The sequence below is a fragment of the Paenibacillus sp. FSL H7-0326 genome (genome assembly GCF_001955535.1).
GTDB classification, from domain to species: domain Bacteria; phylum Bacillota; class Bacilli; order Paenibacillales; family Paenibacillaceae; genus Paenibacillus; species Paenibacillus shunpengii.
The window spans coordinates 1,036,251-1,093,921 of the sequence record NZ_MPVN01000002.1; the positions used below are offsets into that span (position 1 = coordinate 1,036,251).

Genomic DNA, 57,671 nt, shown 5'->3' on the forward strand with positions numbered 1-57,671 from the left:
TGAAGAAGCAACCAATATCGCAGGGTCACCTGCACGGCGCGCTTCCATGACGACCGGAATGTCGAGGCCCGTTACTTTCTTCGCTGTTTCGATCACCTCTTTGACGCTGAAACCTTGACCGTTGCCGAGATTGAACACGTTACTCTCTTCACCCTTGCGCAGATAGTCCACAGCACGAAGGTGCGCATCGGCAAGATCACTTACGTGGATATAGTCACGAATACAGGTTCCGTCTTCCGTAGCATAGTCATCTCCAAAAATCGCAATATGCTTGCGCTGCTTCAAGGCAGTCTGAAGCACTAGAGGAATCAGATGGCTCTCCGGCTGGTGATCTTCACCGATCTTGCCGCTGTCATGGGCGCCGGCTGCATTAAAGTATCGAAGGGATACATACTTGATGCCAAGCACTTTATCAAACCAGGACATCATGCGCTCCATCATGAGCTTGGTCTCACCATATACATTGGTAGGCTCTGTGCGGTCGCTTTCCTCAATAGGTACTTTTTCAGGCTCACCGTACGTTGCCGCAGTGGATGAGAAGACAATTCGCTTAACGTCTGCATCCTTCATCGCCTCGAGCAGAGACAATGTGCCGAACACATTGTTGTCATAGTATTTTCCCGGATTCTGCATACTCTCGCCGACAAGGGAATTCGCTGCAAAATGGATGACTGCATCAATCTCGTTCTCGGAGAAGAGTCTTGCGAGAAGCTCCTTATCCCGAAGATCTCCCTCGTACAGCTTGCCGCCAAGAAGAGCCTCCCGGTGACCTGTCTGCAAATTATCAAGCACAACCACTTCCTCACCGCGCTCAAGCAGCGCGGCAACGGTATGAGAACCGATATAACCTGCTCCACCTGTTACTAGAATCGCCATTTTCTTACGCCTCCCCTTTCAATTCTTTAACGCCGTCGCCCACGCCGCATACATAGAAATCTCCAGTGAGTCCAGTCCGTTCCTTGTACGCTGCACCAACCTCCTGCACAAACCGATCCACATCGTTCTCATGCACAAGGGAGACGGTACATCCACCGAAGCCTGCACCTGTCATGCGGCTGCCGAGTGTACCTGGAATTTTGCGAGCCTCTTCAACCATCACGTCGAGCTCCTCACAGCTCACTTCGTAGAGATCGCGCAACGAATCATGAGAAGCATTCATCAGCTCCCCGAAAGCTTTGAGGTCCCCGCTGCTAAGTGCATCTACTGAGGCCAGCACACGAGCATTCTCTTCCACAACGTGCTTGGTCCGTTTCTTCAGAATTTCATCTCCCAAGGCTGACTCCAATTCGCTGTATTGTGCCGGAGTAAGCTCCGCCAGATAAGACAGTGAAGGCAGCTGCTCCTTTAGAATAGCAAGGGATTGATCACATTGCTGACGTCTCTCGTTGTAAGCTGAATCTACAAGACCGCGGCGTTTGTTCGTGTTGCCGATAATCAGTTTGTAATCTCCAGTACGGAATGGCACATGCTTGTATTCAAGTGTATCGCACATCAGCAGAATCGCATGGTCCTCTGCACCGTTCGCTACCGCAAACTGGTCCATAATGCCGCTGTTCACGCCTACATACTGGTTCTCAGCGCGCTGAGAGAGCAGTGATATTTCAACTGTGTCCACCTTGCCTCCTTCAAGCGTAAGCAGCGCGTATGCAGTTACTACTTCGATCGAAGCAGAGGAAGATAACCCTGCGCCGTTCGGAATCTCCCCATGGAACATCAGGTCGTAGCCCTTAGTGATGCTCGTGCCTGCCTTAATGATTTCTACCATTACACCGACAGGATAATCGATCCACTCGCCTGATTTTTCCTTGCCGATATCCTCCACCTTGATTACCGCTTCATGCGAAAGGTTGGTGGAATAAAAGTGGATCTCGTCATCCTGACGTTCGCGGATGATCAGCGTTGTTCCGAATTCAAGTGCGGCGGGGAGAACATAGCCTCCGTTATAATCGATATGCTCACCGATCAGGTTCACACGTCCTGGCGCGTTAAACACGCGGATTTCAGCAGAATTTTCACCATATTTTTCAATAAACTGTTGTTTGAGTTGTTGTACGTTCATTAACCTTCACCTCTTTGTAAAAGTTGTTTTAATCTTAATTAAAGTATACATGGAAGCGTTATTAACGGTAATGTATGCATGTGTTCAATCTATGGACAAATGTGACTACGGATAACTTGAATACATGGAAAACACTGGTTCCATTCATATGTACTCCCTGCTTTTTATGGTATACTAGTGACGTGATACCTATACTTTTACGTACAAATTATTGCTCTGCAGGTCCGCTTGCAGAAGAAAGGAATCCACAAATAATGCAGGATTCATATTCAGTAGCTTCCAATCCCGTCGATTACGAGAAAAGTCCGCTGCACGTCCTCTTCGTTGGCGAGAGCCAAACCAAACCGGGACATGCCCTCGGACCGAAAATATATGATTATTACCTTCTTCATTATGTGGAGTCAGGCAAAGGTGTTTTTCGTACAGAGAGCCGCACATACCACTTATCCGCAGGGCATATTTTTTTGATTCATCCTTCGGAGCTGGTCAGTTATGTATCCGACGAGGAGGAGCCCTGGCGCTATCGCTGGATGGCCTTTACGGGCAAGGAGGCCGATAAGCAGGTGAAGGACGCCGGGTTCAGTCTTGATCAGCCAGTGATTACAACCATGCAGGACAGTAAAATGTCGACACTCCTATCCACGATGCAAAATGCTTTCTTCGAGAAAAAAGAAAGTGCTCATCTCACCTCCATCGGCTGTTTATATCTGATCTTTGCTGAGGCCAAAGAAAGACTCGTACTAGAATCCGCAGTAGCCATGACCGATTCTCAGGTAGGCCGGACGGTGAAGCAGATGATTCAATACATGTCGACTCAGTATGCCCATCCGATCTCCATCGAACAAATGAGTGCAAGCTTGGGTTATAATCGCGCTTATTTGTCCCGTATTTTCAAAAAAGAAATCGGACTCTCGCCAGTCACGTATTTGCTGAAGCTGAGGATTGATAAGTCCAGACAGCTGCTTAGAGAACGGCCTGAGCTGTCAATTGAACAGATATCTGCCTCTGTCGGGCTGCCGGATGCCCTGTATTTCTCGAGACAATTCAAGCGGTTCTATAGACACTCCCCCAGCGCATATCGCAAACAGATGCAGGAGCGGTCTAATGGAACCTCTCCAGACTGAAGTCATGCGCATCCTTGAGCATATTCTACTTACTAAATAGTAAAAAGCCTGCCTATGAATTTGATCATAAGGCAGGCTTGTTCTTTTGTCACGATGGAAACCATAAATTAGGCTTGAGCCCTATTCCCCTAGCTGTCTTTACGCAGGATCGATTCAATGTCTGCTAATTCTTCGGGAGAGAAGTCAAGGTTGTTAAGAACCGCCACATTCTCTTCGATCTGGCTCGGACGGCTCGCTCCGATTAATGCAGAAGTCACTCTGCCTTCTCTAAGCACCCAAGCGAGTGCAAGCTGAGCAAGACTTTGACCGCGGGAGGCAGCCACCTGGTTTAAGGCACGCACTTTACGCAGTGTTTCTGGTGTGATCTGATTCTCATTCAAGAAGACAGAGCTGCTCTTCGCTCTGGAATCTTCAGGAACTCCATTCAGATACTTGCTCGTCAGAACCCCTTGCTCAAGCGGGCAAAAAGCAATGCTTCCCACCCCATTTTCCGTCAATACGTCTTGGAGTCCGTCTTCAATCCAGCGGTCCAGCATGGAATAACGAGGCTGGTGAATAAGCAGAGGAGTGCCCAGCTTATTCAGAATATGTACAGCTTCCTTCGTTTTTTCAGCTGAATAATTCGAGATTCCTACATACAATGCTTTGCCGGAACGAACGATATGATCAAGCGCCTGCATGGTCTCTTCCAGCGGAGTGTCTGGATCAAACCGGTGAGAATAGAAAATATCGACATAATCCAGCCCCATACGTTTTAAGCTCTGATCCAGGCTCGAGATCAAATATTTGCGTGACCCCCATTCACCATAAGGTCCCTGCCACATATGATAACCGGCCTTCGTTGAGATAATCAGCTCATCCCTGTAAGGCTTCAGATCTTGAGCGAGCACCTGTCCAAACATTTGTTCAGCAGACCCCGGTGGAGGTCCGTAATTGTTAGCCAGATCAAAATGAGTGATCCCCAGATCAAATGCTCGTCTAATCATATCTCTCCCATTCTCGAGAGAGTTGATTCCGCCAAAATTATGCCATAGTCCAAGTGAAATGGCTGGCAGTTTAAGTCCCGAGCGGCCAACCCGGTTATATTTCATTTCATCATAACGTCTATGATCAGGTACATATGCCATATCTCATCTTCCTCCTGTAATCAATCGAGTAAAGTCTATTCATTCATTTATTTATGATAGACCCAAAACTACAGCTTGACAAGAAAACGTTTACAGATAGTGTATATCATCTTGAGCCTCCGACAGCAAAAGAACCCTCTTTCGTTAAAAAAGAAAGAAAGGTTCATAACAAATGGTTATAATTTTGCGTTGACTTGGTCCAGTACAAGGCCAATGGGTTCGGTGATCAGCAGATCAGCCCTGCTGTCATAAGGTGTGGGTGTTGCATTCAGCAAGACGGTATGCTTGCCTTGAAAATAGGTCACGAGCTGTGCAGCAGGCTGAACGGTCAACGAGGTTCCTCCGATGATCATCAGATCAGCTTCGGACAGCGCATCCACAGCATGGTAGAGTGTCGCCTGATCAAGCGACTCACCGTACAGCACGACATCAGGCTTAATAATACCATTACATTTGCTACACTTAGGAACTAATGATTCAGATGCAAATATAGCATCAAGATCATAGAAATGGGAACAATCCATACAGTAGTTGCGATGAACCGACCCGTGAAGCTCATGTACCTTCCCGCAGCCTGCCGCCTGATGCAGTCCATCAATATTTTGAGTGATGACAGCCGACAGCTTCCCTTCCTTCTCCAGACGGGCAAGCAAACGGTGTGCACCGTTGGGCTTGGCATGAGGGTGAAGCATTTTGGAACGATAAAAATCATAGAAAATATCTGGATGCAGCATAAAGAAATCAATGCTTAGCAGCTCCTCAGGTGAGTAGGGAGAATGCTGCTCTGTCTGATAAATCCCGGCAGCAGAACGAAAATCTGGGATCCCACTCTCCGTCGATGTACCAGCTCCGCCAAAAAACACGATTTTCGTGCTCTCACGAATCCACGTTATTAATGGTTCAAACGCATCAGCCATTTTCTTGCCCTCCCTTCAGCAAAATTTGATCATAATGGGTAATCACGATATCGGCATGCTTCAAATAGGATGTATTTCCTGATGGGACAATGCCGATATTCAATTGAGTACCTGCGCTTCTTCCCATTTGCATATCTCCGTTACTGTCGCCAATGACAGCCAGCTGCTCAGGAGAAAGTCCAAGTGCTATACAAGCCGCATGCACACTTTCAGGATCGGGCTTGCTGCTCGTCACCCGGTCATATCCAATTATAACATCAAAATAGTCGAGAATATTCAGCCATTCAAGATGCAATGCAGCATTTGAAGTTGAATCTGCAGTCACTACACCCAGCAAGAGCCCCTGAGCCTTACAGCGATCCAGAAACGGAATCAGTCCGTCCAGTGGAATTGCATGATCCTTGCTTATCGAATCGCTGGCTCTGGCGCTAATTTCACGAATACAGGTTACTGCATCATTCCAAGGCATGCCGGCTGCATACAGCTGCCAGGCAAGCACTGCGGTAGACTCGCTTACCGTCGCGATTGCAAACGGTCCTTCGGCATCATAACCTGCCACCTTTCCTTGGGCATCATATCTGGTCCCCAGCACCTGCTCTCGTTGTCCAGTAAAGCTCTTCCCCATTCCAGCCAGCTGAGCTTCCAGTGCATCCAGCACATAATCTCCCCAAGGAGTCCACAATGCCTCTATGTCCAGAAGCGTGCCATCCTTATCAAATAAAATACCCGAAATATGCGCTTCCTTCTGTCCGACCTTCAATAGAGCGATTTGAATCACTTCCTCTTTCATGACTTAAAAAATCTGACCGAAAGCTCGGTCAGAATTCACAAGGTTTTTTCAACTATTTCTCTTGAACGGCCTTCCGGAATGCATCCATATACTGCTCGGCTTTGCGACGAACATGGGTCATATCGCCGGTCTTGACGGCCTCTGCTGTCAGATCTGAACCGATTCCGACGGCGACCGCTCCTCCCTTGATCCAGTCTCCCAGATTGCTTAATGACACTCCTCCGGTTGGCATAAAGTTCGCTTGCGGAAGCGGACCCTTCATCGTCTTAATAATGGAGGGATCATATACATTCCCTGGGAATAGCTTAACCACATCTACACCAAGCTCCAAGGCCGACTGAACCTCAGCTATCGTCATCACTCCCGGCAGAATAGGGACACGGTACAGATTACACAATTTGACGGTCTCCGGATTCAAGGCTGGGCCTACGATAAACTCCGACCCTGCCATAATCGCAGCACGTGCAGATTGCGGCTCCAGCACCGTCCCAGCCCCGATGATGGCAAACTCCTCTTCATTCGCTGCATTCCAGGAATACTTCTGGCTCAAACGTTCGATGGCCTGCAGCGCTCCAGGTACGGTCAGTGTGATCTCAATGACTTTGATACCGCCCGCAATCGCCTGCTCTGCCATCTGAACAACCTGTTCGGCCGAATCCGCACGAAGTACAGCAACGACGCCTTGTTCAAACATTTTATGTAACAGCTTTAGTTTTTTCATTGTTTTTAGCCCCTTCGTATGATTAATGAATGTATTACAATAACATGGAGATGAACGTCCTAATATAATTACTTACCGTTCTATGTGTTGAGCATTGCTGAGCTTGGCCTTAACCTCAGCCGCTGTCGGGAGCGCTTCCCAATCACCTACCGCTTGAACCATCAGACTTCCCGTGAGACTGCCGATGCCCGCTGCCTGGACAGGATTCAAGCCTTGCAAAATACCGGATAAAAAGCCTGCACCAAAGCCATCGCCTGCACCAACGGTATCTATAACTTGATCCGCCTTTACGAAGGGAACTTCTTCTACAGAGCCCCGCTGCAGTACATAGGTCACCTCCGGACCACCCTTAACAATGGAGACAGCATCCAGCTGTTTTAGTCGATCGAATATTTTATCCGTATTCTCTTCCTCATAGAGCATTTTTAGTTCATCCAGCCCCGGAAGAAAATAATCAGCCTCTTGTGCAAGGGACAGCAGGACAGGTCTAGCCTCTTGAAGTGTCCATAGCTTCAGCCGCAGGTTCGGATCAAAGCTAACAAGCACACCTGCCTGCTTAGCGATCCGAACGGCTTCAAGAAGCGTCTCTCTGCTGGATTCACTGATTGCTGCAGTAATACCTGTAACATGCAGAATTTTTGCTCGCGAAATGTAGTCAATATCAAGGTCTGAAGGCGTCATCTGGCTTGCAGCCGAAAATTTGCGATAATAATGTACAGATGATTTGCCCGGCACATTTTCTCTGATCATGAGTCCTGTAGGTTCACCTTCAATCAGTAGAGCACGGGAGACATCTACACCTTCGCCGCGAATAGCTTTATATATCATCTGACCCAGCGCATCGTTACCCAGTCTTCCAAACCAGCCTGCACGGTGACCTAGTCTCGCCAGACCAATTGCAACATTGCTCTCAGCGCCGCCAAAGGATTTGGACAATGTGCTCGCATATTCCAGTCCGCGTGTATCCTGTGCCGTAAACAAACCCATACTTTCACCGAACGTTATGACTTCAGGCGAAGAATATTCTGTTTGATTTCCCATACCAATCCCTCCCTCTCTCTTGTACCCTTCCCATTTCCATTTAGGTGCGCATACTTTCAAATTCGTTTACTTATTCCATTGTTATCATCCATGGAACCGTTGTCAATCTACAATTCATATGTTTTTTCCTCAAAATAAAACAGGCAATTACTCGACTTGGCTAAATTTGGTGACATATATCCAAAATTTTGAAATTTTATCCGTTTCATCTATTTTTGCTCGTGGTAAGTACAAGCATATCCTTAACACCATTTTAAGAAAGAGGAGTGATTCATCCATGGCACAATCGCTGAAAGGAAATCGCCCCAAGATGACCCGTGCAGAAGCTGGGCGCCTCGGAGGAGAGGCAACATCCAAAAAGTATGATCGATCCTTCTATCAAAAAATCGGACGTAAAGGCGGCGAGACCACATCAGAAAATCACAGCTCTGACTTTTATCAAGAAATTGGCAGCAAAGGCGGAAAGGCCACTGCTCGCTCTCATGATCGGAGCTTCTATCGAGAAATCGGACGTAAAGGAGGCCTTCGTTAGGTTTATAGCCCCCCACAAATCACCTTAAATTTGTAGAAATATGACGTGATCTGTGATAGACTCATTTAAATTAGATTCTTATTATTAGCTCTTTAAAGCAGCACAGGAACAGTGACTGTTCATCGTGCTAGTCCATATTTGATTCTTGGGGGGAAACAGACATCATGGCACCAAAAAAAATGCGTTCAGACATGATTAAAAAAGGTTTTGACAGAGCGCCGCATCGAAGCTTGCTTCGTGCAGCCGGGGTAAAAGAAGAGGATTTCGGCAAGCCATTTATCGCCGTATGTAACTCATACATCGATATTGTACCAGGTCATGTTCATCTTCAGGAATTCGGAAAGATTGTAAAAGAAGCTATTATTGAAGCTGGCGGGGTTCCATTTGAATTTAACACGATCGGTGTTGATGACGGGATCGCAATGGGACATATCGGTATGCGTTATTCGCTGCCAAGTCGTGATATCATTGCCGACTCCGTTGAAACGGTCGTATCCGCTCACTGGTTTGACGGTATGGTCTGCATTCCGAACTGTGACAAAATTACGCCAGGAATGCTGATGGGTGCTCTTCGTGTAAACATTCCGACCATCTTCGTCAGCGGCGGACCGATGAAAGCGGGCCGTGATAAGAACGGACGGGCTTTGTCGCTTACTTCTGTATTCGAAGGTGTCGGCGCTTATCAAGCCGGCAAGATCGATGATCAGAGCCTGCTCGAGCTTGAACAATTCGGCTGTCCGACTTGCGGGTCCTGCTCCGGTATGTTCACAGCGAACTCCATGAACTGTCTTGCTGAAGCACTAGGACTTGCACTGCCAGGCAATGGTACGATTCTGGCTGTTGCGCCTGAGCGCCGTGATTTTGTTCGCAAATCAGCCACTCAGCTGATGGAACTGATCAAGCTGGATCTGAAGCCGCGTGATATCGTAACACCAGAAGCAATTGACAATGCATTTGCCCTGGACATGGCGATGGGCGGTTCCACCAATACTGTGCTTCACACACTGGCTCTTGCTCATGAAGCCGGCATTGAATACCCAATTGAGCGTATCAATGAAGTCGCTAACCGCGTACCGCATTTGTCCAAGCTCGCTCCTGCTTCCGACTATCATATCGAGGATGTGCAGAATGCAGGCGGCGTAAGTGCCGTACTAAACGAGCTGCTCAAGAAGCCAGGCGCACTTCATGCAGAGAACATTACGGTTACCGGCAAAACTTTACGTGAGAACGTAGAGAATTCTCCAATCTTGGACGAGAATGTTATCCACAGACTGGATAATCCGCATTCCGAACGCGGAGGACTTGCCGTTCTTTTCGGTAATTTGGCTCCAGAAGGGTCCATTATCAAGGTTGGTGCCGTAGATCCATCTGTCGGCGGTTATCACAAAGGCCCTGCCATTTGCTTCAACTCTCAAGAAGAAGCTCTTGAAGGCATTGCCAACGGCAAAGTAAAAGAAGGCCATGTTGTCGTTATCCGATACGAAGGACCCAAGGGCGGACCAGGTATGCCAGAAATGCTTGCTCCAACTTCCCAAATCGTCGGTATGGGTCTTGGTGCCAAAGTCGGCTTGATCACGGACGGACGTTTCTCCGGTGCATCCAGAGGAATCAGTATCGGACATATTTCTCCGGAGGCTGCTGAAGGCGGACCGATTGCGTTTGTACACGATGGAGACATCATTGAGCTTGATCTGAATAATCGTAAGATCGAACTGCTTGTCAGTGAGGAAGAGATGGAACGTCGTCGTGCCGAAGAATGGACCGAGTTTGAACCCAAAGTAAAAACAGGCTATTTGGCTCGTTATTCCAAACTCGTTACCAACGCCAGCAACGGCGGTGTCCTGAAAATATAATTGCACATATAAATAAAAGGGATCCAATGCGTAAATGGCATTGGATCCCTTATTCTTTTTCCGATAATAAATAACCTGTTATGCCACAGGCGGAGTACGCGTTAAATCCGCATTGCCTGCTATAGAAATATCTTCTTCTTCTGAATAGGCAGTTTTAGCCGTGCTTCGTTGGTCAAATACAGATTCTTTTTTAGGCTTCAGTCCGTCACCGAAACGGTCAAATAAAATATCCATCGGCATCACGATCATTTTCGGAGTCATCTGCTGACTGCCTTCTCTTAATCTGCCTTGACCTTCCGGATGTATTACACTCAGCAGTATTTTTAAATACACTGACGTTGATGCTGCAAACAAACCACGCGGGAGATCCAGCACCGAGAATCCAAACTGTTCGGGTCCACGATTGATCATGCTGACCCCGTATAATGCCTTCGCATTAGCCACTTCCGGGTCGAGGGCTGCGATCTTCACGAGATCAGGCAGCTGCTTCTCCATGGTCCGAATCATACGGATTGCGAGATGAACAGAAGTTTTTGAAGAAGTTCCTAACTGGTACAGCTTTTTATTATCAAAATGAAGCTCTATGATGTCGTCCCCTTTTTGCAGGGAGTGACCATCCGGCAGCTCAATGGCTTTACCTTGATAAGGACGCACTCGATAATGCAAGAATGGATCTTGAGGCGTTATCGTCTTCAGCTTGGTAATCATATGGAATATCTGCTCCCAACCGAGCCATGCCCGAACCACTAAACGTTTAAAGCTAGACTGAATCTTCATAACTGCCTCCCTTCCCGCTATTTGCTGCTTAGCCGCGTAATGTTGAGATATCATATCATCAATCCGTATACTTTGAATATTTCGGTGACTAGCCTCTGACAGAACCCGATCCAGTGCAATGAGCATTTGAGCCGGTGCATGCCGATCTGCTCCTGGTGTCGTTCCACAATCATGAAGTACCATGACCTCGCCGCCTCGCAGCTTCTTCAGCATCCGCTCTGTCAGCCGATCTGCTCCAAGTCGTTCTCTCCAATCACCGAACATGCCAGACCATAATACAATGCGATGGTGATGCTTCTTGGAGAAATCAAATAAATTGGTAATTCCCCACGGTGGACGGTAATATAGTGCATGGGATCCAGTAATCTTATAAATGATGGAGCCGGTTCTTTCTATCTGCTGACGAACGACTTTGGGTGTCATCAGCCAATTGGTTTGATGTATATAATTGTGGATGCCGATAAGATGACCTTCAGCGTGCATTCTTCTTAACAGCTCGGGATTGCGCTCTGCATGTTCACCCACAACAAAAAAGGTGGCCTTGGCATTATGCTTCTTCAACAAATCAAGCAGCTGCGGCGTGTAGTCGGGATCCGGGCCATCATCGAAAGTTAATGCAAAATCCTTTAGATTCCTTCCGCGTCTGAATACTCGAAATCCGAATAAACGGCTGATCAAACTAGGTATAAATGCATAAAAAGATGTAATGTAAAAGAGCAACAGCAGCAAGTTCTGCATGACGGTATTCCTCACTTTTTTAGACTCGTAACGTGTGGTTGTAAGACGTACATTACAAAATCTTAAAAACAACACTAACTATTATTTTATCATATTGTGAATAAAATGAACCCTTGATTTTAAAATTAACGTATACTTCCTAGATAGGAGAATTACACACTTTATAAAAGGAGTCGTTGTTATAATATGCTTCCTCTTTACAAAAAATATTGGCGAACCGCACTCGATGTCGGATTAATTGCGCTGACCGTATTTCTGATCATGTTTGTTTCAAGCCAGCTGTACCAGATCGCTGCTCCGGTATTTCTATCTTTTCTTGTATTTGTCATTATCGAGCCCTTGGCTAAGTTTCTACATAAAAGAGGCTTAAAAAAAGCCTTGGCGTCAGCCATTTCGGTACTTTTGTTCGTAGCTGTTCTCTTAGGCATCTTCTTCGGACTAGGTGTAATCATTGTATCGTCCATTACTCAATTCCAGGATAATATCCCGGCGTATATGACACTGATCCAGACCCAATTTACTCAGCTGCTCGAAATGTTTCAGACCCAGTGGAATGCACTGCCGGCAACCGTGACTGACCAAATTAATCAGAATTTTGAAAAAGTAACGGCAGCCCTCTCCTCTTGGGGCGCAGGCTTCCTCGGGTACATAGTCGGTATGCTGAGCTCCTTCTCCTCGTTCATCGGAAATTTTGCAGTGGCCATTATACTGGCATTCTTCCTGAGCGTCGAGTTTGATATGTGGAGAATGATTACCAAAAGAAAAGCACCTAATACGCTTAAGCAAGCTTATCTGTTCTTGAAAAATCATGTGTTCAAAGCGATTGGAGCTTATCTTAAAGCACAGCTCATTCTCATCTCCATTACTTTTGTGCTTGTATTGATTGGTCTAATCATTCTCGGAACCGGAAACGCCCTTACACTCGCGCTCATCGCAGCTGTACTGGATCTTCTGCCGCTGCTCGGGGTACCTGTTATATTTATTCCGTGGAGCATTTATTTGTTCATCGTGGGTGATGTCGGAACTGCCGTTGGCTTATTAATCGTAATGGGCGTGACTATGCTCGTAAGACAGCTGGCTGAGCCAAAAATATCAGGCAACTCCATCGGGGTAACGTCCGCCTATCTGATGTTATCCTTTATGCTCATCTCGCTCTCGATCTTCGGCATTTCTGGCGTCATTCTCTCACCAATCCTGCTCATTCTGATTAAAGAATTGTGGCAGCAGGGGTATTTGCAGCGCTGGATCCGATTGCCTGAGGATGAATTCCAATCCTCTCCTTTTGCAGTGGATGATCAGAACAACAGCAATTGATATTGAATTCAAAAAAAAGGATAGCAGGCACGCAATAGCATGCCTTACCTATCCTTTTTTCGTACGTGGAACTTATAGTTCCGCTCCTCTTCTAATCCGAAGTACCTGCAAGAACATCCATAACCTGCTGAAAAAGCGTTGTGGCTTTATGTTGGGAATGAACCGACTCATTTTTCACCAGAACGGCTACAGCGTACTTGGGATGATTTACGGGTCCATATCCGATAAACCACTGATTATTCTTCTCCACGCCATTGTGCAGCACTTGAGCCGTCCCGGATTTGCCGGCTAACGGCCAAATGGCCTGCTGCAAACGAATGCCTGTCCCTTCCTCGACAACCTGCTCCATATAGGATCGCAGCTGCTTCGCAGTCGAACTGTGAATTTGAAAGGGAGAAGCTGTGGGCATCCCGGATTGGGTCAAAGACGGGTCTTTAATCTCGGCAAGGAGCTTGCCATCCGCATAATGAATCTCTGATACAATCTTGGGAGAGAGTACCTGACCTTCATGGAGTACCGTAACGATCATATTAGCCGCCTGAAGCGGGGTGATCTTTACATCTCTTTGACCGATTGCCGTCTGGATCCGAATTCCTTCATCGTTCTGCTTCAATATATCTGCCGAATGGAATACTTCTCCTGCGTCCTCGTGATCAAACAGTCTAAAATCCTGCAGGCCCAAGTAATGCTCCCGATGATAGCCTACTTGCTGTCCAAGCCCCAAAGCATGGGCTGCTTGTAGAAGCTGGCTCGAGGTGAGCCTTGAGGCTACCTCTGCAAACGCAACGTTGCAGGACCCGGCAAAAGCCTCTTCGAATGTAATCGTACCATGTCCTTCTTTTTTCCAGCAGGCCAGGCCATACTTGCCATAATGACCTGAGCAATGAAATGTTTCAGTTGAGCTCACAGCCCCTTGCTCCAAAGCTGCGGCTGCAGTGACCAGCTTGAATATAGAACCGGGAACCGCCGCCATGGTGGCCTGATTGACCGAGCTGCCGTCCTCAAGGTGAATATCCGCTGGATGGTAAAAAGGACGCGATACCATCGCCCTTACCTCGGCATTGTCCGCATCGAGCACAACGACTGCTCCTTCATTCACCTCAGCTTGAGTGGTCAGCTGCTCCAGCTTCTGCTGAAGGGATAAGTCTATCGTTGTTTGAATATGGAGCGGATATTTGGGATTATGCGGTGCGATAAGTCGTGGTCCCATGCCTTCTACCGGCTTCTTGTGACTATCTACCATATTGGAGACAATGGTTGGACCAAGTCCCTTTAGTAAGGGTTCAAGACTTCGCTCTAGACCTGCGGCACCTGTTTTTACATTAAAGGGATCCTTGACTTCGAGCTTTACAACCGGCTTCTCAGCGTCAGGCATTTCAGATAAATAGCCCAGCCACTGCATTCCATTCTCCTTCAAGGCAGAGTATCGATCCATATAGGGCAGAGCCTGAACATCCTCCAGCTGCAACTGCCGAATTGCCTGGATCTGTGCCTGGCTTAACTTCACCGGCTCTCCTGTGGGAGATTTCCAGTATACAGGGGAATGAAGCGCACTCCATTTCTCCCACAACTGGTTTGCGTCTATATTCAATATATGAGCCAATTTCCGATGCTGCTGTTCCTGTTCCCCATTTAACTTATCCTCTAACGGGAATAAGACCGGAACCCATATCAGCTGCCCTGTAATCGGCTTGTGATTCCGATCCATAAATTGTCCCCTGCCTGAATCCAGCACGATCCCCTGCTCACGCTGAAGCACGGACATTTGCAGCATCGTTCGTTCAGAATTCTCTAAGTGATGATTCACCTGAATGAACTGAATATACCCAAGGCGTATAATTATGGCTGCAAATACGATCAGCATCAGGAATAAGGCGTAAAATATTCTTTGTTTTCGAAGCAAATTCATAGCTGCCGCCTGCCTTTGATTCCTTAGTTAGGATTTATACAAGAAACTCAATTACATCCTATTATCTCCCTTTCCGTTATGCTCAAAACCTATCTTTTTATTAAGTTCATCTCCTCAGATATAGAAAAACCTCCGTCCTGTTGGACGGAGGAAAGTAAAATCATTCAGCTTTCATATGAAAAAGATTATATACGGAATGCAGATAATGTACTTTTTAGCTCCTCGGATACGCGTTCCATTTTGTTCGATAGCTCCACGAGCTGGTTGCCGACACTCTGCTGTTCACTACTGAGAGATGCAACCTCCTGCGACGTAGCAGAGGACTGCTCAGCTACAGAGCTTACACTCATCATCGTTTCAGATAATGTAGCTTGGGATTGACTCAGCGCATCGATGGAAGCGGACGTTTCGGTCAGCTTGTTCACGAACATCCCCATCTGTTCTTCTACGGTTTGGAAGATCTCGCCTGTTTCCTTCACAGCTTGTATCTGTTCCTGGAAGAGCGGGTATGCTTCTGACAATGCTGCTACCGTCTCGTTCATTTCATTCATAATTCGATCCGTCATCTCCGCAACCATGTCAATCGATTGCTTCGATTGATCTGCCAATTGCCGCACCTCGCCTGCTACTACCATGAAGCCTCTGCCTGCGGCGCCAGCTCTTGCTGCCTCGATTGTCGCATTAAGCGAGAGTATATTCGTTTGTCTTGCAATATTATGGAGGACATCCAGAATGCCCAGAATAGATGAAGTGCTTGTTTTGAGTGTATCTACTTTTGTAACCAACGCTCGAATCATCTGCTCGCTTTGCTCCGTTTTGCCTAGCAGCTCACCAAGATACTTTGTACCTTCCTGGCTCGCCCCTTCAACCAGTCTAGCGGATTGATCAAGCTCCTCGTTGGTTCCAACCACCTTCTGCATCTGTGTTGAGATCAGCTCCGTCATCTCACTGCCTCTCTCTGCTTCGGATGCCAGGTTCGTAGCCCCACCTGCAATTTGTTCGGTTGCGATCGCTACTTCAGCTGCTGCTGCAGCCGTCTTCTGTGAGGCTGAGCTAAGCTCAGATGCCGTCAGCAGCACATCTTCTGCCGTCTGATTCGTCTGATTCACGAGCTTGGTGATCTGTTCCATCATCAGATTAAAGCTCTCGGAGAGCATCCCTATTTCATCTTTGCTCTTATGTGTTGTACGCACCGTCAGATTGCCCTTCGCTCCTTCGAACATCAGATCCTTCAAATTCACCAGCGGCTTCGCAATCATGCGTACCATCCATATTCCTAGTAAAATAGCGAGCACTAAGGAAACAATCGCGACGATAATCGTTGTAACGAGAATCGACTGTGCATCCTTAACCAGCTCGACCACCGGGATCATCCCAATAATCCTCCAGCCGGATACATCAAGTGTGTTATAGACTGCCAGAACCTCTTCATTCTGACCATTGATGGTATTCCTTGCATCGGTGGAGCCTGCTTCCTCCGTAATTTCGGAATAGAAGGAGAGCTCAGTTTCGCGGCCTGCCCGATCAGGAAGGGTAGAAGCAACCACAATGCCATCCTCTGAAATTGCTTGTGTAACTCCGTTCTCACCCAAATTTATAGTCTTCAGTTCGTCTTCAATAGCACTTGCCTTAATCTCTATTACGATGATATAAGTACCGATACTGGCATTCACATTTTTAAGAGCTCTGGCCATTCGATATGTATGTTCCTGTCCAGATTCTGCAACTGTAGTTGGCAGCCACATGACCCCTCCGGCTTCGAGCAGGGTATTAAACCATTCTTCCTCACGAACACCACTCATGGTTGAAGCTGCCCCGGTGCTGATCACAGGAACCTCTTCATTCTTATGAATGATGGTCATTGAAGCTACTGTCGCATTTGTAAACTGCATATTCGTAAGCGACTCGCCTACCAGGGACGTTGCCTCAAATCTGTCGAAATCGGATATGCCCGTGCTGAGTAATGTCTCTAGATTGCTTTGAATATGGGTATCGAAAAAGATCTGTGTCGATAAATCTACATAACGCTCCATAATCAGATCGAGCTTTTGACCCACTTGATGAATGGCTTCCTGGTTGGCAACAGAGGCCGTTTCTTTGATCGTCGATTTGGCAGTTTGATAAGACAGGGTGCCTAGACCAAACACGACAAGCAGGATAGCAACCATGAAAATAAGAAATAATCGTACACCTACTGAACGCAAAGGATTAAACTTCAATACTTGCTTCCAAGATAAGATCAAAGCCAGTTCAAGTCTCTTTTTCTCCTTTTTTTGGATCTCCTCCTCATGTTTACGCTTTCTTTTTTTCACTGGATTCCACTTCATCTTTTATTCACCCACCGTAAAGAATTATCATAGCTATGTAAACTTTCTAGTATTATCTATTATTTCGACAAGTTTCTTCCAAAACCTTTGCTTTTTTGAGAAATTAACTATAACTTTTTTCCTAGAATACTATTAAAAAAAAGCCCTCGTTTGCCGATATACGAGGGCTTTGGTCCTGAGTCTTATTTACTTCTTCTTGCGCATCATGTCAAAATACGCTACAGGCTGGTCCACTTTCATCTTAATGTATTGCAGCGGATGGCGGGCAGCCTCCAGCTGATTACCTGCTTCATCGAAGATTTCAGTAACCTTCTGCTTAAAGAATGTTCCATTCGGTCCAAAAAATTCGATCTCCATGCCCGGCTTAAAGTAATTCCGCTGCTCGATCGTTGCTACCTGTGTCTGTGGATCATAGTCCATGACAAGTCCGGCAAAATCATACGGTACTGCCTTCTCTTCCGGCTCATAAATATGATCCTCATGATCTGGTGTATCGTAGAAAAATCCAGTGTTCAGCGGACGATTAGCTGCCTTCTGTATTTCCTCCAGCCATTCCGGCTTCAACACATAGTTGTCCGGATCTTCCATGTAGGAATCAATCGCTTGTCGATATACATTAACGACCGTCGCTACATAATGAATGGATTTCATTCGGCCTTCAATCTTGAAAGAGTCAATTCCTACATCAATTAAGTCTGGAATATGCTCTAGCATGCACAAATCCTTGGAGCCCATTGTAAAGGCCTGATCCTCTTGCTCATACAACGGAATCTGATTGACGCCGAGCTCAAAATTTTGAAGCACACGAGCGTTCTGCATATCCTCCTCAGATACCCACACGCCCTCCTCGCGTACATCTTCAAACAGGTCATATTTCCAGCGGCAGGACTGGCAGCAGCCGCCTCGGTTCGAGTCGCGGTCTGTGAAATGATTGGATAGCACACAGCGGCCGGAATAGGACGAGCACATCGCGCCATGAATAAATGCCTCAATCTCAATATCCACATGCTTCTTGATCTCTTGAATTTCCTCGAAGCTTGCTTCACGTCCCAGAACGACACGCGGCAGTCCTTCTTCTTTCCAGAACTTGACTGCCTGCCAGTTTACCGTTGATTGCTGCGTACTAAGATGCACTTCCATACCTGGAGTCACACGCTGAGCGACCTCTATAATGGCCGGGTCTGCAGCGATAATAGCCGCAATGCCTGCCTCGTACAGATTTTTCAGGTAAGCTTCAATCCCATCCACATCTTCATTATGTGCGTATATATTGGTCGCTACAAAGACTTTGGCACCATATTTCTTCGCAAACTCTACACCTTCACGCATTTCTTCAAAGCTGAAATTATCTGCGTTTGAACGAAGGCCGTATTTTTGACCGCCAATATACACTGCATCTGCACCATAATGGATAGCAAACTTCAATTTCTCCAAATTTCCTGCAGGAGCTAGAAGCTCAGGCTTAGCCAACCGGTTACGCTTACCTGAATACTTCCGTTTTGATAATGTTTCCATTCTACCTATTCGCACCTCGAATCAATAAACTTGTTCTTTGTAGAAAAATCCAAACGAAAGCTCACGCTCTGGGTCTTGCAGCTGACGCACTTCATCCAGCCATTCTTCCTTATAGGCATAACCGGACGGATCAGCAGTATAAGCATCTATCGCTGTACGATAAGCACGGACAACCGCCTCATTATATGCCGCACTCTTCAGAAGCCCTTCAATCTTGAAGGAATGTACACCAGCCGCCATTAACAGATGGAGATCCTCCATAATGCAAATATCCTCTGAGCTCATAATATGCGTGCCATTACGATCCTCGTAAATCGGGAATTTCTCTTCCCTGCGCTCTGCTTCAATGAGGAACAAGCCTCTGGCTAAGCCGAGATCTCCCTCAACGGGGCGGCCTTGCTGCTGCATATAGCTCGCTACCAATTGGCGCTTAGAATGATATATGTTCGTCATCCCATGAACTTGAACCTGGGCTTCAACCTCTAGAAGATCTATCATTTCGGTTATCTCATCCATATTTAATTCTCTCGCAAGGACAACCCGGCTAGCACCTTTGCGTCCCCAATAATTTGCGGTTCTATAGTTGGTAGAGGTCATCTCTGCGTTCCAGTGCAGCTTAAGCTCAGGTGCAAATTCCCGAACAGCGCTTAACACCGAAGGATCATTAAATTCAATTCCCCCCACACCGGCTTCCGCCAGCGCACGTACATACTTTGGAATATCAGACAGCACATCATTATTCATAATGTTGTTCATGGATACGTAGATTTTGGCATCATATGTCTTCGCCAGCCGTACCGCTTCTGCAATCTGATCCAGCATGAAATTTCCCGCAAGGCGCATTCCAAACCGGTCTTCCCCAATAACAACAGCATCCGCTCCTGCCTTCAGCAGGCGCTCTGCTTCCTGTAAATCACTTGCTGTGACGAGCAGTTCATAAGGCCGTGTCAAAGCCATCCCTCCGTTATTCCGCACTTTCATTACTTTTCTCGATATTGTCTAAATGCTCTTCATAGGTCTCAGCAAATAAATGCTCTGAGCTCCCATCCTTCTTGGTAACGTAAAATAAATAATCAGATGGCTCCGGCGCAAGCGCAGCTTCAATCGCACTTAAGCTTGGGCTTGCAATCGGACCGGGCGGCAGTCCTTCATTCCGATAGGTGTTATATGGACTTTCCACTTCAAGATCCTTGTACAAGAGACGCTCCTTCTGCTTATCCAGCAAATATTGAACAGTAGCATCCATTTCAAGCCTCATATCTTGCTCTAGCCGATTATAAATGACTCCCGCAACGAGCGGTCTTTCACGATCGACCACCACTTCACGTTCAATGAGCGAAGCTGCAGTAAGCAGCTGATGAAGATTCAGGTTAACCGCCTTGAGGTCTGCATCCAGTTCAGGAATACCATTCAGTCTATCCTGCATTTCCGTCAGCATGCGACGAATAATATCTTCCGCTGTACTATCCTTCTTCATCTCGTAGGTTTCAGGAAATAAATATCCCTCAAGTGCATATCGGTAATTTGCATTGTCCGGTATAGAAGCCACCAGAGGAATGTCATTAAACAATTCCTTATCTTGAACTAACTGCATAAAGATCTTACCGTCTGTAATCCCTTCATCCTCCAGCTTCTGCGCTATCTGCTTTAAAGTATAGCCCTCTGGAATTGTAAAACGCAGCATTTCTTCTTTTTGTACATCTCCGCTATTAAGAGCCGTAATCATTTCATCATAATTCATTCCGGGTTGAAAGGCATAAGTGCCTGCTTGAAAGTTCGCACCTTGATCGTTCAGCTTCAAATATGCTTTGAATAATAGAGCGTTTCGAATCAGTCCCTTATCTTCAAGTAAATCCGCGATGCCTGAGGTACCTGTTCCGGGTTCGATCGTGAAGACAACAGGCTCGTCCTTGGAAGCCACCGGCTTCATGGATTGCCATACATACAGTCCTCCCCCTGCTAACACGACAATAAGCAGGATTAGCACGATGAACCGTCTGAAGTATTTTGCTTTCAAAAAAAATTCCACCCCTTCATAACTAAAAAGAGCGGACTTCTCCGCCCTTCCATAATTCAATCCTATTCATACCTACTATGATAACATACAAATCAGGCACCTCGGTAGAGGTGCCTCATTCTAGCCTTCGTCATCTGGTAAAGACCATTCATCATAGAGCTCAGCAATGTTCTCCCACTCTTCATCATCTTCAATCGTGATCAGCTCAGGAATTCCATTCTCATTGTACATAACCCGAAGCAGCTCATAATCATCGAACTTGCTCTTCAAGGCTTGCAGTACAACATATCCTTGACCCAACACTTCGAACTCAGCGAGAAGCTCATAGGGAACCGACTTACCGCTCTCATCTTCCAGTTCAACCTCAGATCCAAATGTTTCTCTTAAGCGAGTTGTAACGACAAGATTCGCTCTTGAAAAAGGATATTCGGTCATCTATACATTCTCCTCGTCTTCTTCAGCCGCAACAAGGGTATTGAAAGTTTCTTCAACGATGGCCCATTCCGCTTCATCCTGAATCGTGAACAGTTTAATATCATCCCCGTCTTCTTCATAACGGAATGCATATACTTCGGACTCATCTTCGTCCTCGTCCGCTTCCACAGGGACAACCATCATGTATTTCGCATCTGAACCATCGACGTCAAAGGTCATGATGACTTCAAACTCCTCATCGTTGCCTTCCTCATCGGTAATATAAATAATCTCGCGATCCTCGTCCATACCCAAACGATTATCCGTCATAGCTTAACGTCCCCCTCACCTTGTACTTTTGGCATCTAAATAATTTTGCAATATTAAGCTTGCGGCCATTTTGTCCACAACCTTCTTACGCTTCTTCCGGCTGACGTCAGCTTCGACGAGCGTTCGTTCTGCCGAAACGGTGCTCAGCCTCTCATCCCACAGGTGAACGGGCAAGTCCAACATCTCCCGCAGCTTCTGTGCAAATTCCATGCAAAGCTCGCCGCGAGGACCTACGGTGCCGTTCATGTTCTTGGGTAAACCAACGACGATCTCACTGACTTCGTTCTCACGAACGAGCTCATGAATTCGTCCAAATTCATCCCCATCCCGGCGCCGCTCTATTACTTCCAATCCCTGGGCAGTCCAGCCGAAGGCATCACTGATCGCGACACCAATTCTTCGGTCGCCATAATCCAAACCCAAAATCTTCATTCAGTTCTCCTATTCTTATCGGTGATTGGCCAGATAAGAACGTACCAGTTCTTCAATCAGTTCGTCGCGTTCTTTTTTGCGGACTAGACTTCTGGCATTGTTGTGACGAGGGATGTAGGCAGGATCTCCGGAGATCAGATAACCTACGATTTGGTTAATCGGATTATATTCTTTCTCCAGTAATGAATCATATACCTTTAGAAGAATCTCTTGTGCAGAGGCTTCTTCCACATCACCCTTGACGTTGAATTTAACTGTCTTATCCATGGAGTCCACTTATGACACCTCGCTCCTGCATAAGGCAAGAGAGTAAACTCTTGCCATGCCGAATTGATTTCTTCTATATCATAACATATTTTGGCGCTTTGCAAATATATCAAAGAAAGTGAGTGTTTTAAACTTTTTGCGGGAAGAGCCGTATCGTTATCCTGCCACGATCTGTTCCGCTACGCGGAGCGCTTCATCCAGCTTCGAAGCATCCTTGCCGCCGGCTTGTGCCATGTCAGGACGTCCGCCTCCACCTCCGCCGCACACACTTGCTACTTCTTTAACTATTTTACCCGCATGCAGGCCTTTTTTCACATGCTCCTGCGGTACAACAACGACAAAATTCACTTTATCCTCGTTTGCCGCTCCAAGAACAAGGACCGTATCCGGCAATTTCACCTTGAGCTCATCAGCCAGTGTACGAAGTGCTTCCATTCCGGACACTTCCACTCGAGTTGCAAGCAGCTTGGTATCCCCATGCTGGACTACTTTATCCGTAAGCTGACCTGCTTCTATCGAGCTGAGCTTCCCTTGAAGAGATTCGTTCTCACGTGTCAGCTCCTTCACTTGCAGATGAAGCGAATCAATACGCTTAGGAACATCGTTAAGATTGGATTTGAGCAGTGCAGCGGATTGTTTCAGCAGATCCAGCTGTCCTTCCAGGTATTCATATGCGCCGCGTCCTGTAAGTGCCTCGATCCGTCTCACACCAGAGCCAATACCGCTTTCGCTTACCAATTTGAAGAGACCAATCTCAGAAGTGTTATTTACATGACAGCCTCCGCACAGCTCGAGGCTGTAGCTGCCCACTTGAACGACGCGCACGATATCTCCATATTTCTCGCCAAACAATGCCATTGCACCCATAGCTTTTGCTTCATCAATAGATTTATATTCAATGACTACATCTAATTGATTCCAGATTTGCTCATTTACTTTACGTTCAATGTCGAGCAGCTCTTCTGGCGTAATGCTTCCGAAATGGGAGAAGTCAAAGCGCAGTCGTGAAGGTTCGACCAAAGAACCTGCTTGATTGACATGCTCACCAAGCACTTCTTTCAATGCCTTGTGAAGCAGGTGAGTTGCGGTATGGTTCTTGACAATCGCATCCCGGCTCGTCTTGTCTACTTCAGCTTTGATCTTATCCCCTACGCGAAGCTCACCAGCTTCAACGTTTACGATATGAACATGCTGTCCAAGCGGTGCTTTCATCAAGCCCTCTACTTTAGCCACAGCAGCTGCTCCGCGAAGAATCCCCTTGTCACTAACTTGGCCGCCGCTCTCCGCATAGAAAGGAGTGATATCAAGTACGACTTGACAAGTATCGCCTTCACCGACTGCATCTACACTCACATCATTGTGAATAAGAGCAACCACCGTTGATTCTGTCACGAGGTCATTATATCCAACAAATTCACTTTTAACCGTCAGATCGGCAATCGCCCCGCCTTGAACTTTCATACTCTCATTCTCATGTCGTGCAGAACGAGCACGATCCCGCTGCTCTTGCATTGCTGCATCAAAGCCTTCACGGTCTACAGTCAGGCCATGCTCTGCTGCATAATCCTCTGTGAGGTCGAATGGGAAGCCATAGGTGTCATATAACTTGAACGCATCTTGTCCACTGATAACAGAACGTCCTTCTGATTTAGCCTGTCCACTGATATCTGCCAGAATGGCAAGACCATCACTCAGTGTTTCATGGAAACGTTCTTCCTCCGTCTTCACCACTTTAGCGATGAATTCTTGCTTGTCGATAACCTCTGGATAGTATACACCCATAACGTCTGCTACTTGCTGTGTCAATTCATACATGAAAGGACGATCTAGACCAAGAACTTTGCCGTAACGCACTGCACGACGCAGCAAACGGCGGATAACATAACCACGACCCTCATTGGAAGGCAGCACCCCGTCACCAACGGCAAACGCAACGGTCCGGATATGGTCAGCAATGACTTTAAGCGCGACATCAATCTCTACGCTGTCATTGTATTTCACGCCAGCAATTTCGGCTGTACGCTGAATCATCGGCTGGAACAGATCTGTATCGAAGTTGGAATCTACATCCTGCAGAATCGAAGTCAAACGCTCCAGACCTGCACCTGTATCGATATTTTTGTTCGGAAGCGGTGTATAGCTGCCATCCTTGTTATGGTTGAACTGGGAGAATACCAGGTTCCATACTTCGAGGTAGCGCTCATTCTCTCCACCTGGGTACAGTTCCGGATCGTTCGCGTCATTGCCGTAAGCTTCGCCGCGATCATAGAAAATTTCAGTACAAGGTCCGCATGGACCTTCACCGATATCCCAGAAGTTATCTTCGAGCTTGATGATGCGCTCAGCCGGCAGGCCGACTTTTTCATTCCACAGCTTATATGCTTCTTCATCCTCTGGGTAAACGGTAACGGACAAGCGTTCGGGATCAAATCCGATCCATTTCTTGTCAGTCAGGAACTCCCATGCCCAAGTAACCGCCTCCTCCTTGAAGTAGTCTCCAATGGAGAAGTTCCCGAGCATTTCGAAAAAGGTATGGTGTCTGCGCGTTTTGCCGACATTCTCGATATCATTGGTACGGATACATTTCTGAGAATTGGCAAGACGCGGATTCTCAGGCTTCACACGTCCGTCAAAGTACTGCTTAAGGGGCGCCATCCCTGCGTTAATCCATAATAAGGATGGGTCGTTATGCGGTACAAGCGATGCGCTTGGTTCGATTTTATGTCCTTTGGATGCAAAAAACTCGATCCATTTGGAACGGATTTCACTAGCCTTCATAGTTCATAACCTCCAGTTTTTAAATGTATATCGATTAGCCTTCGCGCCTCTTGAGATACTCCGCTCCATGGTCAGATTGTTCTCCGATCGTCGTTGTTTCTGAATTTGATCAGAATAATTACCAGTGGTAAAAATTCAGAAACAAATACGAGCGCTTCGCTTCTATGAACAATTCTGCCCACTCCGCTTTGGGTGTGTCCCACTGAAAAGGAAGAAGGCTAAAAAATAAATTGAAAAAAGGTTTTTCCCGGTACGGGAGAAAAGCCGCAGGGAATAAAAAAACGCCCCTGATGAGATCAGGGACGAGTTAATCGCGGTACCACCCTGGTTATCGCTGCTGCTCATCTTACGAATGAGAATACAAGCGATCGCCTTGTAGAACCTGATAACGGTAGGTCAACCGGCGGCTTTAACCGCTCTCCGAAATTAGCTTTCCGCCGCTTCATTCCAGGACTCTTACACCCAACAGCTCATCGTTAATAGGAGCTGAAGGAGTCCATTCTCTGAGGGAACACCCTGACGTACTTGATTTCATCATTGAATTTACGATATAAACATACATAATTCATTATATCGTTCCAGAAAGTTCATGTCAACGCATCCTTTGGGGAAAGGAAAGAGCTGCACTTTTATTCAATTGTCTTCCGCTTGATATAGTATATAAAGAAATGCTGAAAGATCACCTTCAGCGCGGCAAATACAGGAACAGCCAGTACCAGACCAATCACTCCCGCCAGTTCTCCTCCAACAAGCAGCGCAAATATGATCGTCAGCGGATGCAGATGAAGCGTTTTGCCAACCACTTGTGGAGACACTACATTGCTCTCTAGTATTTGGCAAAGGGTGTTCACAATAACGACAAACAGCACCATTTTAAAAGAGATCGTAGAGGCCATGACTACCGCCGGAGCAGCACCCAGAAAAGGACCCAGGTAAGGTACAATATTAAACACACATACAACACTCGCCAGAAGCAAGGCATACGGCATGCCAATGATCATATATCCGATGTAAGCAAATATGCCGACAACAATACATACGATAAACTGACCTCTTATATAATTGCCGAGCGCCGTATCAATATCTTTTAAGAGCATGACAATGGATTTTCGCTGCGAACGCGGAAGATAGGAGACGACCGCTTTTTCCATAACATCAAAGTCCTTGAGCATGTAAAAAATCAGAAACGGAACGATAAATATATTGAAAATCGTATTGATTGTTGAGCCAATGTTATCCATAAAAGCGGAGATCCCTGTGGCCAAACGATTCTCCATTTGGTACAGCCATCCATTAATACCTGTCCTAATCCCCGGAGGCATTAAACCGCTGTTCATGTTATTCATTAAGCTCTGTGCATGCATATTGAGCTCAGGCAGGTGCTCATTCAGTTGTTCCAGCTGTTCAACAAACATCGGAATGACATTCATCAGGATAACGACAAGACAGGTGATAAACACAGCATATATAAGCAGCACAGCTATGCTTCTAGGCACTTTGCGGCCTCCGAGCATACTAACGACAGGGTTTAGCACATACGATACAATTAAGGCAACAATGAATGGTGCGAGTATAGCTTTGAAAAAATCGTATATATCAAGGAGCATTGGCCGAAGCAGCCAAATAAAATATAAAATGATAAGGGCAAGTAATATGAGCAATCCGTATCGAAACAGCTTGCTGTTTTTTAAGTGCTCCACATCTGTCTCCTCCTCGGACGGGCTTATCCATGTAAGTATATGTAGGACCATCACAATTTAATCCTGTACTCGTCCAAGAGACATAAAGGTACAACAAAAAAACGCTAACTGTATTCCAACGGCTGAAATACGATTAGCGTTTCTATTTTTTCTGACTATCCCCATCACATGAACCGACAGCTATGTATACTTCTTCTAGAAGTCATGACTAGCGCGTGTTAGACCGTGCATAGAGGAAGTTGTTGGTAATAAGTTATTGTGATATTTGTATGCCAGGATAATCCTGAGGCATCTCATCACCAAAGAATAGATCATCAAGTGAGCTCAGCGTTCCATCCTCTTCCACTTGATACACTGACATCTTATCTCCGTTCACTGTCAGCTCAATAAAGCATCCCCAGCAATAAAATTGGTGTGAACCAATCTTTCCTATATCTTTGGAACTACAATTTGGACATTTCATTAACTTCACCTATCCGTTAGCAGAATATTAAACACTTAATACTGTCATAGCTTGAACTTAAGATCATATACTTGGTTACATATCCGCTCTCTTAATTCATTCTATACAGATGCTGCTCACTTGCAGCAGGAACGATAATGGCATGCTCGCCAAGCGTTATCTCTTCTGCAAGAGGCAGCCATTTCCGGCCTTCCATCAAGTCAGTGACAAACCCGTCACTAATTTCGAGACTTATTATATGATTTCCCAATTCCTGGTCAAAATAAACGTCGGTTACATGTCCGAGCTTCAAGCCTTCCCTTGTAAGCACCGACATATCTCTTAGTTTATGATGACCTTTGGCATAGCTATATTGTATGTCGTCAGCTTCCGTATGCCGGATCGCCTGTTGATTACGAATCATTACTGCATCCTCGCCGTAAGCGACGATGTCTCCCCATTCAATCGTTTTGACCTTGCCCGAAAAAAGGGCTCTACCGTCTAACTCGATTCCACAAATCTTCCAGTCCTCTGTAAGCAAAAAATCAACAATTTTGCCGATTTGTCTGCCGACCGTCATATCATAAACGGCAAGACCTATCATCTCTTGAAGTTTCATGTCTGCTTGGGGGTATCCCTTTCATCTCCTTGAATTAGAATATGAGCAGCACGAGGTGCTGCTATATTCGGCCGATGACAACAGGACGCAAATTCCCTCCTCTGTCCGTATATATAGAAACCCTTAAGCTCTACTACGCAGCCGCTTAATAATGGTTCCAACTTTTTGAGCGGTATATACCAAATCTTTTTTAGTATTACCCAGCCCAAAACTAAATCGAATCGCAGAATCCATAATTTCTTCAGGTAATTGCATCGCTTCAAGCACATGGGAACGCGTGAGTGAGCCTGAGGTGCATGCTGAGCCGCTTGCGCAGGCTACACCTTCTACATCAAGATTCATGAGCATCGTCTCCGTTTTGACAGAAGGGAAACTGACGTTAACGATATGAGGAAGAACCTGTTCAGGATGGCCATTCAACACAAATTCACCTTCTCCAACTTCCTTGCTGAGCTCTTCAAGAAACACGCTTCGCAGTTCAAGATCGTGTGCTGTTCTCTCCTCCATATGAGAAGCTGCCAGTTCCACCGCTGTTGCAAAACCAACAATCCCCGCCATATTTTCCGTACCCGCACGGCGTTTACGCTCCTGAAGTCCTCCGAACGCGATCGGATTCAGCTTCACCTCACGACGCAGATACAGCGCTCCGACACCTTGAGGTCCGTTAATTTTGTGGGCTGAGAAGCTCATCATATCCACAGGCAATGCATGCAGATTCATAGGAACAGAGCCGAGTGCCTGTACTGCATCGACATGAAATAAAACACCGTGCTCCCGTGCAATGCTTCCAATCTCTTCGATGGGCTGAATGGTTCCCACTTCGTTGTTGGCATACATCACGCTAATTAAAATCGTATCTGGTCTTATGGCTGATCTCACATCATCTGTGCTGACAAGTCCATAGGAATCAACCGGAAGATAGGTAACCTCATAGCCCTCTTGTTCCAGCTGTTCAAAAGAATGGAGCACTGCGTGATGCTCAATGGAAGTGGTAATGATATGCTTTCCATTATTTTCATGGGCAGATAAGGCACCAAAAATAGCCAGGTTGTCACTCTCTGTCCCCCCTGACGTAAATATAAGCTCATCCGGAAAAGAGCCCAAAAAAGCCGCGATCTTATCCCGGGCACTGCTTACGGTACGCTTCGCAGCACGCCCGAAGGCGTGCACGCTCGATGCGTTACCGAATTGACCAGTCATTACCTTAAGCATTGCTTCTGCAACTTCAGGATGTACAGGAGTGGATGCGGCATGATCCAAGTAGATATTCATTTTGACTTTCACCCCGCTTAAATATAGAACATGTAGCTGTCTGATTCAGTATCCTCTTTATAGGAGATCAGATCTTGAAGTGTTGTAGAATCCAGTACCTCTGCAATGCTGTTGCGGATACGCATCCACAAGTCACGTTTGGCCGGATCATCTTCCTCTGTAAAATCAACCGGAGAAATCGGTCCTTCCAGCACCCGAATAACATCTCCTGCTGTAATCGTAATGGGCTCGCGTGCCAAAATATATCCACCATATGCTCCCCGGATACTCTTAACAAGACCTGCATTGCGCAGAGGTGCGATGAGCTGCTCCAGATAATGCTCTGACAGCTGATTTTTCTCTGCAATACTCTTAAGTGAAGTCGGGCCCTCGCCAAATCGCCCAGACAGTTCCATCATAATGGTTAATCCGTAACGGCCTTTAGTAGATATCTTCAAGTGTGTACACCTCATTGTTTAGTAATATTCTAAGGAACCAGTCGTAATTTGTAATTATGAGCTCGTTCGCATCATGAGAAGGTTTATGTCGTGATTTAATTCGGTCTTATGATCAGCATTGCCATATTTCACAGTATTCCGATCATAACCATTAAACAATGGTAACATAAACAGGACGTTTATGGGGAAAAAACAGTGACGATAATATTAAGAATTAGATCGATTCAGTGCTCTATATCGTAATTGTTCGATTTACGTCGTAAGTTAGGGTAGAGTGTGTTAAAATAAAACGCGTATTACAATTTTAGATAGAGATGGTGATGACGATGTCTAACGATAATCAAAACACCCGCGTCATCGTCGGCATGTCGGGAGGCGTGGATTCCTCCGTCACAGCACTGCTGCTCAAACAGCAGGGTTACGACGTCATCGGTATTTTTATGAAAAACTGGGACGACACCGATGAATTCGGTCATTGTACGGCAGAAGATGATGCGGAAGATGTCCGCCGCGTCTGTGAACAGCTGGACATTCCTTACTATACAGTCAACTTCGAGAAGGAATACTTTGATAAAGTATTTTCCTATTTCTTAGATGAATATAAGTCCGGTCGGACTCCTAATCCGGATGTCATGTGTAACCGTGAGATCAAATTCGGCGAATTCCTTAACAAAGCGCTTGACCTTGGGGCCGACTATGTTGCTACAGGACATTATGCACGTCTGATTCAAGAGGACGGAACATACAAGCTGCTTCGTGGTGTTGATAATAACAAGGATCAAACTTATTTCCTTAATGCACTGAATCAGGAGCAGCTGTCTAGAGCCATGTTCCCGATCGGTCATTTGCCGAAGCCGGAGGTACGCCGCATTGCGGAAGAAGCCGGTCTCTACACGGCCAAGAAGAAAGACAGCACAGGTGTATGCTTCATCGGTGAACGCAATTTTAAAGAATTCCTCTCTGGCTATCTGCCTGCCAAATCCGGCGATATGGTCGATATCGAGAGCGGAGAAATAAAGGGCCGTCACGACGGGCTCATGTATTATACGCTCGGCCAGCGTCAAGGTCTTGGCATCGGCGGCTCCGGCAATGGTCAGCCTTGGTTTGTAGCAGATAAGGATTTAGAGAAGAATATTCTCTATGTTGTCCAAGGTGACAAGCATCCGAGCATGTACTCTACCGGACTTATTGCTACAGGAGTAAACTGGATTGCGGGTAATGATCACGTGCCAAATGCTCCTTATCACTGTACTGCCAAGTTTAGATATCGCCAGCCTGATCAAGGCGTGACTCTAACCTGGCGTGAAGACGGCACGGTACACGTCCAGTTTGATCAAGAGCAAAAAGCAATTACGCCAGGACAAGCTGTCGTATTTTATGACGGTGATGTGTGTCTCGGCGGCGGTACAATAGATATCGTTGAAAAGGTTACTGCAGGTTCACCTGCTTAAGCGTGATTCAGACACATAAGCAGACGAGTAAAGCCATTCCTCATGTATTACCATGAAGAATGGCTTTTTTCCTGCTTTTTTTATAGGAATTATTTAAATTTTTAATGAACGATGTATGAGGTTAACCACATACCTGCAAATGCAGCAGCTATTCCCACGGTTACAGAACTCATGACGTACAATACTGCCTGCATTCTTTTATGCGCTCTTATAAGCTGCATTGTTTCATATCCAAAGGTAGAAAATGTCGTATACGCTCCGCAAAATCCAATGCCGAGCACTGCCCACCATAACGGCGGCAACAGGCCCTCCACGGTAAGAACATACAGGATTCCAAGCAGCAAGGATCCGCTGATATTAATCACCCAGGTACCCCAAGGAAACGATGATCCTGCAGCGGCTGCCTTACGAGTGATGATTTTTCCAAGCGCATACCTGAGCATCGCGCCTGCCATGCCCCCTACTCCAGCAGCCCAGATCATATTGTGTTCTCCTTCCGTGGTGCCTTGCCTAACATCCATTTGCCCCATCGAATTCCTATCTCACTCATGGATATTCCGATCGCTACACTCAGAACCACATACAATAATCCAAGGAACAGCTCACTCATGCCAGCTAATCGGACAACATCCACCGTGAAGGTAGAGAACGTAGTAAAAGCACCGGTAAATCCGGTGCCAATACATAACCTCAGTTCGGGCCCGATGCTCCATTTACCTGGAGTAACTGTGAAAAACCACCCCAGAAAGAAGCAGCCTGCCATGTTAATCAGCCATATAGCCAGAGGAAATAAACCTTCTTCCGGTTGAATCAAATCCTGTACCCCATACCGAGCTGCCGTTCCCACAAATCCGCCGATACCAATGTAAATAAGCTCCCTCATCCTCTTTGATTCCGGATTCTTCTCCGCTCCTGATTCAGCTTGATTTTGGACTCATTGCCTTGCTCCGTTGCCTCGTAGAAGACCTCATCCTGAATCTCCATCGGCAAGTATTGCTGCTCAACATAATGCCCCGGATAATTGTGCGGATATTTGTAACCCACATGTCCAAGCTGAACAGAGCCTTTGTAGTGTCCGTCTCTTAGATGGAGCGGCACTTCCGCCGATTTTAATTCATCCATCGTAGCCATTGCTTTGGCTATTGCGGTGTACACTCGGTTGGATTTTGGACTCTCAACCGCAAACAGGATGGCCTGCGCAATGTTCAGCTTGGCCTCCGGCCAGCCATTGTTGCGGTAAGCCTCAAGGGCAGATACAGCCTGTACCATCGCCTGAGGATTAGCAAGACCAATATCCTCGCTTGCCGCGGCGATAAGCCTGCGTATGAACGTCATCGGGTCCATCCCCAGCTTCTCTACCGCATACAAGAACCAGAAGAGAGCCGCGTCACTGGAGCCCCGAATGCTTTTGTGAAAGGCAGACAGTACATCGTACTGTGTTGACTCATCCGCTTTGACAATGGGACGGCGAATCGATTCCTCGGCTACCGCAAGGGTAATATGAATCGTACCGTCTGGCTCAGGCGGCGTCGTCAGCGCGGCAAGCTCCAGAGCATTCAGCGCCCTTCTAATATCTCCGTTTGCCATGGAAGCGATATGAAGAAGAGCATCCTCATCCGCTTCCAGCTTCATATACCCGAGTCCTTTCTCCGAATCATGTAGAGCACGCCGCATGGCGAGGAGTGAATGCTCCTTGGTCAGTGATTCCAACTGAAACAAGGTTGAACGGCTGAGCAAGGCTCCATTCACATAATGAAAGGGATTCTCTGTCGTTGCACCGATGAAGATAATGGTGCCCTTCTCCACCGCGGGCAGCAGCGCATCCTGTCTAGAGCTGTTGAAACGGTGTACCTCATCCAGGAAGAGGATCGTCTTCGTGCCGTACATGGACTTATTATTTTGGGCCTGTTCAATGACCTCTCTGACATCTTTTACTGAGGCATCGACTGCATTCAGCCGGACAAATTCTCCTTGGGTATGGTGAGAAATAATATGTGCGAGTGTCGTTTTGCCGCAGCCCGGAGGTCCGTATAGCAGGATGGATGAGACCTGATCTGCCTCAATCGCCCGTCTGAGCAGCTTCCCGGGTCCGACAATATGCTCCTGACCTATATATTCATCCAGGCTCTGCGGACGCATGCGATCAGCAAGCAATCGTGCCTTCGGCTCCGCATCCTGGCTGTATGAGAATAAATCCATCATTTCACTTCCCTTAAATTGTGCTTACCTAATCATAACACATGTCCTTCCTGTTCCTGATTTAGGAGTGACACACTTGTAATTTTAATCTTAGGTCCGTACTGCTTGCGGATGACTTTTCTCGCTTCGATGGCGGTTCTGGCTTTGACGATGATTTCCTTGAATTGATTTTCTTCCGTATCAACGACAACCACGTACCTTCTCGCACCGCATTTCATAAATACCACCTCCATGAAGCTTTAAACTTGTCATTTTCAAAAATTCGATTTTTCAGTCCTAAATCCTTTATCGGAATTAATTATGGTAAAATCTAACTATCCCGTTGTTACTCACGTTTCTCTATATAGGGAGGTATGCACATTGGTTAAACGAACGGCCGCAGCCAGCCTGATCATCCTCATCTTGGTTATTTTCGGCGGAAGATTCTATTTCACCTATAAACTGGACGGTCATATTTTGTATGCAGAGTATGCAGTATGTCTGCTCGTCACCATCGGTGTGCTTCTGTATGGTCTTATTACGGAGAAGCGCAATTTGAAGAACAAAACTTATTCGAAGATGGAAATGATGAAATGGTCTCGTGGTCATAGGGTCATCATTCTATGTTCAATCGTCATAATATTGCTGGGCAGCCATTTAATTTATTTGCAATTTCATCCTCCTGTGCCGACGACTGGACCTGTTGGAGATCTGCTGAATTCAAAACCAGATTGGTTTGATATAATGGTTCGTTTCTATATCATTATGACTGCCGTCTTTACTGCTCTTCGTTCTTATCTTGTTATTCGTGCCTTATCTCATTCATTGAAACAAAAAGAAACCACCAAGGAGGATACAGATCATGTCTAGGAAAAATATCGCTCTCACAATATATATCCTTACTATTGTATACAGTTTGTTCCGATTCATTTTTTCAAAAGGACCGCTCTCTAACATAGAATTTATCTTGGTCGTATTGATTACCTGTAGCTCAGTTCTATATTATTTCATTTTGGAGTTTCATGAACATCGGAATGAAGAGAAGATATCTAAGTTCGAGATGGGAATTTTCCTCTTCATGTTCTCTATCTTGCTTTCTTTTAAAGTACGAGACCTTCTAGATGAGCTTAATCCAGCAAGATTTGACGGTAGCGTTCTTCCGATTGACCGGGCAGCAGTACAACTGAATGTTTATTTTATTCTATTGTTTTTAATGATACTGCTGCGCTCTATCGTTGGCATTTGGTTCATTAATAAACTCAAGAAGAGCAAAATTCTTGATCAATAGTGATAGAGAAACAACTATGGAAGGAGATTCCCATGTCTAAGAAAACCGTAAGCATGATCTTATTCATTGTAGGCGTAGTTACCTTTATCATCTTTGGACTGGTTAGAGAACCGGATAAACCTTTCCTCAGTCTTGAGTTTGTCCTCATCACCTTGTTTACAGCAGGTGCGGCTATTTATATGATATTTCAAGAAAAGCATGAGCTGCATCGCAGCATGACGGAAGAACAGCTATTGAAAATGCGTAAGGATTACCTCCTCGGAATGTACGGTATCGGTTTTGTTATGCTTCTGCAGGTCATTATATTATTCCGTGAGCTATTTCCCAGCCCTTACGTAAACGGCATGCCTAGATCGGTGGATTGGTCCTCCGTTCAGTCAAAGGTTTTTGTATGCATCATGTTTATAATGATATGGGGTCGTAATGTAGTCGGGTATTTCATCATTCGAAACAAAAAAGCCGAGAACACATAAGCCGCAACCAAATCGTGGGTGTGACTTACGGTCCTCAACTTAATTAACTGCCAGCCCTACTCCGGCCAGCCTTTAACAACTACCTCATCATTATCCTGCTCCACGTAGTGAGGCCGGTCCTCACCATTCATGAGCCACAGCTCATGCAGTGCACGCGTACAGCCGACATATAAGAGCTTGGCATCCCATGCACTGCTGCCATAATGAGCTTGATCCGCGTCGGCAACAATGACGGCATCGAACTCCAGTCCCTTGGACAGATACACCGGAAGCACTGAATAACCGCCCTCATATTGCTTCTTGCCGTCATCGATCAGATTAACCTCCAGCCCTTCTGACCGAAGCCGCTCATGCAAAGCTTTGGCCTCCCGCAGAGTGCGCGTCAGGATGGATACCGTCCGGTAGTCCTTGCCAATGAGCGTCTCCATTGCTTTTTTCAAGGAAGCTTCTCTTCCCTCTTGTCCGTAACCAATGAGCCGAACACCGTCTCCACTCCGGAACACGGGTACAGCGGTGATGCCGCTTTGAACGCCTTTTTCCAGAATCGTATTAGCAAACTCAATGACTTCCATCGTAGATCGATAGCTTCGGGTCAGCGCAAAATAATCATTATACTCCGGTGCAAAAAGTGAGCTCATTTCCTCCCACTGATGCACGCCTCGATAGGCATGAATGCCCTGGGACAAATCGCCGAGGATCGTAAAGGAGTGCCCTTTGACGAACAGATCCAGAAGTGCGATGTGAAATGGAGAGAAATCCTGCGCCTCGTCAATGACCACATGATCAAAGCGCTGATTACCGTCCACCTCATGCACCAGTACATGCAAATAAACGAGGGCCGGAAGGTCCTCTTCGCGAATGACATTGTTCTTCAGATCAAGAGCTGTCGACTTCAACACAGACTTTGGAATCTGGCTAACGACTTCCTCTGGCATGGGGCTTGCACCTTTGGCTGCTTTGAAAATCTGTTTGTAGAGTGTAAGCGGCTCATATTTCGGCCATTTGTTGCCATAAGCCTTCTCGCGTGCCGATGCCTTCTTCTTCCATTCTTTAAGAACGGCGGCCGAAGGCGCCTTTTTGAGCTCCATTTCAACCCAGCGATGCACCCGGGCCATGACTCGTTCTTTGCGCTTCGCGAGAGGGTAAGGCTTATACTCTTCCTCAAACCACTTCACAATCTCTGCCCTCGGAAGCACTGCGCCGTCCCAAGGTGAGAAGTCCATGTCCGGTACTGAGCTGATCTCCATCCTCTTAATGCAGTCACGGAGAATTTCCATAAATGCGATAGATCCCTTAAACCGTCCTGGTACTTCCTCCGTAATCTCCGGTAATTCTCCTTCACCCTCGAACCAATAAGACAGCGTTTCTGCAGGATCGGCCAGCCTCAGCTCCAGGTCCAGCAGATTCATAGCCCAATCCGAGAAGGTGCTCTGCTGAATATCTCCCACACCGAGCTCAGGCAGTACGTTTGAAATGTAATCCAGGAACATGTTATTGGGGGCAAAAATAATCATCTTCTCTGCCGATACCTGCTCCTTGTACTGATACAGCAAAAAAGCAAGACGATGCAGGGCTACGGTTGTCTTACCACTTCCTGCGACCCCCTGAATAATGAGCGCTGTATTCCGGGCGGCCCGGATAATCCGGTCCTGCTCGGCCTGAATTGTAGACACAATGTCTCGCAGCTTGTTGTCCTTATTCTCTCCAAGTCGATAGACGAGGAACTCATCGGATACGGCAGGCTGGTCACTATCCCGATTATAGGTGTCGGCCACACGCTCAAGAATCTGCTGGCGAATCACGATATTCCGCTTCAAATAAACGAGACCTTCAATGATGCCTTCCGGCGATTCATATTCTGCGGGTCCATCCCCACCGGTAAAAGAATAAAAGAGACTCGCCACTGGCGCCCGCCAATCAATGACCAGCGGCTGATCTGTGTATTCTTCACGATCTACGCCGACTTTGCCAATGTATAACGGTTTTGAACTGCCAGTGCCGAGCTCTTCAAAATCAAGACGTCCGAAATAGGGCTCCTTTACGCTCTTGGAAAGTCTTTGTCTGCGTTCCTCTCGTCCCGCCTCCAGTACCTGCTCCGTAAAGTCATGCCCAGTATATACCGGAACCGACTGAAGCCTCGCAAGCTGCTGATCGACTTCCTTCATCGTATCTTTAAGCCTCTGCTCCTCTTCTTGATAGGCACTTTGAATCGTGTCATCCATAGTTCAGTTACCTCCTAAGAATTATTTTGCAGCTCGGACGTATCCGTACAGCAAAAGGAGTACTAATATACCACAAAAAATAAAGAAAAGCCATTCATTTCCGGAGAGGCCGGGTGGAATACACAGTCTGTGTTATAACAGAGCATACACTACAAAATTAAGCAGGAAGAGCACGGCTATGAAATACATAACCTTAGGCACTTCCCTTCCTTGACCGGCCGCCAGCTTAGCAACGGGATATGCAATGAATCCAAATGCCATCCCATCGACTATGCTATACGTGAAGGGAATCATCACCATAATCAGGAATGCAGGAAAGGCTTCGGTATAATCCGAGAATTTGATATCCTTAACGCTTTGCACCATCAGACCTCCGATAATGATCAGAATAGGTGCAATTGCACTGTCCGGTATGAGCGTTAATAATGGGATGAACAAAAATGTAGCTCCAAACAATACCGCTGTCGTGAGCGGCGTAAGCCCGGTTCGTCCCCCCGCAGCGATTCCGGCCGTTGTCTCGGCTGCTGCGACTACAGGACTTGTACCGAATATTCCGGCAAACACATTCGTAATGGAAAGTGCCCGAAGGCTTCCTTTAAATGTTTCCGGACGCTGAGTAATGTTCGTATGAGAGGCAATGAGGCCAATATTTTCAAATACAACAATAAGCAGCAGCAAGAAGACCGCTATCCAGAAGGATAGATTCACCAGCCCTGTAAAAGACAGCTCCCCAAACAATTGTCCATACTCTCGTATGGGTTCCGATGCGGACATCATTTGAGATGGGGCTTCTGCGGCACCAAGTACATAGGCCAATATCGTACCTGCAACCATGCTGATAAGAAGACCGCCCTGCACATTTCTGACGAACAACACAAAAGCTAGCAGCAAGGTAAGACAAGCCGTCAGCACCCCAGGATCATCAAAATGGCCGATCGTTACAAAGGTCGTTTGATGCGCGACAACAATCCCGCTTTTTTGAAGACCGATAAAGGTCAGGAATAATCCGATCCCTACCGTAATGCCATGCTGTAAATTGTGAGGAATTGCTTCACTAATCACTTTATACAGGTTCGTAAAAGCGACAATTGCAAAAAGAATGCCCGTAATCGTGACCACCGCTAATGCTTCCTGCCAAGTTAATTTCATCGAGTGAACCAGTGTATAAGCAAAAAATGCGTTAATTCCCATTCCTGGAACTACGATAATCGGTGATTTGCCGATAAACGCCATAAATAAACAGCCAGCAATTGAGGTTAACAAGGTTCCCACCATCGCTGCCTGCAGCGGCATACCTGCATCCGCCAGAATAGAAGCATTGACCATTACAATATAAACCACAGAGAAGTAGGAGATGATTCCTGCTCCAAATTCTTTCTTGAGCACATCTCCTTGTCTCATTCCAACCCATCGGAACAGACTTTTTTGTTTCATAATACGCTAATCCTCTTTTCCTTCACTTCAGTTACAATTATCAGATATCCATATAAATACTCAAATACTCCATACAAAGAAAAAAAGCGTGAATACCATACGCTGGTATCCACGCGGGAACAAGTTTATCTTGTTCAGTTTGTGCTCATTTTAAACCTAAACCTGAAAGCATCGGCTTAAGCTTGCTTCTTATTCTCGGCTAGCAAATCCTTGATAGCTTCACTGACCATGATAAGTCCTGCGACAGGAGGCACAAAAGCATTACTTGCAGGCGGCTGTTTTGCTTTACGGATCTCAGGTGCATTTTCCGGAACAATCTTATCCGTTACATCCTGACGCGGCTTCATTGGCTGCTCTGTTGAGAAGACGACCTTTACGCCTTTCTTAATCCCGTGCTCCTTGCGCAGTTTGTTACGAATGACACGAGCAATCGGATCCATGGAGGTCTTGGAAATGTCGGCGACCTGGAACTTGGAAGGATCCATTTTGTTAGCAGCTCCCATGCTGGAGATCATCGGAATTCCTCTCTCCATACACTCCTTGATTAAATGAATCTTGTAAATAATGGTATCAGAGGCATCCAGTACATAATCCAGCTCGTATTTAAACAATTCCTCGTAAGTCTCTTCTGTATAGAACATATTAAGGGCAATGGCATCGATGTCCGGATTAATCAGCTTTACCCGATCTACCATCAGATCTGCTTTCTTCTGACCAATCGTGGTCGTTAAGGCATGGATCTGACGATTGATATTCGTAATGTCGACGACATCCTTATCAATCATAATAATCCGTCCCACACCGGTACGAGCCAGAGCTTCCACGGCCATTGAGCCGACGCCCCCGATGCCGAGAACAGCAACGGTGCTGTTCTTCAGCTTCTCCAGGCCTTCCGGTCCGATCGCAAGTTCCGTTCTTGAAAATTGATGTAGCATGGTGACAATTCGTCCCCCTTACTTAGTTCTTTTCCGCTTTGGGCTTGCGAGAAACGCGGATATGAAGCTGTTCCAGCTGCTTCGTATCTACTTCCGACGGCGCATTCATGAGCAGGTCTGTAGAGCTTGCCGTTTTCGGGAATGCAATCGTCTCACGCAGGTTGTTACGTCCTGCAAGCAGCATAACCAAACGGTCGAAACCGAAGGCGATACCGCCATGTGGAGGCGTGCCGTATTCAAATGCGTCCAGCAAGAAACCAAATTTATCGTAAGCTTCTTCCGTGGACAGACCCAGCGCACCGAACATTTTCTCCTGTACATCCCGCTTAAAGATACGCATGGAGCCGCCGCCTACTTCATAACCGTTCAGTACCAAGTCATACGCCTGAGCACGAATCTGACCCGGATCGGTTTCGAACAGGTGCAGATCCTCTTCCTTCGGACGCGTGAATGGATGATGCTCTGCCACATAACGTTTCTCGTCTTCATCGTATCCAAGGAGTGGGAAATCCACCACCCAAGCAAATTTAAACTTATTATCGTCAATCAAACCAAGCTGACGGCCGATTTTCAAACGCAGTGCGCCCAACACATCTGCTACTACTTTTTTATTGTCAGCTGAGAACAGAAGCAAGTCTCCGTCCTCTGCACCTGTACGTTCCTTGATTGCTTCGATTTCTTCAGGTGACATGAATTTCACGATAGGCCCTTTGAATTCGCCTTCTTTCACTTGAATCCAAGCCAGACCCTTCGCCCCGTAACGTGCTGCATAAGGTCCCAGATCATCGATTTCTTTACGAGTCCATGTTCCGCAGCCTTTGGCGTTCAAGCATTTAACCTCTCCGCCTTTTTCGATAACCGAAGCAAACACTTTTACTCCGCTCGTGCCAACAATATCGTTCAGCTCGACAAGCTCCATGCCGAAGCGCAGATCCGGTTTATCTGAACCATATTTACCCATGGCATCCGCATAAGTAATACGCTGGAACGGAGTTTCGATCTCGACTCCTTTGGTTTCGCGGAACAATTTAACCATAAGCTCTTCCATCATTGGCAGCAGTTCATCCTGCTGAAGGAAGGAAGTTTCAATGTCGACCTGCGTAAATTCTGGCTGACGGTCTGCACGAAGATCCTCATCACGGAAGCAGCGGGCAATTTGATAGTAACGCTCTAGACCGCCTACCATAAGAAGCTGCTTGTATACTTGTGGTGATTGCGGCAAAGCGAAAAATTCGCCTTCATGCACACGGCTTGGCACCAGGTAATCCCGTGCACCTTCCGGTGTGCTCTTTGTCAGAATTGGTGTTTCTACTTCAATAAACTCTTTCTCATCCAAGAAGTCGCGGAATACCTTGGCTGCTTTGGAACGCAGACGAAGCGTTTCCTGCATTTCCGGACGACGCAGGTCCATATAGCGATATTTCAAACGAAGGGATTCATCCACTTCAATTCCGTCTTCAATAAAGAACGGTGGTGTTTTGGATGCATTCAGCACTTCAATCTCTGTAATTTGTACTTCAATCAAGCCTGTTGGCAGGTTCGGGTTAACCGTCTCTTCCTCACGCTTGACTACCGTTCCTTTCACTGCCAGAACGTATTCACTGCGGACACGGTCAGCAATCTTAAGCGCTTCGCCGGAGTAATCCGGGTTAAATACGATCTGCACGATGCCGCTGCGGTCACGCAGATCAATAAAGAGCACGCCCCCAAGGTCACGGCGAGTCTGTAGCCAACCGTTTAGTGTAACTGTTTGACCGATGTGCTCGGTCGTGAGTGTTCCGCATTGATGACTTCTTTGCATCTTCATTCTCCTTTGTAATCAAAAATTTATATAAAATGTTTAGGAAACTTTTTAAAATCACCCTCCTAAATCCTCCCTGACAGGGAGGACCCCAGATGGCGCCTGCCCTCTGGACACCCGGAAGCTGCAGCAGATGCAACAGTTGGTGGAAGGTGAAAAAACTTACGTTGGTGGTGGGAGCGCTACTGTCCGTACCTTTTCCGCTTTGCTGCAAAGGTACGGACCACGCTTCACTGCGTCCCAAAAGCGTTTGTAAACCCCTTTAGCCTTCGGCGTGGCTTGCATTACTTCGCTTCATGCAAGGCAAGTGCGCTTAAACCCTGGTAGCCTTCGGCGTGGCTTGCATTGCTTCGCTTCATGCAAGGCAAGGGCGTGAAAACCCTGGTAGCCTTCGGCGTGGTTTGCATCGCTTCGCTTCATGCAAGGAAAGTGCGTGAAAACCCCTTAGCCTTCGGCATGTCTTACACCGCTTCGCTCGGTGCAAGCGGAAGCGCTGCTATTCTATTGCAGCGCGGAGATCAGATCAGCGAGCTTCACAACACGCTGCTCGCCGTCTTGCATTGACTTGAGCGTGATCTCTCCCCGCTCAAGCTCATCCTCGCCAAGAATCGCGGTATACCGCGCTTTCAGGCGATCGGCTGACTTCATTTGGGCCTTCATCTTCCGGCCCAAATAATCGCGCTCTCCGCTGTATCCAGCTTGGCGCAGTTTAAACAGCTGCGCTGTCACCTCGGCCTCAGCAGCTTCGCCCAGGGCAACAAAATAAACATCAAGCGGCTTCACCGCATCAAGCTCCACTCCCTGCTTATCCAGAATCAGCAGGATACGCTCAAGACCGATACCAAAGCCGATACCCGGCTGATCCGGGCCGCCAATACCAGCTACAAGCCCGTTATAACGACCACCGCCGCCAATAGTGTCAATGGCGCCGATTCCTTCTGCTTTCAGCTCGAACGCAGTCATTGTGTAATAATCAAGTCCCCGTACAAGACGATGATTCAGTGTATAGGGAATTTCCATGCTGTCTAAATATGCTTGTACCTTCTTGAAGTGGTTCGTTTCTTCCTCACTCAGGCTGTCCAGAATAGAAGGCGCGTCAGTAAATTTATCCTGATCCACCTTACAGTCCAGCACACGCAGCGGGTTCCGATCCATCCGGGATTGACAATCCTTACACAGCGATTCTCTTATCGGATTAAGGAAGGCAAGCAGGGTCTCGCGATATGCAGCCCGGCTCTCCGCATTACCAACGGAGTTCAGCTCCACGGTAACGCCCTGAAGTCCCAGCTCCCGGCAAAATTGATATCCAAGTGCAATCACCTCTGCGTCAATCGCAGGGTCTACCGCACCGAACGCTTCCACTCCAAACTGGTGAAATTGACGCTGGCGTCCAGCCTGCGGCCGTTCATATCTGAACATCGGGCCTGTGTAATATAGCTTCGTTACATCCGGCTCTCCGTACAGCTTGTTCTCCACGTAGGAACGGACAACTCCTGCTGTTCCTTCCGGTCGAAGCGTCATGCTCCGATCGCCCTTATCTTTGAACGTGTACATTTCTTTCTCTACAATATCGGTGGTTTCTCCTACACCCCGTTCAAACAGGTTCGTCTGCTCGAATATCGGTGTGCGAATCTCCCGGTAGTTAAACCGTCCGCACAGCTCTCTTGCCTTACTCTCAACATATTGCCACTTTTCTACCACACCTGGCAGCAAATCCTGTGTCCCTGTCGGTTTTTGAAAAGCCATTCTTCATCCCTCCATCACTTTCCAATTCTTCATGAAATGGAATCAAAACAAAAAATCTCCCGCCCTGTCTCATACATGAAACAGGGACGAGAGATTGCTAGAAGCATATCTACCGTGGTACCACCCACATTCCGAACAAAGATTACTGCTAATCCTTCGTTCGCTTAAGGCGTGTAACGCTCGCCAGCGCGGTACGGCTAATCACCCATTGCTTTCGCCGCCCGTTCTCGAGGAAGTCATTCGTCCGGTCATCATGAGAATCCTTCCAGCCTAAGGGATTCATCTCTAAGCATGTGGGGCACGGAGTACTTGGTCCTGTCATCAAATCACATTATATATCCTTATATTATTGTTCGATTGTAATGAACCCATACATTAAAGTCAAGCATTTTACAAAAGAAAATAACATGCGAGGTAAACTAATTCCAGAAAAAAGACAGAAAAAAACCTACAAAAACGGTTTGTAGGTTCAAAGTATATATTAAAAAAGGGGGTCATGCTGTTATTATAAACAGCATATATTAATAATTGATGTTGTTAATATTACGAGTGTATTACAATTTTGAAAGCGCTTTAACTCGCTTGGTCTAAAATGTCTCATTCCATAAACCGTTACACAACGTTCCTGCGGATTCCGCATCAATCCTTCTGTAAAAGCTTGCTCTTGCATATATCATTAAAGATTACTCATCGATTTCCACATATCCGCCTTTAGAGCGAATTTTGTTTACGACTTCCTCGTATTCTTCATCCTTTACCTTCACAGATAATACATAATGGAGGTTGTCATAGTCGTCAGTAAATACATCCTCCGCATTCAGCAGCCCGCCTTCCCGATTTCCATTGCGATCTGCCGCTGTTGGTTCATCCGGATTACGATCTGACACAACGGGAACTATACCCTCCGTTTGTGTTCCAGCTGCTGTGCCTACAGCACCGGTGGTATTAACCCCCCCTACGTTGTTATAGGGAACAAGAGGAATGAGAATTCGATTTGATCTCCCTATGGAAGAATCCAGTTCACCTACCTCCAATTGCTCTGTAGCAAACGCATGTAGGGAGATTCTGGCACCTTCTGCATCATCCTCGGTTCTGAAATACGCTTGTATTCTCTTCGACATGACAAACCCTCCTTATTAAAATAGTTAGTTCATTGTATTCTGAAGCACGACATTGAAAGTCAGCTCCATTTTATATCGCTTTTAGTATTTCTCGAACAAATGCTGGTTCATCCTCAGGTGTACGGGATGTAATGAAATTACCATCTACAACGGCTTCCTCATCGCGGAATTCAGCACCCGCATTAATCATATCGTCTTTGAGCGGTGGATAAGAAGTAACGGTACGTCCCTTCAACAGATCCGCGCTTGCCAATATTTGCGGGCCATGGCATATCGCTGCGATTGGCTTCTTCGCCTGATTGACCTCGGTAACGAAGGTCAGAATTTGATCATTCAAACGAAGATTTTCTGGTGAAGATCCACCCGGAATGACGACGGCGTCATAATCAGCTGCACTGACCTCCGTAATGGCTTTCTCGATGGTGTACTCTTCTTTTCCTTGTTTCCCTTTCACGGTAGCTCCTGCTTCAAGGCCGATAATCACGGCTTCATGTCCTGCTTTTTTTACCTCATCGTAGGGAACTTTCATTTCCGAGTCTTCGAATTGGTCTGCTAACAAAAATGCTACTTTACTCATTGATTATCGTCTCCTTTCAAGGCAATAGCGCCTCGAGTATTCATTACCCTGAATGACCTGTTTTATAACATCCACCGCAAAAATCTCTATATCCATAAATATTCAATTTATAAGTCATCAAATGAAAAAAACTATCTCCTTGAGAGAAGTTCTCCAAGAAAATAGCTCTAAGATCGCGGCAGCCGGATTCTGACCGGCTTATCTGTTGATGTTGTTTCATACAACGAGATTGTTTTGGTTGCTGCTACATTGGCCAAATGCATGGCTTCGGGTACACTTCCCGGCAGAAGCAGCATAGACACATTCATGTTCATTTGCTTTAGAGATTGTCGCATACCAAAAAGACACCGTCCTCACTAGGCTTATTCATTACCTAGTATGTCCCGGTGTCTATGGAATTAATCTGATGTAAACCTACGAAGTCGAGTTAGACCTTGCTCTCCAAGATCAGCGTCACAGGGCCGTCATTATTCAGCGCAACATCCATCATCGCTCCAAATTTCCCTGTCTCAACGATAAGCCCCTTGCTTCTAAGCTGCTCATTAAAATACGCATACAGCGGCTCTGCCACATCAGGCCTTGCCGCAGCCATGAAGTTCGGTCTTTTTCCTTTACGTGTATCTCCATACAGCGTAAATTGCGACACGGATAGGATGGCACCGCCGACATCCATAATGCTATTGTTCATTTTTCCGGCTTCGTCCTCAAACACACGCAAACCGGCGATCTTTTCGGCCAAATAGTCAGCATCCTTCAGTGTATCCTCATGCGTTATACCAACAAGCAGCATAAATCCTCTATTTATCTGACCGACAATCTCTTGATCTACAGTTACTTTCGCTTTGCTTACGCGCTGCAATACCACTCTCATGTTGATCTGTACTCCTTATTGCATAATCCGATGTACAGAATATACATCTTTAACTCGCTTAATTCGCTCTACAACCGATTGCAGATGATCCGTATTCCGAATCAGAATGGTCATATGAACCTGAGCAAGCTTATTCTTATCTGTGCGCCCCGTAACAGCAGATATATTCGTCTTACTTTCGGACACGGCCTGAAGTACTTCATTAAGCAGCCCATTCCGATCATGTCCAGTAATCTCAATATCGACGCTGTAGCTCGCCGTTTCATTCTCGTTCTCCCACTCTACTTCGATCACACGTGCCGCTTCTTCCCCTTCGAGGTCTAATGACGGAAGATTCGGGCAATCGGTACGATGGACAGAAACCCCGCGCCCGCGCGTAACATACCCTACAATTTCGTCACCTGGCACCGGATTGCAGCAGCGTGCAAATCGCACAAGCAGATTATCAATGCCCTTGACTTTAACACCGTTGGTATGCTGAGCCTTTCGCTCAGGAGCGGCCTTAATTTCCTTGCGTTCTGTCGTAAGCTCAAGCAGGCTTGCTTCCTCCTGCTCTTTCCGGAGCTTCTCTGTCAGACGTGTCACGATTTGGGATGCAGTAATACCGCTGAAGCCAATCGCAGACAGCATATCGTCAATATCGTTAAACGCGAAACGTTTGCAGACCTCCTGCAATTTGTCATCCGTAAGCCATTGAGAAGGCTCGAGGCCAATCCGTTTCAGCTCACGTTCAAGGCTATCTCGACCTTTTTCGACATTTTCTTCACGTTTTTCTTTCTTATACCACTGTTTAATCTTACTGCGTGCATGAGAAGATTGCGCAATCTTCAACCAATCACGGCTAGGACCATACGAATGCTTGGAAGTCAAAATTTCAACTATATCGCCGGTCTTGAGCTGATAGTCCAGTGGTACAATTCGTCCATTAACTTTAGCTCCAATCGTACGGTTACCTACTTCTGTATGAATCCGGTAAGCAAAATCAAGAGGCACTGAGCCTGCAGGAAGCTCAATGACTTCACCTTTTGGAGTAAACACAAATACAAGATCCGAGAAAAAGTCCATCTTCAAGGATTCTACAAACTCTGAAGCATCCTTCGCTTCATTTTGCAGCTCAAGAATCTCTCTGAAGAACGTAATGCTGTCCTCTAAATTATTGCCTCCGCCTTCCTTATACGCCCAGTGGGCAGCAATACCGAACTCTGCTGTGCGGTGCATATCCCAAGTACGAATCTGAACCTCGGTCGGCTCTCCCTTTGGACCTACTACGGTCGTATGCAGAGACTGATACATATTGGCTTTGGGCATCGCAATATAATCTTTGAATCTTCCAGGCATCGGCTTCCATAAGGTATGGATAATTCCGAGGGTAGCATAGCAATCTTTAATATTATCAACAATAATTCGAATAGCGAGCAGATCGTAAATTTCGTTAAACTGCTTATTCTTGCTCGTCATCTTCTTATACACACTGTATATATGTTTAGGGCGTCCGGACAGATCGGCCTGAATTCCCATCTCACCCAGCTTGTCGGATATCCGATCAATGACATTATCAATATATTGCTCGCGTTCTGCACGCTTCTTGTGCATCAGGTTAGCAATACGATAGTACTGCTGCGGGTTCAAATAACGGAGTGCAATATCCTCCATCTCCCACTTAATCGCCGAGATCCCGAGCCGGTTGGCAATCGGACAGAAGATCTCCAAGGTTTCATACGAAATACGGCGTTGACTTTCTTCGGACTGAAATTTCAACGTACGCATATTGTGGAGACGGTCCGCCAGTTTAATGACAATGACCCTGATATCCTGAGCCATCGCAATAAACATCTTTCGGTAGTTCTCGTTCTGCTGCTCCTCTTTTGAACGGAATTTAATACGCTCCAGCTTCGTCAAACCATCCACCAGCATGGCGCATGTATCTCCGAACTTCTCTTTGATCTCGTCCAGTGATACCGTAGTGTCTTCAACGACATCATGAAGCAGGGCAGCAATGATTGATATGCTGTCCATCTGCATGTTCACCACGATATCTGCAACAGCCAGCGGGTGCAATATATACGGTTCACCCGATTTTCTCGTCTGTCCGTGATGAGCTTTCTCAGCAAAGTCATAGGCTTCACGGATCCGGGTTAATTCGGGTTCTTTGATATAGGCTCCAGCCTTTTCAAGTAATTGCTCTATGCCCATCTAATCTTGTCCGATTCCTTTCTATAATAAAATGGAACCCGCCGATCTTACATCTACACAGGTTCCCCGAAAAAGTGATTTTATAATATTATGACGCTTACCTGCTTCTACGTCAACCGTCGTCATTAGATGACAAGTTATGCTTTTTCACCAACTATAATATATAGGCATCTAGTTCCCCTATGAAAGCGTGTCAAACCACAGAACTGAAATGAAAAGAAATTCATTGAAAAATGTCGGAAAACTGTATAATCTATTAAGGATTGCAGAGGCTACATCTAACGATCATGCACGATATTATATTGAGGAGTGAACAATTTTGCAGCGTGAAATCGGAGTTAATGAGAAGCTCCCTGTAGGACCAGGTCTATTATTAAGTATCCAGCATTTGTTTGCCATGTTCGGCAGTACTGTACTGGTACCTAACATCTTTGGTGTCGACCCTGGAATGATCCTATTAATGAATGGTTTAGGGACCCTTCTCTACATCTTTATATGTAAAGGAAAAATACCAGCCTACCTCGGCTCCAGTTTTGCTTTTCTTGCACCCGTGGGAGTGGTATTGGAGCAACATGGAGATAATGGATATTCCATGGCCCTCAGCGCATTTATTGTCACGGGTATTATCTTCTGTCTCGTTGCTCTGATCATTAAATATACGGGCACAAAATGGCTGGACGTGCTCTTTCCCCCGGCAGTGATGGGGGCGGTTGTGGCTCTAATCGGACTGGAGCTTGTTCCAGTAGCAGCCGAAATGGCTGGACTTATTGGCGCAGGAGAGAATTGGTCGCCTGATCCAACTACTATCACCTTGTCCATGGTGACTCTTGGTGTAACCGTGCTGGGCTCCATTCTATTTCGTGGATTTGCGAAGATCATTCATATTCTGATCGGTATTGTGGCGGGTTATCTGCTTGCGTTCTTTATGGGAGTAGTCGATACCGCCAGCTTCTCAAATGCAAGCCTGTTTAAAACGCCAGAAATAACGACTCCCACTTGGGATATGGGGGTAATCTTTACGATTGTACCGGTAGCCTTGGTCGTTATCGTTGAGCATATCGGTCACCTGCTCGTTACAGGCAGCATCGTAGGCAAAGACCTGTCCAAAGACCCTGGTCTACATCGTTCCCTGCTGGGTAACGGGATCTCAACAGTCATATCCGGATTCGTTGGATCTACGCCTAATACGACGTATGGCGAAAATATTGGTGTTATGGCCCTAACCCGCGTTTACTCGATATTTGTTATCGGCGGAGCAGCAATTATCGCCATTATACTTTCGTTCTCAGGAACATTTACCGCTGTTGTGGCTAATATTCCTACAGCTGTCATGGGAGGCGTATCTCTCCTCTTGTTTGGGATCATTGCCGCATCCGGCTTCCGAATCTTTGTCGAGCAAAAAGTGAATTTCTCCAAAACCAAAAACATGCTGCTGACTACGCTTGTATTCGTTACAGGGCTGAGCGGTACTACACTTTCGATCTGGAACGTACAACTCAAAGGGATGGCACTTGCCACGATTGTGGGTATGATTGCTGCGCTGCTGTTCTATCTCTTCGAAAAACTGGGCTGGATGAATGAACGTGAGGATGAATCCGCTCACTAAGGTATACACAATACACACATACGAACGAAAAAGGTGATCAGCCATAGCTGATCACCTTTTCTTTAATCATCTGACGCTTATTCGTCAAAATATTTCCCGGGAAACGGGAGATTAGTATTTCATAAGTGAATACACATTCACATCTGTAAGTTTATCTCTACCCTTGAGTTCTTCAAGCTCGATCAGGAATGCAGCGCCAACTACGTTTCCACCCAACTGACGAACTAGATTTACGGAAGTCGCAATGGTACCGCCTGTTGCGAGCAAATCATCAGCAATCAGCACATTTTGACCTTTTTCAATGGCGTCTGTATGCATTGCTAATTGATCCTTACCGTATTCGAGATCATATCCGATTTCAATCGTTTCCCCTGGTAGTTTACCGCTCTTGCGAATAGGTGCAAAACCAACACCCAGCGCATAAGCAAGCGGCGCTCCAACCACAAAGCCGCGTGCTTCAGGGCCCGCAATCACGTCAATTTTCAAATCAGATACAAGCTGCTTGATTTCATCTACCGCTTTGCGGTACACTTCGCCGTCCTTCAGCAGTGTTGTAATGTCCTTGAAGCTGATTCCGGGCTGCGGAAAATCAGGAATAACCCGAATGTAATCTTTAAAATCCAAAATAATCTCCTCCTAAAATAAATAAATGCTTAGGATGCACCTTTCATGTGAGTCATCATCCATTGCATCAGTTGGGGCGCTGCCAAATCGAACATCGCATGTTCCATATCAACGAGCTGTTCAATAGCCTGGTAGTTTCGGGAATCCATCAAATTTTGCTTGGAAGGATTCCTCACGAATGTTATTGTACCAGAATTTCGTTCAATGAATGACAGCTCCTCAAACACATCCATCACTTTGGAGATCATCCTTACAGAATATCCGCACTGACGACTGAGTGCCTCCATCATTCCTTTTTCCGGTACAGCTTCTTGTCCCCATTTGGATATAAGGACATATATACGTTTAAAATCATCACGCGTAAATCGCTGCAATCTCTCGCTTCGATGTACATGGGCGTGAAGAAGAATAACATTACCCGTTCTCTTGATCAAGCTTTGCATCGCTGTTAATTGCTCGGCAGTTTCGGGGGTATCCAGAACAAACAGATTATCCAGCTGCTCTCCCTCAAATTCTAACGCTAAGTCGTTCTTCGGAACGACTCCAACCTTCCTATCATATACCCAAATAGCCTTTTCATTCAATTGGTTTTCTAGACCAAATATATTTTTTTCATGAACAAGCACTCCGCTGATGCTTGACGGTGATTGAGCCCGGCTGCCCAGCTGCTGTATGAATCGCTCGATTTCGCGTCCTGGGTCCCTGCTTCCCCGATAATCAAACACCTGGTGCTCAGGAAATCTGAAATCGTCCAGCATCAGCTGCAGCTTCCTGGAGCCATTCCATTCATTGATTTGCAGCTCGCCCATCACTTCAAGTGCAGAGCCCTCTGGAAGATAGTCTGCATATATGCCGTTCCCAAATGAAACAGCATCAATAAGCTGACCATCTTGTTCTAGCGTAAGCTTTAAATGAGACTGATCTTTCCCCATCTTGCGGATGCCGACCAGATTCACATTTCGAATCACGAATTTAGGCGTAGGATTATCCATGCCAAATGGCTGAAGCAGCTCCAGCTCCTCAATGACAGACAGAGGTACCTCGCCTAGGCTGCACTCTCCATCTGTATCCTTCACCGGGATAAAATGCTCAGGCTGCATCGTTCTCTCTGCGTACTCATTCAGCTGCTCCTCAAAAAGTGTCAGTTGATCACGATGCAGCGTCATACCTGCAGCCGCAGGATGACCTCCATAATGATCCATGACATCCTTGCAAGCAGTTAGTGCCTCATAGATGTCGAGCCCAGGAACCGACCGGGCAGAGCCTTTACATTTGCCGGTCTCTGGATCGATGCCCAGGATTAGTGTGGGACGATAATAACGTTCCAGCACTTTTGAAGCTACAATCCCGACAACACCTGGATTCCAGCCCTCTCCTGCAATGACGATGACATGCGGAAGGTGACCTTTGGAGGCTTTTTTCTGCTCCAGCATCTCGACAGCCTGCTGGGTCATTTGCTGCACCACCTGCTGACGCTCCCGATTCAGCAGATCCAGTTCCTCAGCAAGCCTTACAGCTTCATCCTGATCCTCGGTTGTTAATAGGGCAACAGCCCTGCCTGCATGATCAAGCCTGCCGCTAGCGTTAATGCGGGGACCTACTGAAAAACCGATATGAACAGAATTGACGGTTGCTAGTTCAACTCCGCTGATCTCAAGGAGAGCACGAATCCCAAGATACGCCGAATTTTTCATCGATTCGAGACCTTGTTTTACAATGATTCGATTCTCATCTGTAAGCGGCATTAGATCCGCTATCGTGCCGATGCTTGCAATTTCCATCCATTCTTTCGGTACATCTCCCAGAATCGCTTGGGCAAGCTTAAGAGCAACCCCTACACCAGCTAAGCCTTTGAAAGGATAGGGACAATCTTTTTGCTTGGGGTTAATTAATGTATAGGCTTCCGGTAATACATCAGGAGGCTCGTGATGGTCAGTGACAATGACATCGATACCGAGCTCTTTTGCATAAGCAATTTGTTCTACCGCACTTATCCCTGTATCTACCGTGATGATTAATGTAACTCCCTGTTGATGAGCCCAGTCCAGCGCATGATTATGAAGGCCATAGCCTTCATTAGCACGATGGGGAATATATATATCGTAAGAGGCAGAGAGTCTGCGCATTAAATGAATCATCAGCGAGGTACTAGAGACTCCATCGGCGTCATAGTCGCCATATATTAAAATATGTTCACGCTGATCCAGCGCATCCTTAATGCGAGGTATTGCTTCCTTCATTCCTTTTAACAGATAGGGATCATGCATGGACCCCGCACCAGCATTTAAAAAGTGTGAAGCATCATCTATCTTACCTAAGCCTCGATTAGCAAGCAGTCTAGCCATCAGGGGAGATATGTTTAGATCATCAGCTAATTTCTGTACTTCTTCCTCATCATGCTTCGGCATATTCCATTGATATTTCGAATAAAGCACTGTAAATCACCTTTCTTTCTATACAGAATGAACTTGGCATCATTAATCCATAGTTCAATCTATCCAGCACGCCACAAACCTTTTGTATCCAAAGTAACAGCTGCTTATATACAATGGCCGTTTGTTCACTGAAGCAAAGTAGTAGACTCGCGTTCAGCCAGCTCATAATTACTCTTATATGGATACTCTGATAGATACGGCAGAACTTCTATGCTGACCTCTGTAACCTGTTCAAATCTTCCTGTAAGCAGAACCTTGACACGCTCTGACGTTTCCTGTGCCTCAGCAACGCTCATTCTTGGATTTACGGTCACTCTCACATCTACATAGATACCACTCGTCCGCTCGTAGGCGTTAATCTGTTCAACCGTTACAATACCATGTACACGCTGAACTGTCTCCATGTAATCATAGGTATCTTGTCGAACTTCCTTATCTTTGCGGCCCAAGAAATAGCTTGCGAGCAGCTCATATCCCTTCCAGATTACGATTCCGGATGTGATAAGCGCAGCAACAGGTTCACTGTATAGAAGCAAAGAGTAATCCATTTCTTTACCGATCATAGCAAGCGTGATGCCTGTAAGGACGATTATAGAGCTATATAGAGCTGAACGGTGATGACGGCCCATGATATGTATGGCTCTTTTATCCTTGTAGCTGCGTCTCCATTCATATTGAAACCATATCTCTCTTGCAACAAAAGCAACAAACGCGATGATTAAGACCATCAGCTGCGGCGGTTCAAGATCTCCTGCCACCATAACATAGATCGAAGAGAAAGCAATTTGCATTGCACCTAATATAACGAGCAAAGGAATGATCAGTGCGAGAAATTCTCCGAATCGAACCGTGCGGCTTGTAGAGGATTCTATGATGGGTTCCTTGTCAGCGTTACCGAACCGATGTGTAATAAGTGTAGAAACCTCACCTGCGGAGTATATTGCGTCGCTCAAAAGTGCCTTGTTTCCCGAAATATAACCTACACTGCCTTTTAATATCGTAAGTCCCATATTTCCGAGCATACTAGTCCAGAAACGAGACCTGTTCATTTTTTCCATATAATCAGTGGTCATCCGTGTTCCCCCTCTACACGTTAGACGGTTAGATTCGAAAGCCGCGCCTTACTCAGACGCGGCTTTCATTGTTTTACCATTGAAGTCAGTTAGCCGACTTCGCAGGATTGTTTGTTTTTGGCTTTTGTTTATTTTTAAGAATGGCCCAGAGCGGGCTTGCAATAAATATAGACGAGTAGGCACCGAAGACAAGACCAATCACCATAGCCAGTGAGAACATGCGAATCGATTCGCCGCCCAGCAGGAATAGGAACAGTGATGCAATAAATACGGTAATTGTCGTATTCAATGAACGAGTCATTGTCTGTGCAATGCTTCGGTTTACAACCTCATTCACATCTTTACTTGTCTTGGTCTTAGCAAATCTCAAATTCTCTCGAATCCGGTCAAACACAACGATCGTATCATTAATGGAGAAACCGACAATGGTTAATACTGCCGTAATAAAGGTCAGATCTACTTCCCATCTGAATAAAGAGAAAATACTGATAACGACAAATGCATCATGCAGCAGTGCGACGATTGCAGCTACAGCAAATCTCCACTCAAACCGAATGGTAACATAGATCAAAATGCCCAAGCTTGCAATCAGTACGGCATAAATTGCATTGCGTCCCAGCTCTTTGGCCATTTCCGGATCAACGGTGTTGACTTCAAAGGACGCTTCCGGGTCAATTTGTTCATTAAAAGCGGACTTCAAATTAGCTTCCTGTTCTTCATTGAGCACCGAAGAAAAACGAATATTCACTTGGCTTGTACCTGCAGAAATAGCAGGCTCGTCATCTGCAAGCCCCAGCTCTTCAAGGACAGGTTCAATTTCTTCCGTTGTAATCGTTTTGGACGCAGTCACGTCCACATTCGAGCCAGATCGGAAATCTACGCCATAATTAAGTCCGAAGACAGCAAGGCTTAATATCCCAAGCAAAGTAATGACGATGGAAAACGTATAAAAATATTTACTTATTTTGATATAATCAAATTCCCAATTAAAGCGCACGAATTTCACTCTCCTTCACGCCGAAGTAAGAAGGCTTCTTAATCAGTTTTGCTTTGACAAGCAAGTTCAGCAAGAAGCGGGAGAAGAAGATATTCGTAAGAATACTCGTTACAATATCTATGATCAGAACGATTGCGAAGCCTCTGACTGCTCCGGTACCAAGCCAGAACATAACACCAGCTGCAATAATCGTGGTCACATTCGAATCCATTACCGTACGGAATGAGATCCGTTCACCGGACTTAACAGCAGACATGACGCTCTTTCCGCTGCGAAGCTCTTCTTTAATCCGTTCATAAGTAATAATATTGGCGTCAACCGCCATCCCGATCCCCAGAATGAAGGCCGCAATCCCTGGCAGGGTGAGAACGAAATCTCCCCAATAAAAAATAAGCAGAACAAGCCATGTATGCACGATGAGACAAAAGCTTGCTACAATCCCAGGTATACGATATAAAGCGATCATAAATATTAAAATAAAGACGGATGCAACAATCCCGGCTTTAATTGTCTGTTCCAGGGACAGCTGTCCAAGTGAAGCACCTACGCTTTGAGAGTATTTCTCTGTCAGCTTCAGTGGGAGCGCTCCAAGATTGATGGTGTCTCGAAGCTGGTTCGCTTCTTCCCGTGTGTAGCTGCCTGTGATCTGTGCCTTGCCATCGGTCAATACTTGCTGAACAATGGGTGCAGATAACAGTTCATCATCCAGATAAATGGCAAGCTCTTGACCTTGCAGACGCTCCGTAATTTCTGCGAATTTCTCCTTATCCTTCACCTGAATGTCCACCATAGGCTCATTTAGGCTGCCAAATACAACAGAGGCGCCGTTCTCGACAAACTCATTACCTCTGAGCTCAATTTTGCTGTACTCGCCGGGCTCGTCCCCATCCTGCGCACTGCGGAACGTCAGAACAGCCGGCTCCTTCATCTTGCTGCGTACCTCGGTCTCATCCGTAACCCCAGCAAGCTTCAAGCGAATCCGGTTCGAACCCTCTGTTGTTACTTCAGGCTCACTTGTTCCTAACGCATTTGCACGTTGCTCGAGACTCTTCGCCGTCTGAGTAAGTGATTCTCTGGTGACTTCTTGTCCTGCTTCCAGCGGCTCAGCTTCATATAAAATCTCGAAGCCTCCCTTTAAATCGAGGCCGAGGCGTATATTGTTAAGCAGACCTGGGCTTGTAAAGGCCATAACGCCGGCGGTCACTAGCACGACCAGAATGAAACTGATAGCTCTCTTCATGCCGTCACTTTTATCCCCCTTCATTCTCAATATTCCTATTATAGCTATGCAGGAAATCTCAGTCAATTTTCCTATATGAAAAAGGCATCGGGCGAACCGTTATTTCGGAAACAAAAAAATCCCTCTTCCAATTAGAAAGAGGAACCTCGATAAGCGGACAGCGTCATGTAATTCATAAAGCTGGTTGCCTTCAGCGATAAAATATCGTTAACCAGCTGATGCAGCTGCGGAACGCCGTGTTTCTCATATTTATGACTAATACAATTCCACACATCCTTACTGGTTACATGCTCATATCCTACCAACCGAAGTTCCTCAGCCTTACTGCAGCATAACAGCTCGATGGCTTCTTCAAGCTCTTGTCCATCCATTTCTTCAATTGTGGAATCCATCTGCTTCAGTCCTCCTTTAGACCTTCCATAATCCTTTATTCGTCTTATACCCGCTATACTCCTGCCTGATTCAGGATTAGAAGGCTGTTATATTCAGGAAATATCATAATTGGCAAACTTCCTAGTCATGAGATGGGACAGGTTTGGCATATCCATTATTAAGAGCCAGTCCATCAGACACAGGAAATACGTATTAACCCAGGGGAAGAGGGAAATCCATTTATGAAAAAACAAACATTCATCCAAGGAACCATGATTCTACTTGCAGCCGGCATTATCAATCGTATCCTTGGATTTATTCCCCGTATCGTACTGCCCAGAGTCATTGGAGCTGAGGGGGTTGGTCTATACCAGCAAGGCTATCCATTTTTTATCGTCATTGTAACTTTGATTACTGGGGGCCTTCCCTTAGCGATTGCCAAGCTAGTTGCTGAAGCGGAATCGTTAGGCAATAACGGCACATCCGAAAAAATTCTTCGAGTCAGTCTTTTGTTCACATTGTCGCTGGGCGTATTATTCACTACCTTATGTATTATCTTTGCACCATGGGTAACGAGCACCATTCTAACGGATGAGCGAGTATATCATACCTTTGTGAGCATGACCCCCATGATTCTCATCATCGCAGTTTCGTCCGTGTACAGAGGATATTTCCAAGGTAAGCAGAACATGATTCCCTCTGCTGCTTCATCCATTGCCGAGACGCTCATGAGAATATTATGTGTGCTGTGGTTCTCCTATCTTCTGCTCCCTCGGGGTATCGAATATGCGGCAGCAGGAGCCATGCTGGGCGCGGTCGCAGGTGAACTGATCGGTATGATTGTGCTCCTCTGGCAGCATGAGAAGCACAGGAAAACAGGGAAATCCTTACCCTCTCTCCCTTCTTCGGCACCCACTAAACAGAGTCAGGGGCAACAAAAATCAATCTTCAAAAAACTGATGGCCATCTCCATTCCCGTTACAGCCGGGCGCCTAGTAGGTTCATTGTCTTACTTAATGGAGACCATCGTTACGGCTCAAAGTCTCGCTCTTGCAGGGCTGACCAAGGCATTGGCTACAGCACAATATGGAGCACTTCAAGGAATGGTCATCCCTCTGCTGCTGCTGCCAGGTGCGCTCACATCATCACTGGCGACATCCCTCGTGCCTTCCTTATCCGAGGCAGCCGCAAGAAAAGATTATAAAACCATTCATAAGAGACTACATCAATCTCTCAGACTTGCGCTCGTTACCGGGGGACCCTTTGCCGTCGTGATGTTTGTGCTCGCAGAACCTCTATGCCGGCTGCTATACGACGATGGCTCCATTGCCAACATGCTCAAGACCATGACTCCTTTTGCTCTGTTCATCTATGTACAGGCACCACTTCAGGCAGCATTACAAGCTTTAGATCGGCCAGGAAGAGCACTCATTAACACCACAATCGGTGCTGTTATCAAGATCACCCTTATCCTTACGCTGGCTTCAAGACCTGAATATGGCATATACGGAGCCGTCATCGCTATTTGTGTTAACTCTCTCATCGTCACTCTGCTGCACGGCCAAAGTTTGAGACAACTGCT

General features: G+C 46.3%; 53 protein-coding genes (2 of these 53 cut by a window edge). 10 read left to right on the top strand and 43 right to left on the bottom strand.

The genetic code is table 11. The features are described from left to right. Nucleotides 1–876, bottom strand: partial view of a UDP-glucose 4-epimerase GalE gene (gene galE, locus BK126_RS15635; protein WP_076313448.1) — the 5' portion only. It extends 126 nt beyond the left edge of the window; the window shows 876 of its 1,002 coding nt (coding positions 1–876); its start codon is at nt 874–876; its stop codon lies off the left edge, out of view. 4 nt (nt 877–880) lie between these two features. Then, nucleotides 881–2,059, bottom strand: a complete 1,179-nt coding sequence (locus BK126_RS15640) for a galactokinase (RefSeq protein ID WP_076313449.1) — start codon at nt 2,057–2,059, stop codon at nt 881–883. Between the two features lie 254 nt (nt 2,060–2,313). Here BK126_RS15640 and BK126_RS15645 point away from each other — a divergent pair, with 254 nt between their 5' ends. After that, entirely contained in the window at nt 2,314–3,183 is an 870-nt protein-coding gene (locus tag BK126_RS15645) for an AraC family transcriptional regulator (RefSeq protein WP_076313450.1), read from the top strand. A gap of 128 nt (nt 3,184–3,311) precedes the next feature. Here the strand turns inward: BK126_RS15645 and mgrA are convergent, their stop codons facing one another. From mgrA to BK126_RS15670, 5 genes are all read right to left on the bottom strand, one after another. Continuing rightward, entirely contained in the window at nt 3,312–4,310 is a 999-nt protein-coding gene (gene mgrA / locus BK126_RS15650; RefSeq protein ID WP_076313451.1) for an L-glyceraldehyde 3-phosphate reductase, read from the bottom strand. A 176-nt stretch (nt 4,311–4,486) separates the two neighbouring features. Beyond that, complete coding sequence (locus BK126_RS15655) at nt 4,487–5,227, bottom strand: NAD-dependent protein deacylase (RefSeq protein WP_076313452.1); 741 nt, start codon at nt 5,225–5,227, stop codon at nt 4,487–4,489. Then, nucleotides 5,220–6,005 (bottom strand): HAD family hydrolase, encoded by a 786-nt coding sequence (locus tag BK126_RS15660; RefSeq protein WP_256702864.1) that lies wholly within the window; start codon nt 6,003–6,005, stop codon nt 5,220–5,222. The genes BK126_RS15655 and BK126_RS15660 overlap by 8 nt, the downstream gene beginning before the upstream one ends. Before the next feature lie 64 nt (nt 6,006–6,069). After that, nucleotides 6,070–6,738 carry a bifunctional 2-keto-4-hydroxyglutarate aldolase/2-keto-3-deoxy-6-phosphogluconate aldolase gene (locus tag BK126_RS15665; RefSeq protein WP_076313453.1) on the bottom strand — a complete coding sequence of 223 codons (669 nt, stop codon included), beginning with the start codon at nt 6,736–6,738 and terminating at the stop codon, nt 6,070–6,072. Between the two features lie 72 nt (nt 6,739–6,810). After that, complete coding sequence (locus tag BK126_RS15670) at nt 6,811–7,779, bottom strand: sugar kinase (RefSeq protein WP_076313454.1); 969 nt, start codon at nt 7,777–7,779, stop codon at nt 6,811–6,813. A 277-nt stretch (nt 7,780–8,056) separates the two neighbouring features. On the opposite strand from BK126_RS15670, the gene BK126_RS15675 reads away from it, so the two are divergent. Next, nucleotides 8,057–8,311, top strand: coding sequence for a KGG domain-containing protein (locus BK126_RS15675; RefSeq protein WP_076313455.1), 255 nt, complete (start codon nt 8,057–8,059; stop codon nt 8,309–8,311). A 164-nt stretch (nt 8,312–8,475) separates the two neighbouring features. Further along, complete coding sequence (gene ilvD, locus BK126_RS15680; protein ID WP_076313456.1) at nt 8,476–10,164, top strand: dihydroxy-acid dehydratase; 1,689 nt, start codon at nt 8,476–8,478, stop codon at nt 10,162–10,164. A 78-nt stretch (nt 10,165–10,242) separates the two neighbouring features. On the opposite strand, the gene BK126_RS15685 is transcribed toward ilvD, so the two are convergent. Beyond that, entirely contained in the window at nt 10,243–11,679 is a 1,437-nt protein-coding gene (locus BK126_RS15685; RefSeq protein ID WP_076313457.1) for a polysaccharide deacetylase family protein, read from the bottom strand. 186 nt (nt 11,680–11,865) lie between these two features. Here BK126_RS15685 and ytvI point away from each other — a divergent pair, with 186 nt between their 5' ends. Then, nucleotides 11,866–12,993, top strand: coding sequence for a sporulation integral membrane protein YtvI (ytvI, locus tag BK126_RS15690; RefSeq protein ID WP_076313458.1), 1,128 nt, complete (start codon nt 11,866–11,868; stop codon nt 12,991–12,993). Nucleotides 12,994–13,084: 91 nt separating this feature from the next. Here ytvI and BK126_RS15695 read toward each other — a convergent pair whose 3' ends face one another. The 15 genes from BK126_RS15695 to cymR form a co-directional block, all read right to left on the bottom strand. After that, complete coding sequence (locus tag BK126_RS15695; RefSeq protein ID WP_076313459.1) at nt 13,085–14,902, bottom strand: peptidoglycan D,D-transpeptidase FtsI family protein; 1,818 nt, start codon at nt 14,900–14,902, stop codon at nt 13,085–13,087. 185 nt (nt 14,903–15,087) lie between these two features. Further along, nucleotides 15,088–17,229, bottom strand: coding sequence for a methyl-accepting chemotaxis protein (locus BK126_RS15700; RefSeq protein WP_076313460.1), 2,142 nt, complete (start codon nt 17,227–17,229; stop codon nt 15,088–15,090). A gap of 186 nt (nt 17,230–17,415) precedes the next feature. Continuing rightward, nucleotides 17,416–18,744 (bottom strand): peptidase U32 family protein, encoded by a 1,329-nt coding sequence (locus BK126_RS15705; RefSeq protein ID WP_076313461.1) that lies wholly within the window; start codon nt 18,742–18,744, stop codon nt 17,416–17,418. A gap of 21 nt (nt 18,745–18,765) precedes the next feature. Next, nucleotides 18,766–19,695 carry a peptidase U32 family protein gene (locus BK126_RS15710; protein ID WP_076313462.1) on the bottom strand — a complete coding sequence of 310 codons (930 nt, stop codon included), beginning with the start codon at nt 19,693–19,695 and terminating at the stop codon, nt 18,766–18,768. 13 nt (nt 19,696–19,708) lie between these two features. Continuing rightward, nucleotides 19,709–20,761, bottom strand: coding sequence for an endolytic transglycosylase MltG (mltG, locus tag BK126_RS15715; RefSeq protein WP_083655907.1), 1,053 nt, complete (start codon nt 20,759–20,761; stop codon nt 19,709–19,711). Between the two features lie 120 nt (nt 20,762–20,881). Then, on the bottom strand, nt 20,882–21,196 hold the full coding sequence (locus tag BK126_RS15720; RefSeq protein ID WP_047913293.1) for a DUF1292 domain-containing protein: 315 nt from the start codon (nt 21,194–21,196) through the stop codon (nt 20,882–20,884). Then, on the bottom strand, nt 21,197–21,505 hold the full coding sequence (locus BK126_RS15725; RefSeq protein WP_076313463.1) for a DUF1292 domain-containing protein: 309 nt from the start codon (nt 21,503–21,505) through the stop codon (nt 21,197–21,199). A 15-nt stretch (nt 21,506–21,520) separates the two neighbouring features. Beyond that, nucleotides 21,521–21,937 (bottom strand): Holliday junction resolvase RuvX, encoded by a 417-nt coding sequence (gene ruvX / locus BK126_RS15730; RefSeq protein ID WP_047913295.1) that lies wholly within the window; start codon nt 21,935–21,937, stop codon nt 21,521–21,523. A gap of 15 nt (nt 21,938–21,952) precedes the next feature. Beyond that, nucleotides 21,953–22,213, bottom strand: a complete 261-nt coding sequence (locus tag BK126_RS15735; protein WP_047913296.1) for an IreB family regulatory phosphoprotein — start codon at nt 22,211–22,213, stop codon at nt 21,953–21,955. A 147-nt stretch (nt 22,214–22,360) separates the two neighbouring features. Next, nucleotides 22,361–24,982 (bottom strand): alanine--tRNA ligase, encoded by a 2,622-nt coding sequence (gene alaS, locus BK126_RS15740; RefSeq protein ID WP_076313464.1) that lies wholly within the window; start codon nt 24,980–24,982, stop codon nt 22,361–22,363. Between the two features lie 629 nt (nt 24,983–25,611). After that, nucleotides 25,612–26,682 (bottom strand): AI-2E family transporter, encoded by a 1,071-nt coding sequence (locus BK126_RS15745; RefSeq protein WP_076313465.1) that lies wholly within the window; start codon nt 26,680–26,682, stop codon nt 25,612–25,614. A 253-nt stretch (nt 26,683–26,935) separates the two neighbouring features. Beyond that, a complete protein-coding gene (locus BK126_RS15750; protein ID WP_076313466.1) occupies nt 26,936–27,145 on the bottom strand; it encodes a hypothetical protein in 210 nt (69 codons plus the stop codon). A gap of 91 nt (nt 27,146–27,236) precedes the next feature. After that, nucleotides 27,237–27,743, bottom strand: a complete 507-nt coding sequence (locus tag BK126_RS15755) for a PRC-barrel domain-containing protein (protein WP_076313467.1) — start codon at nt 27,741–27,743, stop codon at nt 27,237–27,239. A gap of 123 nt (nt 27,744–27,866) precedes the next feature. Then, nucleotides 27,867–29,015 (bottom strand): cysteine desulfurase family protein, encoded by a 1,149-nt coding sequence (locus BK126_RS15760; RefSeq protein ID WP_076313468.1) that lies wholly within the window; start codon nt 29,013–29,015, stop codon nt 27,867–27,869. 17 nt (nt 29,016–29,032) lie between these two features. After that, nucleotides 29,033–29,452 (bottom strand): cysteine metabolism transcriptional regulator CymR, encoded by a 420-nt coding sequence (gene cymR / locus BK126_RS15765; RefSeq protein WP_047913302.1) that lies wholly within the window; start codon nt 29,450–29,452, stop codon nt 29,033–29,035. Nucleotides 29,453–29,772: 320 nt separating this feature from the next. Between cymR and mnmA the strand changes: the two genes are divergently transcribed. Further along, entirely contained in the window at nt 29,773–30,903 is a 1,131-nt protein-coding gene (gene mnmA, locus BK126_RS15770; RefSeq protein ID WP_076313469.1) for a tRNA 2-thiouridine(34) synthase MnmA, read from the top strand. Nucleotides 30,904–31,004: 101 nt separating this feature from the next. Here mnmA and crcB (BK126_RS15775) read toward each other — a convergent pair whose 3' ends face one another. The 4 genes from crcB (BK126_RS15775) to BK126_RS15790 are packed head-to-tail and all read right to left on the bottom strand — an operon-like array spanning nt 31,005 to nt 33,320. After that, entirely contained in the window at nt 31,005–31,385 is a 381-nt protein-coding gene (gene crcB / locus BK126_RS15775; RefSeq protein WP_076313470.1) for a fluoride efflux transporter CrcB, read from the bottom strand. Continuing rightward, nucleotides 31,382–31,786 (bottom strand): fluoride efflux transporter CrcB, encoded by a 405-nt coding sequence (gene crcB, locus BK126_RS15780; RefSeq protein WP_076313471.1) that lies wholly within the window; start codon nt 31,784–31,786, stop codon nt 31,382–31,384. Before crcB (BK126_RS15780) ends, crcB (BK126_RS15775) begins: the two co-directional genes overlap by 4 nt. Continuing rightward, nucleotides 31,783–33,102 carry a replication-associated recombination protein A gene (locus BK126_RS15785; protein WP_076313472.1) on the bottom strand — a complete coding sequence of 440 codons (1,320 nt, stop codon included), beginning with the start codon at nt 33,100–33,102 and terminating at the stop codon, nt 31,783–31,785. The genes crcB (BK126_RS15780) and BK126_RS15785 overlap by 4 nt, the downstream gene beginning before the upstream one ends. Nucleotides 33,103–33,134: 32 nt before the next feature. After that, nucleotides 33,135–33,320, bottom strand: coding sequence for a hypothetical protein (locus BK126_RS15790; RefSeq protein WP_076313473.1), 186 nt, complete (start codon nt 33,318–33,320; stop codon nt 33,135–33,137). A 142-nt stretch (nt 33,321–33,462) separates the two neighbouring features. Here BK126_RS15790 and BK126_RS15795 point away from each other — a divergent pair, with 142 nt between their 5' ends. The 3 genes from BK126_RS15795 to BK126_RS15805 are packed head-to-tail and all read left to right on the top strand — an operon-like array spanning nt 33,463 to nt 34,842. Continuing rightward, entirely contained in the window at nt 33,463–33,951 is a 489-nt protein-coding gene (locus tag BK126_RS15795) for a hypothetical protein (RefSeq protein WP_076313474.1), read from the top strand. After that, on the top strand, nt 33,944–34,369 hold the full coding sequence (locus BK126_RS15800) for a hypothetical protein (RefSeq protein WP_076313475.1): 426 nt from the start codon (nt 33,944–33,946) through the stop codon (nt 34,367–34,369). Before BK126_RS15795 ends, BK126_RS15800 begins: the two co-directional genes overlap by 8 nt. A gap of 32 nt (nt 34,370–34,401) precedes the next feature. Then, nucleotides 34,402–34,842: a hypothetical protein gene (locus BK126_RS15805; RefSeq protein ID WP_076313476.1), complete on the top strand. Its 441-nt coding sequence runs from the start codon at nt 34,402–34,404 to the stop codon at nt 34,840–34,842. A gap of 56 nt (nt 34,843–34,898) precedes the next feature. Here BK126_RS15805 and BK126_RS15810 read toward each other — a convergent pair whose 3' ends face one another. The 10 genes from BK126_RS15810 to BK126_RS15850 all read right to left on the bottom strand — a co-directional run bounded on the left by BK126_RS15810 (nt 34,899) and on the right by BK126_RS15850 (nt 47,742). Beyond that, nucleotides 34,899–37,064, bottom strand: coding sequence for a HelD family protein (locus BK126_RS15810; protein ID WP_076313477.1), 2,166 nt, complete (start codon nt 37,062–37,064; stop codon nt 34,899–34,901). A 132-nt stretch (nt 37,065–37,196) separates the two neighbouring features. Beyond that, nucleotides 37,197–38,498 carry an NCS2 family permease gene (locus BK126_RS15815; protein ID WP_076313478.1) on the bottom strand — a complete coding sequence of 434 codons (1,302 nt, stop codon included), beginning with the start codon at nt 38,496–38,498 and terminating at the stop codon, nt 37,197–37,199. 176 nt (nt 38,499–38,674) lie between these two features. Then, nucleotides 38,675–39,433 carry a tRNA threonylcarbamoyladenosine dehydratase gene (locus BK126_RS15820; RefSeq protein WP_076313479.1) on the bottom strand — a complete coding sequence of 253 codons (759 nt, stop codon included), beginning with the start codon at nt 39,431–39,433 and terminating at the stop codon, nt 38,675–38,677. A gap of 22 nt (nt 39,434–39,455) precedes the next feature. Beyond that, nucleotides 39,456–41,234, bottom strand: coding sequence for an aspartate--tRNA ligase (aspS, locus tag BK126_RS15825; protein WP_076313480.1), 1,779 nt, complete (start codon nt 41,232–41,234; stop codon nt 39,456–39,458). Nucleotides 41,235–41,735: 501 nt separating this feature from the next. Next, nucleotides 41,736–42,980, bottom strand: a complete 1,245-nt coding sequence (gene hisS, locus BK126_RS15830) for a histidine--tRNA ligase (protein ID WP_076313481.1) — start codon at nt 42,978–42,980, stop codon at nt 41,736–41,738. 683 nt (nt 42,981–43,663) lie between these two features. Further along, on the bottom strand, nt 43,664–44,101 hold the full coding sequence (locus BK126_RS15835; RefSeq protein WP_076313482.1) for a hypothetical protein: 438 nt from the start codon (nt 44,099–44,101) through the stop codon (nt 43,664–43,666). Nucleotides 44,102–44,171: 70 nt separating this feature from the next. After that, entirely contained in the window at nt 44,172–44,678 is a 507-nt protein-coding gene (locus BK126_RS15840; protein ID WP_047913318.1) for a type 1 glutamine amidotransferase domain-containing protein, read from the bottom strand. A 167-nt stretch (nt 44,679–44,845) separates the two neighbouring features. Next, nucleotides 44,846–45,013, bottom strand: a complete 168-nt coding sequence (locus tag BK126_RS29450) for a hypothetical protein (protein WP_179085549.1) — start codon at nt 45,011–45,013, stop codon at nt 44,846–44,848. Between the two features lie 92 nt (nt 45,014–45,105). Then, a complete protein-coding gene (dtd, locus tag BK126_RS15845) occupies nt 45,106–45,549 on the bottom strand; it encodes a D-aminoacyl-tRNA deacylase (protein ID WP_076313483.1) in 444 nt (147 codons plus the stop codon). A gap of 15 nt (nt 45,550–45,564) precedes the next feature. Then, a complete protein-coding gene (locus BK126_RS15850) occupies nt 45,565–47,742 on the bottom strand; it encodes a RelA/SpoT family protein (protein ID WP_076313484.1) in 2,178 nt (725 codons plus the stop codon). A 319-nt stretch (nt 47,743–48,061) separates the two neighbouring features. On the opposite strand from BK126_RS15850, the gene uraA reads away from it, so the two are divergent. Then, nucleotides 48,062–49,348, top strand: coding sequence for a uracil permease (uraA, locus tag BK126_RS15855; protein ID WP_076313485.1), 1,287 nt, complete (start codon nt 48,062–48,064; stop codon nt 49,346–49,348). Between the two features lie 111 nt (nt 49,349–49,459). Here uraA and BK126_RS15860 read toward each other — a convergent pair whose 3' ends face one another. The 6 genes from BK126_RS15860 to BK126_RS15885 form a co-directional block, all read right to left on the bottom strand. Then, on the bottom strand, nt 49,460–49,972 hold the full coding sequence (locus BK126_RS15860) for an adenine phosphoribosyltransferase (protein ID WP_047913322.1): 513 nt from the start codon (nt 49,970–49,972) through the stop codon (nt 49,460–49,462). Between the two features lie 29 nt (nt 49,973–50,001). Next, nucleotides 50,002–52,407, bottom strand: coding sequence for a single-stranded-DNA-specific exonuclease RecJ (gene recJ / locus BK126_RS15865; protein WP_076313486.1), 2,406 nt, complete (start codon nt 52,405–52,407; stop codon nt 50,002–50,004). Between the two features lie 125 nt (nt 52,408–52,532). Next, the gene (locus BK126_RS15870; protein WP_076313487.1) at nt 52,533–53,480 is read right to left on the bottom strand and encodes a cation diffusion facilitator family transporter; all 948 of its coding nucleotides are present in this window, start codon (nt 53,478–53,480) and stop codon (nt 52,533–52,535) included. A gap of 85 nt (nt 53,481–53,565) precedes the next feature. Beyond that, the gene (gene secF, locus BK126_RS15875; protein ID WP_076313488.1) at nt 53,566–54,477 is read right to left on the bottom strand and encodes a protein translocase subunit SecF; all 912 of its coding nucleotides are present in this window, start codon (nt 54,475–54,477) and stop codon (nt 53,566–53,568) included. Beyond that, a complete protein-coding gene (secD, locus tag BK126_RS15880; protein WP_076313568.1) occupies nt 54,467–55,717 on the bottom strand; it encodes a protein translocase subunit SecD in 1,251 nt (416 codons plus the stop codon). The genes secF and secD overlap by 11 nt, the downstream gene beginning before the upstream one ends. Nucleotides 55,718–55,848: 131 nt before the next feature. Next, nucleotides 55,849–56,109 (bottom strand): post-transcriptional regulator, encoded by a 261-nt coding sequence (locus BK126_RS15885; protein WP_047913325.1) that lies wholly within the window; start codon nt 56,107–56,109, stop codon nt 55,849–55,851. Nucleotides 56,110–56,331: 222 nt separating this feature from the next. On the opposite strand from BK126_RS15885, the gene spoVB reads away from it, so the two are divergent. Next, nucleotides 56,332–57,671, top strand: the 5' portion of a protein-coding gene (gene spoVB / locus BK126_RS15890) for a stage V sporulation protein B (protein WP_076313489.1). The gene runs 244 nt beyond the window's last position; 1,340 of the gene's 1,584 nt are visible here — the first part of the coding sequence; it begins with the start codon at nt 56,332–56,334; its stop codon lies off the right edge, out of view.

Excerpts from the sequence above, each read along its gene's own strand:
- BK126_RS15885 (WP_047913325.1), bottom strand. The coding sequence starts at position 56,109 with ATGGATTCCACAATTGAAGAAATGGATGGACAAGAGCTTGAAGAAGCC.
- BK126_RS15675 (WP_076313455.1), top strand. The coding sequence starts at position 8,057 with ATGGCACAATCGCTGAAAGGAAATCGCCCCAAGATGACCCGTGCAGAA.
- secD (WP_076313568.1), bottom strand. The coding sequence starts at position 55,717 with ATGAAGAGAGCTATCAGTTTCATTCTGGTCGTGCTAGTGACCGCCGGC.
- BK126_RS15870 (WP_076313487.1), bottom strand. The coding sequence starts at position 53,480 with ATGACCACTGATTATATGGAAAAAATGAACAGGTCTCGTTTCTGGACT.
- ilvD (WP_076313456.1), top strand. The coding sequence starts at position 8,476 with ATGGCACCAAAAAAAATGCGTTCAGACATGATTAAAAAAGGTTTTGAC.
- BK126_RS15685 (WP_076313457.1), bottom strand. The coding sequence starts at position 11,679 with ATGCAGAACTTGCTGCTGTTGCTCTTTTACATTACATCTTTTTATGCA.
- BK126_RS15670 (WP_076313454.1), bottom strand. The coding sequence starts at position 7,779 with ATGGGAAATCAAACAGAATATTCTTCGCCTGAAGTCATAACGTTCGGT.
- BK126_RS15750 (WP_076313466.1), bottom strand. The coding sequence starts at position 27,145 with ATGAAATGTCCAAATTGTAGTTCCAAAGATATAGGAAAGATTGGTTCA.
- crcB (WP_076313470.1), bottom strand. The coding sequence starts at position 31,385 with ATGATCTGGGCTGCTGGAGTAGGGGGCATGGCAGGCGCGATGCTCAGG.
- mgrA (WP_076313451.1), bottom strand. The coding sequence starts at position 4,310 with ATGGCATATGTACCTGATCATAGACGTTATGATGAAATGAAATATAAC.
- BK126_RS29450 (WP_179085549.1), bottom strand. The coding sequence starts at position 45,013 with ATGCGACAATCTCTAAAGCAAATGAACATGAATGTGTCTATGCTGCTT.
- hisS (WP_076313481.1), bottom strand. The coding sequence starts at position 42,980 with ATGGCTTTTCAAAAACCGACAGGGACACAGGATTTGCTGCCAGGTGTG.
- BK126_RS15705 (WP_076313461.1), bottom strand. The coding sequence starts at position 18,744 with ATGGAAACATTATCAAAACGGAAGTATTCAGGTAAGCGTAACCGGTTG.
- BK126_RS15645 (WP_076313450.1), top strand. The coding sequence starts at position 2,314 with ATGCAGGATTCATATTCAGTAGCTTCCAATCCCGTCGATTACGAGAAA.
- BK126_RS15640 (WP_076313449.1), bottom strand. The coding sequence starts at position 2,059 with ATGAACGTACAACAACTCAAACAACAGTTTATTGAAAAATATGGTGAA.
- BK126_RS15815 (WP_076313478.1), bottom strand. The coding sequence starts at position 38,498 with ATGAAACAAAAAAGTCTGTTCCGATGGGTTGGAATGAGACAAGGAGAT.
- BK126_RS15720 (WP_047913293.1), bottom strand. The coding sequence starts at position 21,196 with ATGACCGAATATCCTTTTTCAAGAGCGAATCTTGTCGTTACAACTCGC.
- BK126_RS15800 (WP_076313475.1), top strand. The coding sequence starts at position 33,944 with ATGTCTAGGAAAAATATCGCTCTCACAATATATATCCTTACTATTGTA.
- alaS (WP_076313464.1), bottom strand. The coding sequence starts at position 24,982 with ATGAAGGCTAGTGAAATCCGTTCCAAATGGATCGAGTTTTTTGCATCC.
- BK126_RS15790 (WP_076313473.1), bottom strand. The coding sequence starts at position 33,320 with ATGAAATGCGGTGCGAGAAGGTACGTGGTTGTCGTTGATACGGAAGAA.
- BK126_RS15760 (WP_076313468.1), bottom strand. The coding sequence starts at position 29,015 with ATGAATATCTACTTGGATCATGCCGCATCCACTCCTGTACATCCTGAA.
- dtd (WP_076313483.1), bottom strand. The coding sequence starts at position 45,549 with ATGAGAGTGGTATTGCAGCGCGTAAGCAAAGCGAAAGTAACTGTAGAT.
- BK126_RS15785 (WP_076313472.1), bottom strand. The coding sequence starts at position 33,102 with ATGGATTTATTCTCATACAGCCAGGATGCGGAGCCGAAGGCACGATTG.
- BK126_RS15840 (WP_047913318.1), bottom strand. The coding sequence starts at position 44,678 with ATGAGTAAAGTAGCATTTTTGTTAGCAGACCAATTCGAAGACTCGGAA.
- aspS (WP_076313480.1), bottom strand. The coding sequence starts at position 41,234 with ATGCAAAGAAGTCATCAATGCGGAACACTCACGACCGAGCACATCGGT.
- crcB (WP_076313471.1), bottom strand. The coding sequence starts at position 31,786 with ATGAGGGAGCTTATTTACATTGGTATCGGCGGATTTGTGGGAACGGCA.
- BK126_RS15725 (WP_076313463.1), bottom strand. The coding sequence starts at position 21,505 with ATGACGGATAATCGTTTGGGTATGGACGAGGATCGCGAGATTATTTAT.
- BK126_RS15700 (WP_076313460.1), bottom strand. The coding sequence starts at position 17,229 with ATGAAGTGGAATCCAGTGAAAAAAAGAAAGCGTAAACATGAGGAGGAG.
- BK126_RS15820 (WP_076313479.1), bottom strand. The coding sequence starts at position 39,433 with ATGCTACATCAATTTTCAAGAACGGAACTTGCGATCGGACCGGAAGGC.
- mnmA (WP_076313469.1), top strand. The coding sequence starts at position 29,773 with ATGACGATGTCTAACGATAATCAAAACACCCGCGTCATCGTCGGCATG.
- BK126_RS15850 (WP_076313484.1), bottom strand. The coding sequence starts at position 47,742 with ATGGGCATAGAGCAATTACTTGAAAAGGCTGGAGCCTATATCAAAGAA.
- BK126_RS15755 (WP_076313467.1), bottom strand. The coding sequence starts at position 27,743 with ATGAAACTTCAAGAGATGATAGGTCTTGCCGTTTATGATATGACGGTC.
- BK126_RS15655 (WP_076313452.1), bottom strand. The coding sequence starts at position 5,227 with ATGGCTGATGCGTTTGAACCATTAATAACGTGGATTCGTGAGAGCACG.
- ruvX (WP_047913295.1), bottom strand. The coding sequence starts at position 21,937 with ATGAAGATTTTGGGTTTGGATTATGGCGACCGAAGAATTGGTGTCGCG.
- BK126_RS15835 (WP_076313482.1), bottom strand. The coding sequence starts at position 44,101 with ATGTCGAAGAGAATACAAGCGTATTTCAGAACCGAGGATGATGCAGAA.
- BK126_RS15695 (WP_076313459.1), bottom strand. The coding sequence starts at position 14,902 with ATGAATTTGCTTCGAAAACAAAGAATATTTTACGCCTTATTCCTGATG.
- BK126_RS15665 (WP_076313453.1), bottom strand. The coding sequence starts at position 6,738 with ATGAAAAAACTAAAGCTGTTACATAAAATGTTTGAACAAGGCGTCGTT.
- BK126_RS15810 (WP_076313477.1), bottom strand. The coding sequence starts at position 37,064 with ATGGATGACACGATTCAAAGTGCCTATCAAGAAGAGGAGCAGAGGCTT.
- BK126_RS15805 (WP_076313476.1), top strand. The coding sequence starts at position 34,402 with ATGTCTAAGAAAACCGTAAGCATGATCTTATTCATTGTAGGCGTAGTT.
- ytvI (WP_076313458.1), top strand. The coding sequence starts at position 11,866 with ATGCTTCCTCTTTACAAAAAATATTGGCGAACCGCACTCGATGTCGGA.